47 protein-coding genes, 1 tRNA gene and 1 pseudogene (1 of these 49 only partly in view) are annotated in these 56763 nt (G+C 73.6%); 25 read left to right on the top strand and 24 right to left on the bottom strand.

Annotation, left to right across the window (positions count from 1 at the left end; all coding sequences use genetic code 11):
* The 3 genes from nth to ACY34I_RS06850 all read right to left on the bottom strand — a co-directional run.
* Positions 1 to 296: the 5' end (the start) of an endonuclease III gene (nth, locus tag ACY34I_RS06860; RefSeq protein ID WP_148793109.1), read on the bottom strand. It extends 484 nt beyond the left edge of the window; only the first 296 of its 780 coding nucleotides appear in the window; it begins with the start codon at positions 294 to 296; its stop codon lies off the left edge, out of view.
* A 61-nt stretch (positions 297 to 357) separates the two neighbouring features.
* A complete protein-coding gene (locus tag ACY34I_RS06855; protein WP_462753548.1) occupies positions 358 to 1533 on the bottom strand; it encodes a CapA family protein in 1176 nt (391 codons plus the stop codon).
* 86 nt (positions 1534 to 1619) lie between these two features.
* Entirely contained in the window at positions 1620 to 2282 is a 663-nt protein-coding gene (locus ACY34I_RS06850) for an adenosylcobinamide amidohydrolase (RefSeq protein ID WP_462753546.1), read from the bottom strand.
* Positions 2283 to 2412: 130 nt separating this feature from the next.
* On the opposite strand from ACY34I_RS06850, the gene ACY34I_RS06845 reads away from it, so the two are divergent.
* The 9 genes from ACY34I_RS06845 to ACY34I_RS06805 all read left to right on the top strand — a co-directional run bounded on the left by ACY34I_RS06845 (position 2413) and on the right by ACY34I_RS06805 (position 13399).
* Positions 2413 to 3090 carry a Crp/Fnr family transcriptional regulator gene (locus ACY34I_RS06845; protein ID WP_007073398.1) on the top strand — a complete coding sequence of 226 codons (678 nt, stop codon included), beginning with the start codon at positions 2413 to 2415 and terminating at the stop codon, positions 3088 to 3090.
* Between the two features lie 152 nt (positions 3091 to 3242).
* Complete coding sequence (locus ACY34I_RS06840; protein WP_462753543.1) at positions 3243 to 3986, top strand: metallophosphoesterase family protein; 744 nt, start codon at positions 3243 to 3245, stop codon at positions 3984 to 3986.
* A 287-nt stretch (positions 3987 to 4273) separates the two neighbouring features.
* On the top strand, positions 4274 to 4933 hold the full coding sequence (locus ACY34I_RS06835) for a TetR/AcrR family transcriptional regulator (protein WP_462753541.1): 660 nt from the start codon (positions 4274 to 4276) through the stop codon (positions 4931 to 4933).
* 24 nt (positions 4934 to 4957) lie between these two features.
* Positions 4958 to 5794: a TIGR03084 family metal-binding protein gene (locus tag ACY34I_RS06830; RefSeq protein ID WP_462753539.1), complete on the top strand. Its 837-nt coding sequence runs from the start codon at positions 4958 to 4960 to the stop codon at positions 5792 to 5794.
* Positions 5791 to 7479, top strand: a complete 1689-nt coding sequence (locus ACY34I_RS06825; protein WP_462753537.1) for an acyclic terpene utilization AtuA family protein — start codon at positions 5791 to 5793, stop codon at positions 7477 to 7479. The genes ACY34I_RS06830 and ACY34I_RS06825 overlap by 4 nt, the downstream gene beginning before the upstream one ends.
* A complete protein-coding gene (locus ACY34I_RS06820; protein ID WP_462753535.1) occupies positions 7476 to 8615 on the top strand; it encodes an acyl-CoA dehydrogenase family protein in 1140 nt (379 codons plus the stop codon). The genes ACY34I_RS06825 and ACY34I_RS06820 overlap by 4 nt, the downstream gene beginning before the upstream one ends.
* A complete protein-coding gene (locus tag ACY34I_RS06815) occupies positions 8612 to 10213 on the top strand; it encodes an acyl-CoA carboxylase subunit beta (protein WP_462753533.1) in 1602 nt (533 codons plus the stop codon). The genes ACY34I_RS06820 and ACY34I_RS06815 overlap by 4 nt, the downstream gene beginning before the upstream one ends.
* 10 nt (positions 10214 to 10223) lie before the next feature.
* The gene (locus tag ACY34I_RS06810; RefSeq protein WP_462753531.1) at positions 10224 to 12239 is read left to right on the top strand and encodes an acetyl/propionyl/methylcrotonyl-CoA carboxylase subunit alpha; all 2016 of its coding nucleotides are present in this window, start codon (positions 10224 to 10226) and stop codon (positions 12237 to 12239) included.
* Positions 12236 to 13399, top strand: a complete 1164-nt coding sequence (locus tag ACY34I_RS06805) for an acyl-CoA dehydrogenase family protein (RefSeq protein ID WP_462753529.1) — start codon at positions 12236 to 12238, stop codon at positions 13397 to 13399. The genes ACY34I_RS06810 and ACY34I_RS06805 overlap by 4 nt, the downstream gene beginning before the upstream one ends.
* A gap of 25 nt (positions 13400 to 13424) precedes the next feature.
* Here ACY34I_RS06805 and ACY34I_RS06800 read toward each other — a convergent pair whose 3' ends face one another.
* The 3 genes from ACY34I_RS06800 to ACY34I_RS06790 form a co-directional block, all read right to left on the bottom strand.
* Entirely contained in the window at positions 13425 to 14477 is a 1053-nt protein-coding gene (locus ACY34I_RS06800) for a hypothetical protein (protein WP_462753527.1), read from the bottom strand.
* A complete protein-coding gene (locus tag ACY34I_RS06795; protein WP_462753525.1) occupies positions 14474 to 15415 on the bottom strand; it encodes a transporter substrate-binding domain-containing protein in 942 nt (313 codons plus the stop codon). Before ACY34I_RS06795 ends, ACY34I_RS06800 begins: the two co-directional genes overlap by 4 nt.
* Positions 15416 to 15482: 67 nt before the next feature.
* Positions 15483 to 19250 carry a CHAT domain-containing protein gene (locus ACY34I_RS06790; RefSeq protein ID WP_462753523.1) on the bottom strand — a complete coding sequence of 1256 codons (3768 nt, stop codon included), beginning with the start codon at positions 19248 to 19250 and terminating at the stop codon, positions 15483 to 15485.
* 179 nt (positions 19251 to 19429) lie between these two features.
* On the opposite strand from ACY34I_RS06790, the gene ACY34I_RS06785 reads away from it, so the two are divergent.
* Positions 19430 to 19807, top strand: coding sequence for a hypothetical protein (locus ACY34I_RS06785; protein WP_462753521.1), 378 nt, complete (start codon positions 19430 to 19432; stop codon positions 19805 to 19807).
* Positions 19804 to 20739 carry a hypothetical protein gene (locus tag ACY34I_RS06780; protein WP_462753519.1) on the top strand — a complete coding sequence of 312 codons (936 nt, stop codon included), beginning with the start codon at positions 19804 to 19806 and terminating at the stop codon, positions 20737 to 20739. The genes ACY34I_RS06785 and ACY34I_RS06780 overlap by 4 nt, the downstream gene beginning before the upstream one ends.
* A gap of 18 nt (positions 20740 to 20757) precedes the next feature.
* Here the strand turns inward: ACY34I_RS06780 and ACY34I_RS06775 are convergent, their stop codons facing one another.
* Together ACY34I_RS06775 and ACY34I_RS06770 are read right to left on the bottom strand one after the other, a co-directional pair.
* On the bottom strand, positions 20758 to 21783 hold the full coding sequence (locus ACY34I_RS06775; RefSeq protein WP_462753517.1) for a tetratricopeptide repeat protein: 1026 nt from the start codon (positions 21781 to 21783) through the stop codon (positions 20758 to 20760).
* 86 nt (positions 21784 to 21869) lie between these two features.
* A pseudogene (locus tag ACY34I_RS06770) lies at positions 21870 to 23665 on the bottom strand (alpha/beta hydrolase).
* A 281-nt stretch (positions 23666 to 23946) separates the two neighbouring features.
* Here ACY34I_RS06770 and ACY34I_RS06765 point away from each other — a divergent pair.
* The gene (locus ACY34I_RS06765) at positions 23947 to 24351 is read left to right on the top strand and encodes a hypothetical protein (protein WP_462753515.1); all 405 of its coding nucleotides are present in this window, start codon (positions 23947 to 23949) and stop codon (positions 24349 to 24351) included.
* Here ACY34I_RS06765 and ACY34I_RS06760 read toward each other — a convergent pair.
* From ACY34I_RS06760 to ACY34I_RS06730, 7 genes are all read right to left on the bottom strand, one after another.
* The gene (locus ACY34I_RS06760) at positions 24338 to 25846 is read right to left on the bottom strand and encodes a serine/threonine-protein kinase (RefSeq protein WP_462753513.1); all 1509 of its coding nucleotides are present in this window, start codon (positions 25844 to 25846) and stop codon (positions 24338 to 24340) included. The two genes, ACY34I_RS06765 and ACY34I_RS06760, sit on opposite strands and share 14 nt — an antisense overlap.
* Positions 25847 to 25876: 30 nt before the next feature.
* Positions 25877 to 26347: a hypothetical protein gene (locus ACY34I_RS06755; protein ID WP_462753511.1), complete on the bottom strand. Its 471-nt coding sequence runs from the start codon at positions 26345 to 26347 to the stop codon at positions 25877 to 25879.
* A gap of 210 nt (positions 26348 to 26557) precedes the next feature.
* A complete protein-coding gene (locus ACY34I_RS06750) occupies positions 26558 to 30139 on the bottom strand; it encodes an adenylate/guanylate cyclase domain-containing protein (RefSeq protein ID WP_462753509.1) in 3582 nt (1193 codons plus the stop codon).
* On the bottom strand, positions 30136 to 30927 hold the full coding sequence (locus tag ACY34I_RS06745) for an MBL fold metallo-hydrolase (protein ID WP_462753507.1): 792 nt from the start codon (positions 30925 to 30927) through the stop codon (positions 30136 to 30138). The genes ACY34I_RS06750 and ACY34I_RS06745 overlap by 4 nt, the downstream gene beginning before the upstream one ends.
* A 129-nt stretch (positions 30928 to 31056) precedes the next feature.
* On the bottom strand, positions 31057 to 31518 hold the full coding sequence (locus tag ACY34I_RS06740; protein ID WP_462753505.1) for a RidA family protein: 462 nt from the start codon (positions 31516 to 31518) through the stop codon (positions 31057 to 31059).
* A gap of 85 nt (positions 31519 to 31603) precedes the next feature.
* Positions 31604 to 31759, bottom strand: a complete 156-nt coding sequence (locus tag ACY34I_RS06735; RefSeq protein WP_013736319.1) for a DUF4177 domain-containing protein — start codon at positions 31757 to 31759, stop codon at positions 31604 to 31606.
* A 59-nt stretch (positions 31760 to 31818) separates the two neighbouring features.
* Complete coding sequence (locus ACY34I_RS06730) at positions 31819 to 32268, bottom strand: hypothetical protein (protein ID WP_462753845.1); 450 nt, start codon at positions 32266 to 32268, stop codon at positions 31819 to 31821.
* Positions 32269 to 32610: 342 nt separating this feature from the next.
* Here ACY34I_RS06730 and ACY34I_RS06725 point away from each other — a divergent pair, with 342 nt between their 5' ends.
* The 3 genes from ACY34I_RS06725 (at position 32611) to ACY34I_RS06715 (ending at position 35544) form a co-directional block, all read left to right on the top strand.
* The gene (locus ACY34I_RS06725; protein WP_462753502.1) at positions 32611 to 33279 is read left to right on the top strand and encodes an Rv0361 family membrane protein; all 669 of its coding nucleotides are present in this window, start codon (positions 32611 to 32613) and stop codon (positions 33277 to 33279) included.
* Positions 33280 to 33361: 82 nt separating this feature from the next.
* Entirely contained in the window at positions 33362 to 34339 is a 978-nt protein-coding gene (locus ACY34I_RS06720; RefSeq protein WP_148793084.1) for an ArsA-related P-loop ATPase, read from the top strand.
* A gap of 53 nt (positions 34340 to 34392) precedes the next feature.
* Positions 34393 to 35544 (top strand): ArsA family ATPase, encoded by a 1152-nt coding sequence (locus ACY34I_RS06715; protein ID WP_187413264.1) that lies wholly within the window; start codon positions 34393 to 34395, stop codon positions 35542 to 35544.
* Positions 35545 to 35579: 35 nt separating this feature from the next.
* Here ACY34I_RS06715 and ACY34I_RS06710 read toward each other — a convergent pair whose 3' ends face one another.
* Complete coding sequence (locus ACY34I_RS06710) at positions 35580 to 35900, bottom strand: WhiB family transcriptional regulator (RefSeq protein WP_046564004.1); 321 nt, start codon at positions 35898 to 35900, stop codon at positions 35580 to 35582.
* A gap of 401 nt (positions 35901 to 36301) precedes the next feature.
* Here ACY34I_RS06710 and ACY34I_RS06705 point away from each other — a divergent pair, with 401 nt between their 5' ends.
* Entirely contained in the window at positions 36302 to 38731 is a 2430-nt protein-coding gene (locus ACY34I_RS06705) for a transglycosylase domain-containing protein (protein ID WP_462753499.1), read from the top strand.
* Between the two features lie 66 nt (positions 38732 to 38797).
* Here the strand turns inward: ACY34I_RS06705 and ACY34I_RS06700 are convergent, their stop codons facing one another.
* Entirely contained in the window at positions 38798 to 39253 is a 456-nt protein-coding gene (locus ACY34I_RS06700; RefSeq protein WP_462753497.1) for a GatB/YqeY domain-containing protein, read from the bottom strand.
* A gap of 25 nt (positions 39254 to 39278) precedes the next feature.
* On the opposite strand from ACY34I_RS06700, the gene ACY34I_RS06695 reads away from it, so the two are divergent.
* The 3 genes from ACY34I_RS06695 (at position 39279) to ACY34I_RS06685 (ending at position 41637) form a co-directional block, all read left to right on the top strand.
* On the top strand, positions 39279 to 40172 hold the full coding sequence (locus ACY34I_RS06695) for a metallophosphoesterase (RefSeq protein ID WP_462753495.1): 894 nt from the start codon (positions 39279 to 39281) through the stop codon (positions 40170 to 40172).
* A 74-nt stretch (positions 40173 to 40246) separates the two neighbouring features.
* A tRNA-Pro gene (locus tag ACY34I_RS06690) sits at positions 40247 to 40323 on the top strand.
* A gap of 201 nt (positions 40324 to 40524) precedes the next feature.
* Complete coding sequence (locus ACY34I_RS06685) at positions 40525 to 41637, top strand: calcium:cation antiporter (RefSeq protein WP_187413263.1); 1113 nt, start codon at positions 40525 to 40527, stop codon at positions 41635 to 41637.
* A 12-nt stretch (positions 41638 to 41649) separates the two neighbouring features.
* Here ACY34I_RS06685 and ACY34I_RS06680 read toward each other — a convergent pair whose 3' ends face one another.
* The 3 genes from ACY34I_RS06680 to ACY34I_RS06670 form a co-directional block, all read right to left on the bottom strand.
* Complete coding sequence (locus ACY34I_RS06680) at positions 41650 to 42906, bottom strand: TolB-like translocation protein (protein WP_462753492.1); 1257 nt, start codon at positions 42904 to 42906, stop codon at positions 41650 to 41652.
* Positions 42903 to 43415: a SigE family RNA polymerase sigma factor gene (locus ACY34I_RS06675; RefSeq protein WP_462753490.1), complete on the bottom strand. Its 513-nt coding sequence runs from the start codon at positions 43413 to 43415 to the stop codon at positions 42903 to 42905. Before ACY34I_RS06675 ends, ACY34I_RS06680 begins: the two co-directional genes overlap by 4 nt.
* Positions 43416 to 43528: 113 nt before the next feature.
* Complete coding sequence (locus ACY34I_RS06670; RefSeq protein WP_462753488.1) at positions 43529 to 44002, bottom strand: hypothetical protein; 474 nt, start codon at positions 44000 to 44002, stop codon at positions 43529 to 43531.
* Positions 44003 to 44113: 111 nt separating this feature from the next.
* Between ACY34I_RS06670 and ACY34I_RS06665 the strand changes: the two genes are divergently transcribed.
* A complete protein-coding gene (locus ACY34I_RS06665) occupies positions 44114 to 45397 on the top strand; it encodes an MFS transporter (RefSeq protein ID WP_462753486.1) in 1284 nt (427 codons plus the stop codon).
* Positions 45398 to 45466: 69 nt separating this feature from the next.
* On the opposite strand, the gene ACY34I_RS06660 is transcribed toward ACY34I_RS06665, so the two are convergent.
* Positions 45467 to 47206: a bifunctional metallophosphatase/5'-nucleotidase gene (locus ACY34I_RS06660; RefSeq protein WP_462753484.1), complete on the bottom strand. Its 1740-nt coding sequence runs from the start codon at positions 47204 to 47206 to the stop codon at positions 45467 to 45469.
* A 290-nt stretch (positions 47207 to 47496) separates the two neighbouring features.
* Here ACY34I_RS06660 and ACY34I_RS06655 point away from each other — a divergent pair, with 290 nt between their 5' ends.
* Positions 47497 to 48300, top strand: coding sequence for an alpha/beta fold hydrolase (locus tag ACY34I_RS06655; RefSeq protein ID WP_462753482.1), 804 nt, complete (start codon positions 47497 to 47499; stop codon positions 48298 to 48300).
* Positions 48301 to 48375: 75 nt separating this feature from the next.
* On the opposite strand, the gene ACY34I_RS06650 is transcribed toward ACY34I_RS06655, so the two are convergent.
* A complete protein-coding gene (locus ACY34I_RS06650; protein ID WP_462753480.1) occupies positions 48376 to 49155 on the bottom strand; it encodes a phosphodiesterase in 780 nt (259 codons plus the stop codon).
* A gap of 217 nt (positions 49156 to 49372) precedes the next feature.
* Here ACY34I_RS06650 and ACY34I_RS06645 point away from each other — a divergent pair, with 217 nt between their 5' ends.
* The gene (locus ACY34I_RS06645) at positions 49373 to 50860 is read left to right on the top strand and encodes a GGDEF domain-containing protein (protein WP_462753843.1); all 1488 of its coding nucleotides are present in this window, start codon (positions 49373 to 49375) and stop codon (positions 50858 to 50860) included.
* 132 nt (positions 50861 to 50992) lie between these two features.
* Here ACY34I_RS06645 and ACY34I_RS06640 read toward each other — a convergent pair whose 3' ends face one another.
* Both ACY34I_RS06640 and ACY34I_RS06635 read right to left on the bottom strand, forming a co-directional pair.
* A complete protein-coding gene (locus tag ACY34I_RS06640; protein ID WP_462753478.1) occupies positions 50993 to 52051 on the bottom strand; it encodes an aspartate-semialdehyde dehydrogenase in 1059 nt (352 codons plus the stop codon).
* A gap of 6 nt (positions 52052 to 52057) precedes the next feature.
* Positions 52058 to 53323, bottom strand: a complete 1266-nt coding sequence (locus ACY34I_RS06635; protein ID WP_148793070.1) for an aspartate kinase — start codon at positions 53321 to 53323, stop codon at positions 52058 to 52060.
* Between the two features lie 249 nt (positions 53324 to 53572).
* Between ACY34I_RS06635 and ACY34I_RS06630 the strand changes: the two genes are divergently transcribed.
* From ACY34I_RS06630 to ACY34I_RS06620, 3 genes are all read left to right on the top strand, one after another.
* Positions 53573 to 54349 carry a hypothetical protein gene (locus ACY34I_RS06630; RefSeq protein WP_462753476.1) on the top strand — a complete coding sequence of 259 codons (777 nt, stop codon included), beginning with the start codon at positions 53573 to 53575 and terminating at the stop codon, positions 54347 to 54349.
* A gap of 84 nt (positions 54350 to 54433) precedes the next feature.
* Positions 54434 to 54964: a nitroreductase family protein gene (locus tag ACY34I_RS06625; RefSeq protein WP_462753474.1), complete on the top strand. Its 531-nt coding sequence runs from the start codon at positions 54434 to 54436 to the stop codon at positions 54962 to 54964.
* Positions 54965 to 55136: 172 nt separating this feature from the next.
* Positions 55137 to 56459 carry an MFS transporter gene (locus ACY34I_RS06620; RefSeq protein WP_462753472.1) on the top strand — a complete coding sequence of 441 codons (1323 nt, stop codon included), beginning with the start codon at positions 55137 to 55139 and terminating at the stop codon, positions 56457 to 56459.
* The last annotated feature ends 304 nt before the right edge of the window (positions 56460 to 56763 follow it).

Genomic DNA, 56763 nt, shown 5'->3' with positions numbered 1-56763 from the left:
AGCGAACTGGTCTTGTTGCGGTAGAACCCGGTCGGCCGGATCAGCTCCTCCAGCTCCGTGCGGTCCGCGCCGGCGTAGTCGGCGGCGGTGCGGTAGCGGGCGAAGAGCTTCGGGGTGACCTCGTTGACCTTCTTGTCGGTGCACTGGGCCGACAGGATCGTGGCGACCGCCAGCTCCAGCGCGTTGGCGTGGTCGAGTTCACAGTGCGCGTCGGGGTGCGTCTCGGTCAGCATCCGGCCGATCCGCCGCGCCCGGCGGGTACGACCGAGGTCGGTCTCGGTGGCGCGCGTGGTCACGCCGGCCAGCCTACGTCGCCCGGCCGACGTCCCGGTGGGCCCACGCCCACGGCGACCGGCGTCAGGCGCCCGCCGGGGGGCTGATCCGGCCCGCCTCGTCGATGGTGGGACCGGTCTGCGGGAAGTCGGCCCGGCTCACCTCGCGGACCAGCCCGAGGCCGCGGTGCTGCCGGTCGATCGCCGGCCGCCCCACCGAGTTCATCGCGGTCGAGGTGAACTGGCCCGCCACGAAGCTGCCGTCCGCCTTGACCGAGACCTTCAGCACCCCGCCCCAGCCCAGCCGACCGGAGGGGTTCAGCGACCGCCCGCCGCCGGCGAAGTTGCCCAGGCTGTACGCGATCAGCCGCCCCCGGTAGACCTCCATGCCCCGCAGCACGTGCGGCCCGTGCCCGATGACCAGGTCGGCGCCGGCGTCGATGACGGTGTGCGAGAAGCGGACCGGATCGCCTCGGTTCTCCCCGAAGAACATCTCGGTGCCCGGCTTGACCCGGGTCTTGTCGGCGCCCTCGGCGCCCATGTGCACCTGCACCACGACCACGTCGGCCTGGTCGGCGGCCATCTTGACCACCTTCTTGGCCGCGTCGAGGTCGACCAGGCTGTTCGACCACGGGTACGACGAGAAGCCGAGCACCGCGACCTTCACGCCCTGCACCTCGACCACGGTGATCTCGCCCGGCGCGCCGGTGTGCTTGAGCCCGTGCGCCTCCAACGCCGACTGGGTGTTCTCGTAGCCCTGCTGGCCGTAGTCGTAGCCGTGGTTGTTGGCCTGGTTGAGCAGCTGGAACCCGGCTCCGCGCAGGTGCGCCGCATACCCGGGGGGCGCCCGGAACTGGAAGCAGTTCGTCGCGTTGGCCGCGCACTTTCCGGTGCCGGTGTCGTCGGTGAGCGGCTCCTCCAGGTTGCCCATCACCAGGTCGGCCTTGAGCGCGGCCTTGACGTCGTCGAAGAAGCCCTTCCCGCCGTTGGCGGGCAGCCGGGACGGGGCGTTGCCCATGATCACGTCACCGGTCGCGGCCAGCGAGATGGTCTTGTCGGACTCGCTCGCCGGCTTGGCCGGCTGGTCGGCCTCGGCCGGGACGGTCGAGCCGGCCGACCCGTCATCCGCGCCCGCGTGCCAGGTCGGCCCGTCCCCGCCGGACTTGCCGCAGCCGGCGGCGAGCAGGGCGACGAGCAGCACGCCGAGGACGGCGCCGAGGCGACGCGGGAGACGGGGCACGGAGGTGGCGGGAGAATACATCGTCCGCGACGCTACCGTCCGGAAAGCGCGGCGACGATGGCCGATCGGTCGGAAAACCCGGCCGGTCGAGCGGGAGCGGATCCGGCTCAGCCCGACTGGCGGTCGGACCAGGGCACGACGGTGCCGGCGCCGCCGGCCCGGACGGCCGCGTGCACGGCCCGCGCCAGTGGGGCACCCCAGGCCGACCGGGGGCCACCGTACGGAGCGGCCTCGCCGTCGGCCGGGCAGAGCACGGTGACCGCATCCGTGGGGGTGCCGGTGGCCGGCATCCCCAGCTCCCAGATCGCCTGCGCCTTCGCCTCGGTCGCCGTGGTCACCGCGTTGACCAGGGCCGCGTCGCCGAGCCGGGCCGGGACGTACACGACGATGTTGACCGTGCCGACGCGCTGGGCGGGGGTGGCGGGCGTGGGCGCGGCGGCCCAGACCGGGGTGCCCAGCCCGACGGTGGCCCAGACCCGTACGCCGGTGTCGGCCCGGGCCACCACCTCGGCCACGTCGACCCCGGTCAGCAGCCCCACCCCGGGCCCGGCCAGGCCCAGGCCGTCGGCCAGCTCGGCGAGGTGGACCGTCGGGTCGTCCCGGGCGTACGACATCGGCACGGTCGCGTTGACCACCCACCGGCGTACGCCGATGCCACCGCCCAGCGGGGCGCTGCCGATCGCCAGCAGCGGCTCCGCCGCACGCCAGACCAGCAATGGGACGTTCCACCCGTCCTCGTCACGGGTGGTCAGGAACGGCTCGCTCAGCACGTCCCAGAGCCTATGATCCGAGGGGGTGCACCTCTGATTCCCCCTCATGTGGGCCTAGACTGGCGGCGCGCGAGGGATCAGCGGACGGCGGACCCGGCCGACGGACGGCACGCGCAGGCGGAGGTGCGCGATGGACGAGGTACTGGCCCGCAGCGGGATCTTCCAGGGTGTCGACCCGGAGGCTGCCGAGGCGCTCGCCAAGGAGATGGAGACGATCGAGGTCCGTAAGGGCGAGGTCGTCTTCAACGAGGGTGAGCCCGGCGACAGTCTCTACATCCTCCTGTCCGGCAAGATCAAGGTAGGCCGCCGCGCGGCGGACGGCCGGCAGAACCTGATCGCCGTGATGGGCCCGTCGGACATGGTCGGCGAGCTGTCGCTCTTCGACCCCGGCCCGCGCACGGCGACGGCCACCGCGGTGACCGACACCCGGCTGGTCCGGCTGCGCAAGCAGGCGCTGCGGCCGTGGCTGAACAACCGGCCGGAGATCGCCGAGCAGCTCCTGCGGGTGCTCGCCCGCCGGCTGCGCCGGACCAACGACTCGCTGGCCGACCTGATCTTCACCGACGTGCCGGGGCGGGTCGCCAAGAACCTGCTCCAGATGGCCGGCCGGTTCGGCACCCGGGACGGCGGCGTGCTGCGGGTGACCCACGACCTGACCCAGGAGGAGATCGCCCAGCTGGTCGGCGCCTCCCGGGAGACCGTCAACAAGGCCCTCGCCGACTTCGCCTCGCGCGGCTGGCTGCGGCTGGACGGCAAGAGCATCATCATCCTCGACCCGGAGCGCCTGGCCCGCCGCGCGCGGGTCTGACCGCCCCTGCCCGGCCGGTCGCACCCGGCCGCCGATCCGTCCCGGCCCGGACCGCCCCGCGCGGTCCGGGCCGGTGCCGTGTCCGGGCCCGGTCCGTCTGCCCGCCGCAGAATCACTGGACCCGGCCCCGGCGGGGCGGGAACGCTGGGCCGATGCTGGAACGTGTCGCAGTCCTGTCCGACATTCACGGCGCGCTGCCGCCCCTGGAGGCCGTGCTGGCCGAACCGGACGTCGCCGCGGCCGACCTGATCGTGCTCACCGGCGACATCGCCAGCGGCCCGCAGCCGGTCGAGGTGCTGGACCGGCTCGCCGCGCTCGGCGACCGGGCCTGCTGGGTCGGCGGCAACGGCGAGCGGGAGCTGGTCGAGGCGCGGGCCGGCCGGAAGTCGCCGTTCGAGGTGGCGAACTGGGCGGCCGAGCAGCTCCGGGACGACCAGGTGGCCCGGCTGGCCGCGCTGCCGCTGACCGTCACGCTGCCGGTCGCCGGTCTCGGTGACGTGCTCTTCTGTCACGCGACGCCCCGGGACGACGAGGAGGTCGTGCTGGTGGACTCGCGGATGGAACGCTGGGCGGAGGTCTTCGCCGGCGTACCGGCCGGGGTGGGGACGGTGGTCTGCGGGCACAGCCACATGCCGTTCACCCGGCTGGTCGACCGCCGGCTGGTGGTCAACCCGGGCAGCATCGGCATGCCATACGGCGGGGCGGGCGCCTGGTGGGCGCTGCTCGGCCCGGGCGTGCAGCTGCGCCGGACCGGGTACGACGTGGACGCCGCCTGCGCCCGGGTGGTGGCCGAGTCCGGCTTCCCGGACGCCGCCGAGTGGGCCGACGAATATCTGCGGGCGCGGCACAGCGACGCCGAGGCCCTCGCCGTTTTCGGCCCCCACGACGGCCGCTGACGTCCCCCGGCGGTGGACCCGCTCGTCGCCGCGTCCGGCCAGTTTCTGGTGCGGTGGCGCGAGCGGGCGCAACCACCATCTCCGGCCGCCGACCGGCCGCAGGCCGGAGGCCCTCGCGGCCAGGTCGGCCCGTCCCCGCCAGCTTCGCCGCAGCCGGCGGCGAGCAGGGCGACGAGGTCGGCCGGTATCGCAGACGGTTCAGCTCAGAGCGGCTACGAAACAGGCCGCTGCCATCGCCGGAAAAAGTCAGGCTTGACTGTTTGTTTCTCGGGCGGCACCCTGTCCCCGTGCCCGTCGCATCGACCCGCGTCCCTCAACAGGAGCGCAGCCGCGCCACCCAGGCGCGCCTGCTGGAGGCGACCGTCGAGTGCCTGGTCGAGCGCGGCTGGTCCGGCACCACCACGACCGTCGTGGCGGCCCGGGCCGGCGTCTCCCGGGGCGCCCAGTTGCACCACTACCCGACCAAGGCCGCGCTGGTCACCGCCGCCGTCGCGCACCTCACCGAGCGCCGGGCGGCGGAGCTGCGCGCCGAGGCCGACGCCCTGCCGGCCGGCCCGCGCCGGCTGGACCGGGTGGTCGACCTGCTCGCCGCCGCCTTCACCGGGCCGCTCTTCGTCGCCGCCCTGGAGCTGTGGGTGGCCGCCCGCACCGATGCCGAACTGCGCGACGCCCTGGTGCCCCTCGAAGCCCGGGTCGGCCGGGAGATGCACCGGCTCACCGTCGAACTGCTCGGGGTGGACGAGCGCCGGCCCGGCGTACGGGAGGCGGTGCAGACCACCCTTGACCTGCTCCGCGGCCTCGGCGTGGCCAACCTGCTCAGCGACGACTCGGCCCGCCGTACCGCCCTGCTGCACAGCTGGAAGCGCCAGCTGACCGCGCTGCTCACGCCCGACGACGGCCCGCCGGAGGCCGGCGGAGCGCCCGGGAGCGAGCCGTCCTGCCCCTGACCGCCCACCCCGCCCGGAGGCACCATGGTCGACCTGACAGCACTGCTCGCGGATCTGGCCGCCGAGTCCGAGCAGCTCGACGCCCTCCTCGCCCCGCTGCCCGCGCAGGAGTGGGACCGGCCCACACCGGCCCCGGGCTGGACGGTCGCCCACCAGATCGCCCACCTGGCCTGGACCGACCAGGTGGCCCACCTCGCCGCGACCGACGCGGCGGCGTTCTTCGCCTCGGTCATGGCCGCGCCGGACCTGTCCCGGCTGGTCGAGGACGGCGCGGAGACGTTCCTCGCCCGGCCGGCCGAGCTGCTGGCCCGCTGGCGGGACGGTCGCGCCGCGCTCGCGGCGGCCCTGGCCGCCACCCCGCCCGGCGAGAAGCTGCCCTGGTACGGCACCCGGATGTCGCCCGCCTCGATGGTGACCGCCCGGCTCATGGAAACCTGGGCGCACGGCGAGGACGTGGCCGACGCGCTCGGCGTCCGGCGGCCCCCGACCGCCCGCCTGCGGCACGTCGCGCACCTCGGCTTCCGTACCCTCGGGCACGGCTTCGCCGCCCACGGCCGCCCGGTGCCGACGGCGCCGGTCCGGGTGGAGCTGACGGCGCCGGCGAGCGCGAAGGACGAGCTGGCGGGCGAAGCCGGCACCGACGGTGCCGTCTGGGCGTTCGGGCCGGCGGACGCGGCCGACCGGGTCACCGGGCCGGCGCTCGACTTCTGCCTGCTGGTCACCCAGCGCCGGCACCGCGCCGACCTGGCCCTGGTCGCCACCGGGCCGGTCGCCGACGAGTGGCTGGACGTGGCCCAGGCGTTCGCCGGCCCACCCGGCGCCAAGCGGGCGCCGGCCGCCGTCGACGGGGCGACCGTATGAGCGTCCTGCGGGTCGGCAACGCCTCCGGCTTCTACGGCGACCGGTTCAGCGCCTGGCGGGAGATGCTCGACGGCGGCGAGCTGGACGTGCTGACCGGCGACTACCTGGCCGAACTGACCATGCTGATCCTCGGCCGGGACCGGATGCGCGATCCCGCCCTCGGCTACGCGAAGACCTTCCTCCGGCAGCTGGAGGGCTGCCTCGACACCGCGCTCGACCGCGGGGTGCGGCTGGTGACCAACGCCGGCGGGCTCAACCCGGCCGGCCTGGCCGCCGCGCTCGCCGCGCTCGCCGACCGGCTCGGCCTCCGCGTCCGGATCGGGTACGTCGAGGGCGACGCGCTCGCCCGGCCGGACGCGCTGACCGCCAACGCGTACCTGGGGGCGTTCGGGATCGCGGCCTGCCTCGACGCGGGGGCGGACGTCGTGGTGACCGGCCGGGTAACCGACGCCTCGCTGGCCGTCGGCCCGGCCATCGCCCGCTTCGGCTGGACCCGGGACGACCTGGACGCGCTGGCCGGGGCCACCGTCGCCGGGCACCTGATCGAGTGCGGGGCACAGGTCACCGGCGGCAACTTCAGCTTCTTCACCGAGCTGCCCGACGGCGGCCACCGGCCCGGCTTCCCGATCGCGGAACTCCACCCGGACGGCTCCGCGGTGCTCACCAAGCATCCCGGCACCGGGGGCGCGGTGACCGTCGAGACCGTCACCGCCCAGCTGTTGTACGAGGTGGGCGGGCCGGCGTACCTCGGGCCGGACGTGGTGACCCGGCTGGACACGGTGCGGCTGAGCCCGGACGGCCCGGACCGGGTACGGGTCAGCGGTGTCCGGGGCACGCCCCCGCCGGCCACCCTCAAGGTGGGCGTCAACAACCTGGGCGGCTTCCGCAACTCGATGACGTTCGTGCTCTGCGGGCTGGACATCCCGGCCAAGGCGGCCCTGATCCGGGGGCAGCTGGAGGAGGCGGTCGGCCCGGCGGGCCTGGAGTTCGTGCTGGCCCGTACCGATCATCCGGACGCCACCGACACCGAGGCGGCGAGCGCGCTGCTGCACGTACACCTGCGGGACGGCGACCGGGCGCGGGCCGGACGGGCCTTCTCGGCGGCAGCGGTGGAACTGGCGCTGGCCTCCTACCCGGGCTGCACCCTGACCACGCCGCCGGGCGACGCGGCGCCCTACGGGGTCTTCACCGCCGACGCGGTGCCGCAGGACGCGGTCGCGCACGTCGCCGTGCTGCCGGACGGAATCCGGGTGCCGATCGCCCCGCCCGTGCGAACGGCGGCGCCGGCGGCGGACGAGCAGGCGGCCGGGGTAACCGGAGGACAAGAGCACACCGGCCCGACCCGGCGCGGGCCGCTCGGTGAGCTGGTCGGGGCCCGCTCGGGGGACAAGGGCGGAGACGCCAACCTCGGCGTCTGGGCCCGGACCGACGCGACGTGGGCCTGGCTACGCGGTTGGCTCACTGTCGCCCGGCTGGCCAAACTGCTGCCGGAGACCGCCCCGCTGACCGTCGAGCGGTACGAGCTGCCCAACCTGCGCGCGGTCAACTTCGTGATCCGGGGGCTGCTCGGCCAGGGCGTGGCCGCCTCCACCCGGTTCGACCCGCAGGCCAAGGCGCTCGGCGAACTGCTCCGCTCCCGGCTGGTGGACCTGCCCGCCGACCTCGCCCCGGAGGTGCCGTCATGACCATCGTGGACACTCCCGAACGGCGGCAGCTCCGCGAGCTGACCCGCGCCTTCGTGACCCGGGAGGTGCTGCCGTACCTGGACGGCTGGGAGCGGGCCGGTGAGGTGCCCCGGTCGCTGCACGAGACCGCCGCGAAGCTCGGGCTGCTGGGCATCGGCTTCCCCGAGTCGGTCGGCGGCAGCGGCGGCAACCTGCTCGACTCGATCATCGTCACCGAGGAGATCATCCGCTCGGGCGGCTCGTCCGGATTGATCGCCGCCCTGTTCACGCACGGGATCGCGCTGCCGCACCTGGTGGCGTCGGGGAACGACGACCTGATCGACCGCTACGTCCGGCCGACCCTCGCCGGGACGATGATCGGCGCGCTGGCGATCACCGAACCGGACGGCGGCTCCGACGTGGCGGCCATCCGCACCTGCGCCCGCCGGGACGGCGACCACTACGTGGTCAACGGGTCGAAGACGTACCTCACCAGCGGGATACGCGCCGACTTCGTAACCACCGCCGTCTGCACCGACTTCCCCGGTTCCGGGTCGCTCAACCTGCTCGTGATCGAGAAGGGCACGCCCGGCTTCACCGTGGGCCGGCGGCTGGAGAAGCTGGGTTGGCACTGCTCGGACACCGCCGAGCTGTCCTTCGTCGACGTCCGGGTGCCGGTGGCGAACCGGATCGGCCCGGAGGACACCGGCTTCATCACGATCATGCAGCACTTCGCCACCGAGCGGCTGTCGCTGGCCACCCAGGCGTACGCGACCGCGCAGCGCTGCGTCGAGCTGGCGATCCGCTGGTGCCGGGACCGGTCCACCTTCGGCCGGCCGCTGGCCGGCCGGCAACTGATCCGACATCGGCTGGCCGAGATGCACACCCGGGCCGAGGCGGCGCGGGCCTACGTGCACGAGGTGGCCGCCCGGGTCGCTGCTGGCGAACCGGTGGTCACCGAGGTGGCGATGGCGAAGAACGTGGCGGTGGCCGCCTGCGACCACGTGGTCGACGCGGCCCTGCAACTGCACGGCGGTTTCGGCTACCTGCGCGACGCCGAGGTGGAGCGGCACTACCGGGACGCCCGCATCCTCGGCATCGGCGGCGGGACCACCGAGATCATGAACGAGATCATCGCGAAGGGCATGGGGCTGTGACCACGCTGGACAGCGCGCTCGACCCGTCCTCGCCGGCCTACCAGGCCAACCGGGCGGCCCTGCTGGCCCGCCTCGCCGAGTTGGACGCCGCGCTCGACCAGGCGCGGGCCGGTGGCGGCGAGAAGTACGTCACCCGGCACCACAAGCGGGGCAAGCTGCTCCCCCGGGAGCGGATCGAGCTGCTGCTCGACCCGGACAGCCCGTTCCTGGAGTTGTCGCCGGTGGCCGGGTACGGCACCGACTTCCCGGTCGGCGCCAGCGTGGTGACCGGCATCGGGGTGGTCGAGGGCGTCGAGTGCCTGGTCGTGGCCAACGACCCGACGGTACGCGGCGGCGCGGTGAACCCGTGGTCCCTCGCCAAGACCCGGCGGGCCGGCGAGATCGCCCTGGCGAACCGGCTGCCCATGGTCAACCTGGTGGAGTCGGCCGGCGCGGACCTGCCCACCCAGGCGGAGATCTTCATCCCGGGCGGCCGGGTGTTCCGCGACCTGACCCGGCTCTCCGCCGCGAAGATCCCCACGGTCAGCGTGGTGTTCGGCAACGCCACGGCGGGCGGCGCGTACATCCCGGGGATGTCCGACTACACGATCATGATCCGCGACCGATCCCAGGTGTACCTGGCCGGGCCGCCGCTGGTGAAGATGGCCACCGGCGAGGTCACCGACGACGAGTCGCTGGGCGGGGCGGCCATGCACGCCACGCGGTCGGGCCTGGCCGACTTCCTCGCCGAGGACGAGCGGGACGGCATCCGCCTGGCCCGGCAGTGCGTACGCCGGCTCAACTGGCGCAAGCAGGGCCCGCCGCCGCGCACCGCGTACCCGCGGCCACCCAGGTACGACCCGGAGGAGCTGCTCGGCATCGCCAGCGCCGACCTCAAGGTGCCCTTCGACCCCCGCGAGGTGCTCGCCCGGGTGCTCGACGACAGCGCCTTCGACGAGTTCAAGCCGGGCTACGGCAGCGCGCTGGTCACCGGCTGGGGCGAGCTGCACGGGTGGCCGGTCGGCGTGCTCGCCAACGCCCGGGGCGTGCTGTTCAGCGAGGAGGCGCAGAAGGCGGCCCAGTTCATCCAGCTCGCCAACGCCACCGACACCCCGCTGATCTTCCTGCAGAACACCACCGGCTACATGGTCGGCACCGAGTACGAGCAGCGCGGCATCATCAAGCACGGCGCCCTGATGATCAATGCGGTGTCGAACTCGACGGTGCCGCACCTGACGGTCAACCTGGGCGCCTCGTACGGCGCCGGCAACTACGGCATGTGCGGCCGGGCGTACGAGCCGAGGTTCCTGTTCACCTGGCCGAACGCCAGGTCAGCGGTGATGGGCCCGGCGCAGCTCGCCGGGGTGCTCTCCATCGTGGCCCGGCAGGCCGCCGCCGCCCGGGGCCGGGAGTACGACGAGGACTCCGACGCCGCCATGCGGGCGATGGTGGAGCAGCAGATCGAGTCCCAGTCCGGGGCGCTCTTCCTCTCCGGCCGGCTCTACGACGACGGGGTGATCGACCCCCGGGACACCCGTACCGTCCTCGGGTTGTGCCTGTCGGCGATCCACAACGGACCGGTCCGGGGCGCCGACGGCTTCGGCGTCTTCCGGATGTGAGGGGCAACTGATGATCAACCGGCTGCTCGTGGCCAACCGGGGCGAGATCGCCCGCCGGATCTTCGCCACCTGCCGCACGCTCGGGATCACCACGATCGCCGTGCACTCCGACGCGGATGCGGACGCGCCCTTCGTCGCCGAGGCCGACCTGGCGGTACGCCTGCCCGGGCACACGCCAGCCGAGACGTACCTGGACATGGTGCAGCTCCTGCGCGCGGCTCGCCGGTCCGGCGCGGACGCCCTGCATCCCGGCTACGGCTTCCTCGCCGAGAATGCCGAGTTCGCCATGCGGGTGACCGAACACGCCGGGTTGACCTGGGTCGGCCCATCGGCCAAGGCGATCGCCGCGATGGGCGACAAGCTGGCGGCGAAGGCGCTGCTGGCCGACGCGGGCGTGCCGATGCTGCCCACCTGGACCGAGGCCGACCAGGTCACCGACTTCCCGGTGCTGGTCAAGGCCGCCGCGGGCGGCGGCGGACGGGGCATGCGGGTGGTCCGCGACGCGTCCGGGCTGGCCGAGGCCGTCGCCTCGGCGCGCCGCGAGGCGGCCGCGGCGTTCGGCGACGGGACGGTCTTCATCGAGCGGTACGTCGAGCGCGGCCGGCACGTCGAGGTGCAGATCTTCGGCGACACCCACGGGACGGTGCTGGCCCTCGGCGAGCGGGACTGCTCGATCCAGCGCCGCCACCAGAAGATCGTCGAGGAGGCACCCGCGGTCCTCAACCGGGGGCTGCGGGAACGGCTGCACGCGGCGGCGGTGGACGCCGGCCGGGCCGTCGACTACGTCGGCGCCGGGACGGTCGAGTTCCTGCTCGCGCCCGACGGGGCGTTCCACTTCCTGGAGATGAACACCCGGCTCCAGGTCGAGCACCCGGTCACCGAGGCGGTCACCGGGTTGGACCTGGTCCGGCTGCAACTGCTCGTCGCCGAGGGCGAGCCGCTGCCGCTGGCGGCGACCCCGCCGGCCGACGGCCACGCGATCGAGGTACGCCTCTGCGCCGAGGAACCGGGCCAGGGCTTCCGTCCGGCCACCGGCACCCTGCACCGGTTCGCGATCCCCGGGGTGGCCGGCGAGTTCACCCCGACGAAGGGGCTGCGGCTGGACTCCGGCGTGACGGACGGCTCGACGGTGAGCGTGCACTACGACTCGATGCTGGCCAAGCTGGTCGCCTGGGCGCCCACCCGTGCGGAGGCGGCCCGGGCCCTGGCTGGCGCGCTGGCCCGGGCCGAGTTGCACGGGGTGGCCACCAACCGCGACCTGCTGGTCCGGGTGCTGCGCAGCCGGGAGTTCGGCGCGATCGAGATCGACACCAGTTTCCTCGACCGGCACCCGGAGGTCTTCACCCCGCTGCTGCCGCCCGACCAACTGCCGGTGACCGCGCTCGCCGCCGCGCTGGCCTCGGCCGCGGCCCGGCGGGCGGCCGCCCCGGTGCTCGGCGAACTCCCCTCCGGGTGGCGGAACGTACCCGCGTTCCCGCAGGTCGCCCGATACGCCACCGGGGACGGGCGGGAGGTCGAGGTTCGCTACCGGCTGGGCCGCGACGGCGAGCTCGTCGAGTGGTCGACCGATCCGGCCAGCGACTTCTCCTGTCGCCTCGTATCGGCCGCCCCCGACCGGGTCGTGCTCACCGTGCTCGAGATGGAGTGGCCGTTCCGCGTACACCGGGTGGGGTCGGCGGTCTTCGTGGACGGCCCGGACGGGGCGGCGAGCCTCACCGAGCTGCCGCGTTTCCCGCTGCCCACCGCGGAGCTGGCGGCCGGGTCGCTGCTCGCGCCGGTGCCCGGCGCGGTGGTCCGGGTGCACGTCGAGGTCGGCCAGCGGGTCGCCGCCGGTGACCTGCTGCTGACCCTGGAGGCGATGAAGCTCGAACACCCCGTGCTCGCCCCGACCGATGGCGTGGTCGCCGAGCTGCCGGTGCCACCCGGCGGCCAGGTCGACACGGGGGCCGTGCTGGCCGTCGTGGACAGCTCCGGCTCGGTGCGCCGGGACCTGGAGCCGCCCGACCCCGAGGAGGACCCGCGATGAACTTCGACCTCACGCCCGAGCAGGAGCAGCTCCGCGACGCGGTCCGGGCGCTGGGCCGCCGCTACGGCCACGCCTACTTCGTGGAGAAGGCCAAGGCCGGCGCGCACACCACGGAGCTGTGGCACGAGGCCGGCCGGCTCGGCTACCTCGGCGTCAACATCCCCACGGAGTACGGCGGCGGGGGCGGCGGCATCACCGAGCTGGCCATCGTCTGCGAGGAGCTGGCCGCGGCCGGCTGTCCGCTGCTGCTGCTCGTGGTCTCCCCCGCCATCGCCGCCACCGTGATCGCCAGGCACGGCACCGAGGCGCAGCGCAAGCGGCACCTGCCCGGCCTCGCCGACGGCTCCCAGAAGATCGTCTTCGCGATCACCGAGCCGGAGGCCGGCTCGAACTTCCATCGGCTCGGCACGGTGGCCCGCCGAGACGGCGACGGCTGGTTGCTCTCCGGCCGCAAGTGCTACATCTCCGGCGTCGATGAGGCGGGGCACGTGCTCGTCGTGGCTCGGACCGAGGACGCCACGACCGGCAAGCTGCGGCCCGCCCTCTTCATCGTGCCCACCGACGCGCCGGGGCTGACCCGCTCCAAGCTGGACATGGAGATCGTCTCGCCGGAGAACCAGTTCCTGCTCTACCTGGACGACGTCCGGCTTCCCGGCGACGCGCTGGTCGGCGAGTCCCTGGATGCCGGGCTGCCGGCGCTCTTCTCCGGGCTCAACCCGGAGCGGATCACGGTCGCCGCGATGGGCGCCGGCACCGGCCGGTACGCGATCGAGCGGGCCAGCGCGTACACCACCGCCCGGAAGGTGTGGGGCGGCCGGAGCATCGGCGCCCACCAGGGCGTCGCGCACCCGCTCGCGCACGCCGCGGTGCAGGTGGAACTGGCCCGCCTGATGATCTACAAGGCGGCCACCCTGTACGACGCCGGCCGCGACCTGGAGGCGGGCGTCTCCGGCAACATGGCCAAGTACGCGGCCGGCGAGGCCGCCGCGCTCGCCGTGGACACCGCCGTCCAGGCGCTCGGCGGGGCCGGCATGACCACCGAGTACGGGGTGGCCACCCTGCTCGGCGCGGTCCGCGCCGGCCGGATCGCCCCGGTCAGCCGGGAGATGATCCTCAACTTCGTCGCCCAGCACGTCCTCGGCCAGGAGAAGTCCTACTGACCCGGAAGACTGAGGGCCGGCGAGGTCACACCGGCCCTCGGTCCACCGTCCGGCAGGCGGCGTCGATCCGGTGTACCGGGCGGACCCGCCGGCCCAGGCCCTCCAGCAGCGAGTCCTCGACGTGGAAGTCGCGAATACGCAACTGACGGCGGGGCAGCTCATCCTCGCTCGGGCAGAGCACCTGGGCCCGTACCTGGTCGACCGGCAGGTAGCGGACGCCGCCGCGCTCCTGGAGCAGCACGACGTTGACGTCGTCCACCGTCACCACGTGGCCGCGGATGTCCTCCCTCACGCCCGGGGCCGACTCGATCGTGGTGACGGTGAGCGGCAGCACCGGGGTGCTGATCACCGGGAGCGCGGCCCAGACCAGCGTGGCCAGCACTGCGGCCTCGGTCACCGAGGCGAGCGGCCGGATCACCGCCGCCGGCAGCGGCCCGGTGACGAAGAGGGCCAGCACCGGCGGTACGACGAGCAGCACCATGGCAAGCAGTTCCCGCTGCTGCCAGGCGTCGAGCAGGGTCGACGCGAGCAGCCACAGATAGCCGGTGAAACCGGCACCGAGCAGCAGCACGCGGGGCACCACCTGCTCGTGCACCCGCTCCGGGCTGAGCTGGAACGCCGCCACGAACGCCGGGACGAGCAGCGGCAGGTAGAGCAGCGGCCAGGTGACCAGGGCCAGCAGGAAGCTGGCCACCGCGAACCAGGCCGGGGTGGTATCCACCCAGCGGACGAAGAGCGGGCGGCGGACGCCGGGCGGCATCCGGTCCACGCTGACCCGGAGCACCGCGCCGAGCGCGAAGACCGCGACCAGCCCGGCGGAGAGCAGTTGCGCGGCCGTGGTGAGGAACCCGGCGAGCAGGTTGACCGTGCCGACGTTGGCGACGAGCAGCAGGGTGGTCTGCAGTTCCCCGCCGGCCTCGACACCGAGCCGGAGCACGGAGAAGACCGCCGGGACACCGACCACGGCCGTCCAGAAGGACTGGCTGGCCCGGGCCCGGCGTTCGGCCTTGTCCGCACCGGGCGGGAGGGGCGGAACCGGGCCCGCCGGGTCCGGGACGGTCGCCGCCGGTGCGCTCATCGCCGGGGTGCCTTGTCGTCGAAGTCGACGAGCTTGGGCACGTCCAGCGGCTGCGGCTGCGACCGGCCGCCCTTCAGCCACGGCCCCAGCGTCCGGTTGTACGCGCTGAGCCACGGGCTGCTGATCCCGTTCCGCCCCTCCAGGTAGCTCTTGTGCAGGAAGAACGCGACCAGGTCACGCAGCGCAGGGTCACCGATCGGCACCCCGATGCCGAGCTGTTCGCTGGTGCCGAAGGGCATGTCGACGATCTCGAACTCGGTGGGATACCGGGAGAGGAAGCCGGCGAGGATGGTCTCGTCGGAGCTGACCGCGTCGAAGCGTCCCTTCCGGATACCCTCGACACAGTCGCCGACGTCCTTCACCACGTACGCCTTGACCTGGTGCTTCTCCAGCTCGGCCTCGGTGGTGGAGCCGCCGCTGGTGCAGACCCGGTAGCCCGGCTCGCGAAGGTCCTCGATGGTGCGGATGCGGTCCTTGAGCCGCCTCGGCACCATCACCTCCTGAGTGGTGACGAAGTACGGCCCGGCAAAGCTGACCAACTTCTTGCGCTCCTCCGTGATGGAGAAGCTGGACACCACCAGGTCCACCGTGCCGGCCTGCAGGGCCGGGATCCGGTCCTCTGTGGACAGTGTCACCCACTCGATCCGCTGGTCGCCCTCGAAGCCGAGGGACGAGGCGATGTAGCGGGCGATCTCGACGTCGAAGCCGGTGTGCGCGCCGTTGCGCAGCTCGCCCATCAACGGTTCGGTGGCGGCCACCCCGATTTTGATCCGGGGTTGGCCGTCGACGTGCGACTCGCGGAGCTTGTCGAGGACCGACGGCAGGGACGGTTCCCGGCGGTTGTCGCACCCGGCCGCGGCGGCCAGGGTCAGGGTCAGCGCCACGGCGAGGGTGGTGGCGACGGACCGGAGCCGGTGACGGGGAGGAACCTCGTTCATGGGCGACCTCGATCACGGACACGGCGGGGGTACCCAGGGTAGCGGCACCGGCGGGTTGCGTAGTGGTTCACAGTGGTCGGTTCAGTCCGACATGGAGGTGGCCGGCCCAGCGGGTCGGCGTTGCCGGGAATTCGTCGCGAACGGCCCGAACCGTGTCGGTGAGCACCCGGGCCGCTGCGGCCGTGTCCGGACGCCGGGTGCCGCCGTTCGTCAGACCGGCGTAGAAGGCCTCGGCGATCCGGGCGCTGTCCGTGGTACGCCAGGTCGTGCCGATCACGCCGGGGAAGCCCGCGAGCTGGAACGCCGCGGCCAGGTGCAGCGGTTCGTCGGTGAACGTCGGGTGCGTCTCGGCGGTGCTGCACGCGGAGAGAAAGGCCAGCTCGGCCCGCTCGAGGTGATACGAGCTGACCGTGTGCGGGCTGAGCCTTCCACCTCCGCCGAGGCGCAGGCCGCCGGTCAGCATCGCGCTCAGGCCGGCGTCCGCCTCGCCGTGGCAGGCGAAGTGCGCAATCGGGTGTGCCCGCAGCGCCTCTTCGACCGCGCGCGCCGCCACCTCGGTCCCGGTGAGCACGGTCGAGCCGGGGAGCAGGCGGGCGACGTGCTCGACCTCGCCGCGTACCTGGGATAGCGCCGGCAGGTCCCGCGCGGTCGGTACGCCGACGACGGCGGCCGTGGCGGTCGCCGGTGGCCGCGGGCGGTTCGCGGCGACGTGCGCCAGGGCGGTGAGGGTCGGCGTGTAGGACGACACGGTGCGGTCGAGGACCGTACGCCTGCGGTCCGGGTCGCGATGGTGACCGGCGGCGTGGAGCGGGAGGCGGGCCAGCGCGCCGACCGGGGACCACCAGATCCGGGGCGCCGGATCGTCCACGGGAGCGACCCGGTCGAGCACCGGCCCGGTGACGGCGTCCCAGAGCCAGGCCAGGATGCCGTGCAGTTGCTCCTGTGCGGCGGCGCGCCGGTCGAACGGCACCGCCGGGTCGGTCGCCTCGGACAGCGCCGCGTACCAACGGACGGCGTGCCGCTGGACGGCGGTCCCCGACAGCTCGGGCAGGCGGACCACCTGGACGGGCCGCTCCGGGTCCGCCGGCACGACCAGCGCGTCGCCCCGGTCGCCGTGCGTGTCGACCACGACGACCGGCATTCCCGCGAGCCGCTGGCGGAGCAGCGGCACCGACGGTGGACGCAGGAAGTCGGCGAATCCGGGGAGCCCGCGGATCCGCTCGATCAGCCGGTCCCGTTCGACGGCGAGCTGCCGGGTACGGGCCGCCCAGGCCTCTCGGGGGTCCCATTCCGTCGTCGCGCTGTCCAGCAGATCGCCGTCCGCCGACCGGCGCTCCACCGCGATGGTGAACTTCCGGACGTGCGTGTAGGCGTCCGCCTCCGCCAGTTCCCGGTCGACCCGGTCGAGTTCCGTGGCGAGTTGGGGGCTGACGGTGCGCAGCGCCGCCCGTCCGCTGCGGATGCCCAGGGCCTCGTGGAACAGCAGGCCACGGCCGCGTTCCAACAGCTCGACGGCTCGGTCGGCGTCCCCAGCCGCGATCGCGACCGCGGCAGCCTCGGCCGCCAGCCCGCCCAGTGCGGCGACGGCGCCGAGCCGGCGGCGGGCGCTTGACGACCGGCTGACCGAGGTCGGCATGCGGCGCACCGCCCGCTCCAGGGCGGCCAGTCGGGCGGCCGGGTCGCCGGCCTCGCGGGCCAGCGCGGCCTGCTGGCGTTCGGCGTTGATCCGGGTCTGCGCGTCCGCCCTGGGCGACGCGGCGATCGCCGCGTACGTGGCGATGGCCTCGGCCCTCGCCCAGTTGGCGTCCGGCTCTTTCGATCTCGACAGCTCGGCGGCCGCCCGAGCCAGCAGCCCGGCCCGCAACGACCACCAGTGGTGCTCGGTCGGGGTCTCCTTGACCGCCTGCCTGGCCAGCTCCACGGCGTCGGCCAGGACCATGAGGTCGCCGCCGACCAGGTACCGCTGATACCGCGTGTCGGCGACCGAGCTGAGGATCCGGGGCTGGTCGGGATGGTCCGGCGGGAGCAGGGCGAGCGCCTCGCGGTAGGTCCGCTCGGCCATCGCGAGGCCGGCCTCGTCGTTCCGGCGGAAGGCCTGCCGCGCCAGGCTGCTCGCGTGGTTGAACAGGAAACCGATCCGGCGGGAATCGTCATCCGGCAGGGCCTCGATGGCGCGCCGGTTGGTCTCCACGGCTTCGGCGAGGAGCGTGTCGTCGGGTGCCAGCACCTCCCGGTGGGACAACAGGTTGGCAAGCTTCAGGAGCCTCAGCGGGTACAACTCGTGCCGGGTGGACGTTTCGCTGAGCGCCTCGCGCTGGTACCCCAGCGCCTCGTCGAGGAGGTCCGGATCGCCGGCCAGCCAGCCGGCGTCGGCCAGCGTGTCGGCGAGGACCACGAGCTGGAACGGGCGCAGGTCCGGCTGCGCATCGGTCAGTTCCAGCGCCGCGCGGGCGGCCGACACGGCGGCCGCGACCAGTTTCTCGTCCCGCCCCTGCACTCCGGCGTGGCCGGCGGCGCCCGCCAGCAGGTTCAGCGCGTCCCGCCGCAGCGGATGCGACGGCCCGGTAGCGTCCAGGGCCACCTGCGCCCAGGTTGCCGCCCACGCGGCGCCGCCCAGCTCACCGCCGTGTTCCCAGCGATCGAGCTCGGCCCGGGCGAGCGACAGCAGGGCCTGCGGCCGGGCCGGATGGAAGCCGGGCACCGCGGCGGCCAGCAGGGCGGCCGCCTCGTGCCACTCGGCCAGTGCCGGTGGTGAGGCGTCCACCGCGATCCGGGCGCCCGTCTCCTCGGCCCGCTGCAGGAGCCGGTCGATCACCTCGGGTTGGTTGGCTGCGGTGGCGACCGTGCTGGCCGGTTCGGGGCCGATCTCCCGGGCCAGCAGATTGACGACCGTGTTGAGCCGCTCAAGAGCTGAGGCCGCCTCGGGCCGGTCCGGCGCGGCGGCGTGGACCGCGTCCCGCCAGGCGGCGGTCGCCTCCAGCAGGAGCAGGACCGATGCCTTCTCCGGAACCTCGTGCAGCCGGCACAACGCCGCGCCGAGCTGTGCCACCGCCCGCGGATCGGTGGGATGCCGCTGCCAACTGAGCTGCGCCGCCCGGCGGTATTCCCCGACGGCCAGCTCCAGCGCCTTGGGGCCGGCGCCCCGGTCGAAGTAGCGCTCGAACAGGCGGCCACGGCGGGCGAGCCGGTGCATCCGGTGCGGGTCCTGCGCGGAGGTGGCTGCCAATGCCTCCGAGGCAACATCCAGCGCCTCGTCGTACGTCGACCCGTCCCCGGTCTCCTCGGCCAGCGTGACCAACGCTTCGGCGAGATCGGTCAGCAGCGCGGCACGGAGCAGGACGGCCGACGCGTCGCGCTCCCGCGCCAGCGGCCGAAGCCATTCCCGGTACAGCGTGACGAGCATCGGGAGGGCCTTCGCCGAACCGGCCCGGTACCGCTGCCGGAGCCCCGCGATCCGGTCGGCCTGCTGCTGGCTGAGCAGGACATCGGACAGTCGCGGCGCACTCGGTCGGTCGGCATCCCGGTATTCGTCCCGGATCAGCTCGGGCACCAGGTCCGGGTCCCGGCGGCACCCGCGCCGGAACTGCTCGACCGCCGCCCGGCGCTCCCGCAGACCGTCCAGGCCGGGCAGGTTGAGGTAGCGGTACCAGTGGAGCTGGGCCAGTGCCCGCGCCGCCTGGCGTCCGGCTCCGCGGTCACCGGCTGCGGCAGCAAGGGCCTCCTGCTCGTGGAAGAGATCCGCTCCGAACAGGACATCCGGATCGCCCGTGCGTTCGTACTCGGCGGTGACCGCCGTGACCCGCTGCGCGGCACTGTCGGTGGTCCGTCTCGACATCGCTGCTCGATTCCCCGTCGCTGGTGTCGGCCGGCGATCTCCTTGTCCCGCAACGATCCTGCCCGCTGCGGACCGCTCGATGGAAGCGGCAACACGCTCCCGTCCGGGAATGGTGTGCTGACGCCCCGCGATCGTTACTGTGGCAGCGGAAGCACCCAACCGGGGTACGGGGAGCGGCCTTGGAACTCGTTGCGGAGCGCATCGGTCGGCTGTGCCGACAGGCCGGCGGGCAGTTGCGCGAGCATGCCGGGCGGTACGGCGTGGCCGAGGTGCTCGACCGGATCGTCGACGCGGTCGGCCAGGGCCGCCTGGACCGGCAACTGGAGGAGGACCTCGACCGGCTCGACGGGGCGTTCGCGCGTAACGGCATCGACGGGCTCACCACCGGCGTACGCGGGTTCGAGCCGTGGCTCGGCGGAGGCGGCCACCCGGCGGTCCTCGCCTGGGGCTGCCCGAGTCCGGGGCCGTGCCCTCGGAAGGTCCCGGTCGGCGACGGCGACCGGCCGGTGTGCGAGCTGACCGGCACGCCGTTCGTGGAGAGCCGGACCACCTTGTGAACGCGTTCCTGGCCGAGCTGGGCAAGCAGCTGGTGACCCGGTGGACTGTGGCGCTGTTGCTGCCGGGGGCGCTGTTCGCCGCCGCGGTGGTCCTGGCCCACGCCCTCGGCCACCGGCACGCCGTGGATCTCCGGGTCCTGACGGTCCGGTTGGCCGGGCTGTCCGATGGGCGCGGCGTGCCCCTGCTGATCACCACGGCCGCGTTCCTGCTCGGTGCGGCGGCGGCCGGGCTCACCGCGCAGTCGGTGGGCGTCTTCGTCTCGTGGACGTGGAGCCTGACCGGATCCATGCCGGTGCTGCGCCGGCTCGCTGACCGGCGCCGCCGCCGGTGGGAGCGGGCGGACGCCGAGGTGGTTACGGCCGAGCGGGCGCTCCTCGCGGACACCGCCGACCCCACGCTGCGCGATCGGGCCCGCCGGGCCATCGCCCGCCGCACGGCGGTCTGCCTCGTGGAGCCGGCGCGACCCACCTGGGTCGGGGACCGGCTGCACGCGGCCGACGTGCGGGTGCACCGAAGCTACGGGATCGACCTCGCGGCCGGGTGGCCGCGACTGTGGCTGCTCCTCCCGGCCGAGGTGCGCGGCGAACTGACCGCGGTGCAGGACCGGTGCGCGTCGGCGGCCCGGCTGGCCGGCTGGGGCCTCCTGTACGCCGCCCTCGGGGCGTTCTGGTGGCCGGCCCTGGTCATCGGCCTGGTGACCCTGCTCACCGCCCGATACCACGCCCGCCTCGCCGTGAGCGTGTACGCCGACCTGGTCGAAGCCGCCGTGGACCTGCACGGCCGGGAGCTGGCGATCCAGCTCGGACTGTCGTGTCCGGACCGCCTCACCCGGAAAGTCGGCGAACAGCTCACCGCGATCGTCCGCAAGGACGGCATCGTTCCCCACGCCCGCCGGGCCAGATCCGCCGAGCCGTCGCCGCCCCGCCCCTGACCTGCGGCCCTCGGGCCGTCACGGCTTCCAGGACGGGTTGTGCAGGATGGCCAGGTTCTGCCGCGCGTTGACCGCCAGGGTGTGGTCGCCGGCGATCTCCTGCACCGAGTCGAGCACCGTCCAGTACAGGTCGATCGCCCGTTTCCGGTAGCCGGCCAGTGCGAGGGTGGCGGCCAGATTGTTGCGCCGGCCAATGGTGCCGAGGCTGTCCCGCCCGAGGCTCCGCTCGCTGTGCCGGATGTTCTCTGTGTGCAGCTCGATGGCCTGCGCGTACTGGCCGGCGTGCTGGTAACCCACCGCCAGGTTGTTCCGGACGACGAGGGTCAGTTCGCTGTCGCTGCCGTGCAGCTGCTCGGCTGCGGGCACGACCTCCCGCAGCACGTCCAGCCCGTCGTCAACAAGCCCGGCTTCGAAGTAGGCCTGACCGAGCGCGTTGCGGACCTTCAGCGTGTCCGCGTCGACCGCGCCGAACGCCTGCGCCGCCCCGGCGGCGAGGGGTTCGAGCAGGGCGATGGCCTCGCTGAACCGTCCACATCGGCGATGGTCCTCGGCGAGGCTCAGCCGGTATGCCAGCGTGCCGCGGTCGCGGACCGCCTCCCGGCCCAGTCCGGCCGCACGCCAGAGGTCGAGGGACGCCCGGACCACGTCGAGCGGACCGTCCGCCGCGCGCGGGGGCGGCGGTGGCCTGGCGGGTAGGGGCTCGGGCGGCTCTGCCTCGTCCGCCACCCACGACGCGAGCCGCGCCCGCAGTTCCCCGGCCGGGACGCCGTCGACGTACAACCGGCACACCCCGTGGTCGAGGTGCAGGTCCAGGAGCGAACCAGCGCCGGCCACCAGGCGGAGGTGAGTCAACGCCGTGAAGTGGCCGGGGGTCCGGACGTCCAGCCCGCGCAATGCGGGCCAGGCGACGGCCAGGAACCGACGGATCCGTTGGCGCAGCCGGATGCCGGAGCGGTCGACGACCGCGGTGAGCCCTGATGTCTCGCCCGTCCCGCGCGGATGCCCACTGAGACAGGTCACCTGGGGTATCGCGAGCGACGACATCGCGTCATCCTTTCAGCCGGACGCGCAAATGCCCACGGCCCGGAGTACGGCGGGCGCCCGATCGCCCGCCGTACTCCGGGGGTCCGTCAGCGGACGGTCAGCGTGCCGACCACCGGCAGCGGCGCGACCACCGGCGGGAGCCGCTTCGGCTCACCCCTACCCGGCGCACCCGCCCGGGCGAGGTCGCTCTTCGCCGCGGTCGCCCGCGCGTCCGGCGCCTCCGGAGCGTCCACGAACGGCTGGTCGTCACCGGTGCAGACCTTGCCCTTCGCCGGCAGCGTCCCCTTCAGCAGGTACGCGTCGACGGCCCCCGTCACACAGGCCGAGGTGCCGTACGCGGTGTGGCCCCAGCTGTCGCTGCTGAGCAGGCGGCTGTTCGGCAGCAGCGCCGCCGAGCTGACCGCACCCTGGTAGTTGGTCGCCGGGTCCCAGTAGTTGCCAACCACCAGCACCGGGGCGCTGGTGCGCCGGTTGAACGGGCCGGTGTAGGCGTCCTCGTCCCGCACCGTCCAGGTGTTGCGGGCGCAGGGCGAGGTGGCCCAGGCCCAGGCCCGGCCGAAGTACGGGGCCCGCTTGTCCTCCTTGGCGGCCAGCGCCGGCCAGGCGTCGGCGCTCTTCGGGTGGTACGCGTCGGTGCAGTCGACCGTCAGGAACGTCTCCAGCCCGTTGTCGTACGGGAAGTCGTACCCGCGCTGCTTCCGGGCCTGCGCGGCGCGCTCGACCACCGCGGTCTGCGCCTGCGACCGGCGGGCCGCCGACGCCGACGCCGGGTCGGTCAGCACCAGCAGCTCGCTGGCTCGCTGGTGAGGCCGACGATGTCCTGCCAGCCGTACGGGCTGTAGAGCGCGCTGAGGCTGGCACCGACGAAGTCGGCGTAGCCGATGGTGAACGGGCCGCCGTCCGGGTCGTCGATCACCAGCGGCTTCTTGCGCAGCCGCTGCGCCACCGTCTCGTACGCGGCGACCGGGTCGCCGGCGGCGGCCAGCTCGCACTTCTCGGCGCCGGCCTTCGCGCAGCGGACCAGGATCTCGTGCAGCGCGTGGTACGCGCCGTCGGCGCTGCGCAGCCGGGTCTCCTGGAGCTGGTCGCGCGCCTTGCCCTGGCCGACCCAGGCGTTCGGGTTGAGCACCCCGTCGACGACGAGGGCGCGGACCCGGTCCGGGAACATGTTGGCGTAGTACTGGCCCAACGCCGTGCCGTAGCTGAAGCCCAGGTAGGTGAGCTTCTTGTCGCCGACCGCGCGGCGCAGCACGTCCATGTCGCGGGCCACCTCGGCGGTGGAGGCCGCGCCGGTCAGCGGCTTGCCGGTGGTCGAGCAGGCCGTGCCGACCGCCTTGGACGAGGCGATGTAGGCCTTCTCCTCGGCCTTCGTCCACGGGAAGGCGACGTTCAACCCGGCGCCCGCCTTCATCTGGTCCTTGACCGAGCGGAAGCACCTGACGTTGTCGCTGTTGGCGACGCCGCGCGGATCGACGCCGACGACGTCGAAGCGGTCGAGCAGGTCGTCGCCGAGGAAGTACGGCGCGGCGAGCGCGATGCTGGTGCCGGAGCCGCCCGGGCCACCCGGGTTGAGGAAGAGGCTGCCGATCTTGTGCTTCTGGTCGCGGGCCTTGACCCGCAGCACCGCGATCTCGGTGGTGGCACCCTTCGGGTTGTCGTAGTCCAGCGGCAGGCGGACGGTGGCGCACTCGGCGTAGCCGTAGCAGGCGTACCAGCCGAGCTTCGGCGTCGGCACGCGGTCGACCCGGCGGGCCTCGACGGCGCTGGTCCGATCGGACGCGGGGGGCTGCGGCGTGGCGGCCGCAGTGGGCGCGACCGCCGATCCGGCTAGGACGATGCCGGCGGCCCCGGTTGCGAGCAGGGACCGGATTGCACGTGGCATGTGGCTGCCTTCCGGTGGGAGACGGGATCTGTCAAGGAGACCTCGACCCCCGCCACTCTAGGGATCACCGCCAACGAAGGCCGCCCGTCAAACACGCGCCAAACCGACAAATTGCCGATTGATGTAACGAAATTTTCTTGATCGACGCTTTTTCGGGCCCGCCGCGCGCGGATTCCTCGCCCCTCACCATCCGTCCACCGTGGTCTCCACCGGACGCCCCGACGACGCGCCCGACCCGGTCCGGCGGTTGACAGGTGGCCGGCCTGGGCCATGCTTGTCGGGTGAGTTCGTTCCCGAAGCCCGATGCGCGGGTGAAGGCCGTCGTCGCGTCGCTGGCGACGGTGGCGGCGTTGGTGACGCTGGTGGTGTGGCGCCCCGCGGGCATCCTGTCGGTGATCCTGGCCCTGGTCTGCGTCCTGCTCGGGATGGTCGCCGGCGTGACGGTGACCGCCGCGCGGCAGGCCCCACGGCAGCCCCGCGGCGACACGCCGAGCGAGGAGTGGCCGGTGCCCGGCGGGTACGGAGTGGACGCCGACACGCTGGAGGCGCTGGACCCGCGGGCCGTCCGAGCCGTCCGCGAACACCGGACGGCGGACGGGTACGCGGTGGACGCGGACACGCTGGAGGCGCTCGATCCGCGGGCGGTCCGGGAACACCGGACGGTGAACGGGCTCAGCGACCGGTGAGCGTCGGCACGGCGAGCGCGTTCACGCCCTGCCCCGCCAGGCAACGGTAGGTGCGGCCGCCGTCCGACGGCGGCAGCACCTCCAGGTTCCACCCGGCCGCCTGCTTGAGGCCACTGACCAGGCGGAAGGTGCTGACGTTGCAGACCTGCCGGACGGCGGGGTCGGCGGCGACCGCGCCGTGGCCCGCCCCGGCCAGGGTCGCCGGCAGGTCACCCTCGGCGTACGTCTCCCAGGTGTGCTGACCGTCGCACGACACCCGGTCCGCCTCGGCCCGGTCGCGGCGCAGCCGTACCGGGCCGAAACACTCCAGTTCGGCGGCACAGCGGGCGCCCGAGGGCAGGCGTATCCCCTCGGCCGCACAGCCCGGCCGCACCTGGCCGACAGCGATCCCGCTGGCCACCGGCGTGGGCGACGCCACCGGGACGGGCGGACCGCCGGCCAGCCACGCCCCCGCGCCGGCCGAGGCGGCGAGCGCGAGGACCCCCGCCCCGCCGAGGAACCAGCGGCGCCGCCACCGCCGGCCGGGCGTGGGCACGGTCGGGTGGGCGTCGTCCGCCGGCGGGCGCGGGCTCGGCCCGCCGGCCCGGCCCACCGGGTACGGCCCACCGGCGCGGGAACCGCTGACCGGGAACGCGGAGATCGGCGCCCCGCTCACCGGGGCGGCCCCCGGATCCAGCGGGAGCGCGGCGAGCATCGCGCCCAGTTCCACAGCGGACGGACGCTCGCCCGGATCGTTGGACATGCCGAGCCGCAGCACGTCGATCAACTCGTCGGGGATCCCGGGCAGGCCGGGGATCGGCTGGTGGAACATCTCCAGCACGGTGACCAGGCTCGGGTTGCGCTCGGACAGCCAGCGCGGCGGCCGGCCGTGCATCACCGCGTAGAGGGTGGCGCAGAGCGCGTACACGTCGACCGCCGGCGTCGGCGGGCTGTGGTTGAACATCTCCGGCGGCGCGTACGCCGGGGTGAGCACCTCCAGGGTGACCGAGGCGTCCCGGACCTCGGCCAGCACCGCCAGCCCGAAGTCGGCCAGCACGGCCGGGTTGAAGTGCGAATAGAGGATGTTGGCCGGCTTGACGTCCCGGTGCAGCACCCCGGCCGCGTGCGAGTGGGCGAGGGCGTCGGCGATCTTGACGCCCAGGTCCCGCGCCTCGACCGCACCCAGCGGCGAGGTGCGCATCCGCTCCGCGTACGACCCGTCGCAGAGCTCCATGATCAGGTACGGGTGCTGGTCGACGGTGACCCCGACGTCGAAGAGGTCGACGACGTGCGGATGGGACGACATCTTGCCGGCGGCCCGCGCCTCGCGCAGGAAGCGCGCCTGGTCCCGCTCGCTGTCCAGCGTGCGGTTCTCCACCTTGACCGCGACCTCGCGACCCACGGAGATCTGGGTAGCCCGGTAGACGGTGGCGTAGCCACCCCGGGCAAATACCTCCAGATCGGTCAGACCGGGCACGATGGGCAGCCGCAGGGCGCCGGGCGGGGTCTCGGTCACGGCTCGAAAATACCCAACCGGTCGGGTCGCTCAGTGCACCGCGTCGGCCGCCGGCACGGGGCCGGAGCCGGCGGCGTCGTCGCCCGGGCCACTTACGGCGGCCGCCCGGCGGGCGTCCCACCGGAGGCCGACCGCGGTCGCGACCGCGCCCAGCCCCTCCCAGGCGGCCACCCCGAAGAACCGGTCCGGGGCGACGTCCGAGAGCACGGCGATGGCGAAGACGGTGAACGTGACCAGCCGGAACCAGACGGTGAACCGGTAGAACGGCCGCCACTCGGTGGCGACGGCGAGCAGGTAGTAGACCCCCATGTTGAACGAGGCCATCGAGGACGCGGTGAGGAACGTGCCGGTGTAGTCACCGGGAGCCCGCTCGGCCGGCACCTCGAAGCCGAGCATCCGCAGCTGCGCCTCCGGCCAGATCAGCCCGAGCGCGCCGAGGAGCAGCGCCAGCACGCCGAAGACCGCGATCGTCCAGCCGGCGCCCGAGCGCGGCAGCCCCATGAGTCCTCCCCACCCGCGACCGCCGACTTGGACGGCCTCCTCGGCCATCGAGGCTAGCCGCCACTCCCCGCCGGACACATCCCCGAAACCGCCAAACCTGCCCACTCCCCCACGTTCGCGGTCGCAGATTCACGGAAGGGTGCGGCCTCCGGCCGCGAAATGGCCACGCATTCCGGGAATCCGTACGGATTCTGGGGCGCTGCGGGCGGGTCAGGTGAGGGGGTCGGCGAGGCGGGCGCGGAGGGCGTCGGCGTACGCCCGCTCGCTGCGCTGCTCGGTGGCGTAGGCCAGGCGGACCGCCTCCTCGGCGCTGGCCAGCGCCTCGGCCGGGCGGTCGCAGGCGGCCAGCGTCTCGGCCAGCACGCAGGCCCCGATCACCTGGCTGCGGACGTCCTCGGCCGGAGCGGCGACCGCCCGCTGCGCCCAGTCCAGCGCCTGCACGGGCTGGCCGTGGGCGAGCAGCGCGGAGGCGTACCGGGCCATGGTCTGGCGGCGGGAGAAGAGCAGCGACGGGGTGTGGGCGGCGGCGGTGGCGACCGGGGCGAGCAGCCCCACCGCGGTCGCCGGGTCGTCGTCGGCGAGCCGGGCCAGGGCGAGCAACACCCGGGGCGCCACCTGGGCGGGGGCCTGCGGGTTGTGCGGCTCCACCGTGGTGAGCACCGACCGGGCGGCCTGCTCGGCGGTCTCCCAGTCACCCAGATCCAGCGCCACGAACCCGCGCAGCGTGCCGGCCATCCCGGTGAGCAGCGGATGCGACGTCCGGCCGGCGTACGCGAGGGCGTCGCTGAGCAGGTCGGCCGCGTGCTCCGGCTCGCCCAGCCCGCGCGCCACCACCCCGCGTACCACCAGGGCGAAGCCCTGCCCCCAGTCGTCGCCGACCTCGGCGAAGTCCCGGTACGCGCGCCGCGCCGCCCGGTCCGCCTCGGCCAGCTCGCCCAGTTCGGCGGTGGCGTACGCCTCGACGGCGCGCAGCGTCCCGACCGCCCACGCCTCGCCGACCCGCTCGCCGAAGGGGAGGAAGACCTGCGCCATCCGGCACGCCTCCCGGAGCCGGCCGGCGAGCAGCCGGGCGAACGCCGTGGTGCCGCGCAGCCAGGCCCGGCCGTACGGGTCCTTCAGCTCGGCGAAGAGCCGGGCGGCCCGGCCGAGCACCGCGTCGGTGCCGGCGAAGTCGCCCCGGGTGGTGGTCACCCAGGCCAGGTTCTGCAACGACCAGGCCTGCCCGCGCGGGTCCTTCGCGGCGAGGCTGACCTGGTAGGAGGCGGCCAGCCGGCTGCTCGCCTGGCCGAGCCGGCCGGCGACGAAGTCGGCCATGCCGAGCCGGCGCATCGCCGAGGCGCGCATCGTCGGCAGCCCGGCCGCCGTGGCCACCTGCAACGCCTCCTGCCAGCAGGCTTCCGTCCGGGCCTGGTCGCCGAGGGTCTGGTGGGCCTGCCCGGCGAGCAGCAGGGCGGCGGCCCGGGTGGCCGCGTCGCCGGCGTTGGCGGCGATCTTCTCGGCGGAGGCGAGCGCGTCGTGCGGGCGGCCGACCTGGAGCAGCGCCCGGGCGTGCACGACCTGGTCGGCCGGCGGCACCCCGTCCCGGGCCAGCTCGGCGGCGCGCTCGGCGTACTCGACGGCCAGGGCCGGCTCCCCGGAACGCAGTGCGCGGCGGGCGGCCCGGCCGAGCGCGGCGACGCCCAGCGGGGCCACCGCGCGGGCCGGCGCGTCCGGGCGCAGCTTCACCGCGTCGGCGAGCGCGGCGGCCCGCTCCACGTGCTCGGCCACGAAGTCGTCCCGGTCGGCCTCGGTGAACCCGCCGGGCAGGGCGACGCCGTCGGCGCTCTCCGGGGCGGCCCAGCGGGCCAGCGCTGCGTGCCGCTCGGCCAGCTCCGCCTTGCTCACCCCGGCGTACGCGGCCTCGCGCATCAGCGGCGTGGCGAACGCGAAACCGGTGCGGGTGCGGTGCAGCATGCGGCGCTGCAGCAGCTCGTCCACGGCCCGCTCCAGCTCCACCGCGACCACCGCCGCCGGCCGGCCGTCCCGGCCGGTGCGCTGCTCGCGGAGTGCCTCCAGGGCGCCGGCGGGCACAGTGTCGCCGACCACCGCCGCGTCGCGCAGCACCGAGCGGGCGTCCACCGGCAGCGCGTCGATCCGCGCGGCGAGCACGGCGGCCAGGTCGCGGGAGAGCAGCCGGCTGCCCAGCGAGCCGGGTGCCAGCCGCCAGCCACCGGGGATGTCCCGGTCCGCGCCCGCGGTCAGGGCGCCCCGCTCCATCAGCAGCGTGACCAGCTCGGCCAGGTAGAACGGGTTGCCCTGGGCGGTGGCGAGCAGCCGGTCGCTGTCAACCTGCGGCAGCTTGCCGCCGCTCAGGTAGCTGGTGAGCAGCCGGGCCGCGTCGGCGCCGCGCAGCGGGGGCAGCGCGTGCACCTCGGCGTCCGCGACCCGGGTCAGCGCGCCGGCGGTACGCACCAGCTCGGGCCGGCCGAGCAGCAACGTCAGCACCGGGCCGCTGAGCCGGTTGAGGGTCAACCCGAGCACGTTGATCGTCTCGGCGGTCGCGTCGTGCAGGTCGTCCACGACGACCACCAGCGGCGCCTCGACGGCGAGCGCGCTGAGCAGCCCGGCGACCGCGTTCGGCACCGCCTCGGCGTCCGGCGGCGGGGCGGCCGCGTTCCACTCGCCGTTCCCGGGCACGGGCGGGAGTTCGGCGTACCCGAGCAGCGCGAGGAGTTGGTCGACGGCGAGCGGGGGCAGGTCACCGGGGAGCCGGCCGAGCCGCTGGCCGAGCCGGCGCAGCCGCTCCTCCACGGCCGGGCGGGTGAGCGCGGTGGCGGCGTCGTTGGGCAGCCCGACCGCAGCCCGGACCAGGTCGGCCAGCGGGGCGAGGCGGCGCCGCTCGCCGAACGCGGCGCAGCGTACGGAGAGCACCCGCGCGCCGGTGTGCGCGGCGTACCGGCCGGCGCCCACGTCGTAGCCCGCGGCGAGGCGTTCCACCTCGGCGGCGAACCGGGACTTGCCGATCCCCGCCTCGGCGGTCATCAGCAGCACCCGGGGCTCGCCCCGGTCGATCACCTCGGCGAGCCGGCCGGCGACCCGGCCGATCTCGGTCTCCCGGCCCACGAAGGGCGCCTCGTCGCCGAGGCCGGACCGGGTGCCCGGCGCGTCCAGGAGACCCAGCAGCTCGTACGCCTCGACCGGCTCGCGCTTGCCCTTGAGCCGCAGCGGGCGCAGTGCCCGCCAGGAGGCGACGTGCCGGGTGGCGGCGGCGGTCCGCGCGCCGGCGTAGACCGCGCCGACCGCGGCAGCGTCGGCCAGCCGGGCGGCGGTGTTCACCGTGTCGCCGATGACGGTGTATTCGATGGCCGCCTGGATGCCGGCGATCACGTCGCCGGTGTTCAGCCCGACCCGCAGGCCGAGCGGCGCGCCGCCGCCCCGCTCGTCGTCGAGCACCCGGCGGACGGCCCGCTGCATGGAGAGCGCCGCCCGGACGGCCCGCTCGGCGTCGTCCTCGTGCGCCACGGGCGCGCCGAAGACCGCCATGATGCCGTCGCCGGTGAGCTTGTCGACGTGCCCGCCGAAGGTCTTGACCGCGCCGGCGAGGGCGGCGAGGACCCGGTCGGTGACCGCGCCGACCCGTTCCGGGTCGAGGTCCTCCGACCAGGAGGTGAAGTCGGAGAGGTCCCCGAAGAGCACGGTGACCACCCGCCGCTCGGCGGCGGGCAGCATCGCGGCGGCCGGCAGTGCGGATCCGCAGTTGTGGCAGAACCGCGCGCCGGGTACGGCGACGGTTCCGCACACCGGGCAGGTCACGGCTGCTCCACTCCGAGGTATTCCAGCTGCGCGCGAACCGACCACTCGGCCGCCCACCAGAGCGACCGGTCGACGTCGGCGTACACCTTGGCGACCACCTCGGGTGCGGTGGTCGCGCCCGCGGCGACCGCGGCGCGGACCTGGTCGAGCCGGGCCCGGCGGTGGGCGAGGTAGAACTCGGCCGCCGCGCCGCAGTCGGCCAGCGCCGGGCCGTGCCCGGGCAGCGCCGGGATCCCCCGGTACGTGGAGAGCAGTTCCAGGCTCGACAGGTAGTCCCCGAGGTGGCCGTCCGGGTGGGCGACCACGGTGGTGCCCCGGCCCAGGATGGTGTCGCCGGTGAGCACCACCCGCTCGTCGCCGTACGCGGCCAGAAGGCAGACCGAGTCCGCAGTGTGCCCCGGCGTGGTGAGCAGGCGGATCTCCAGACCCGAGCCGTCGACGGGCCCGGTCAGCGGCTCGCCGCCGATGGTGTGCGCCGGGTCGGCGGCGCGGACGGGCGTGCCGCCGAGCAGCTCGTGCAGCCGGGCCGAGCCCTCGGTGTGGTCGGCGTGCCCGTGGGTGATCAGCACGGACCCGACCGGCCCGTGCGCCGCGATCGCGGCCAGGTGCCCCTCGTCGGCCGGCCCCGGGTCGACGACGACCGCGTGCTCGGCGCCGGGGGCGCGCAGCACCCAGGTGTTGGTGCCGTCGAGCGTCATCGGCCCCGGGTTCGGGGCGCGCAGCAGCGTCACCCAACCCGGCAGCTCGTCCGCGAGCGCCCCTGCCGCCCCGGTCACATGCCCGCCCATGGCAGCGATCGTACGACCCCGCTCGCCACTCCCCGCGATCTTGCAGCTCTGGCCTGTGATTTGTGGTCGTTCACGGCTTTCGCTGGGCCGGAACCAGCAAGATCGCGGGGACCGGGCGTGAGTGGCGGCTCAGCCGACCTCGACGATGACCTCGACCTCGACGGGGGCGTCGAGCGGCAGCTCGGCGACGCCGACCGCGCTGCGGGCGTGCCGGCCGGCCTCGCCGAAGACCGCGAGGAACAGGTCGGAGGCGCCGTTGATCACGCCCGGCTGGCCGGTGAAGCCCGGTGCGCTGGCCACGAAGCCGGTCAGCTTCACGATCTTGACCACGTTCTCCAGGCCGACCAGCCCGTCGATCGCGGCGATGGCGTTGAGGGCGCACCGCTGCGCCAGGTCCTTCGCCTGCTCGGCGGAGACGCCGTTGCCGACCTTGCCGGTGGCGAGCAGCTTGCCCTCCGCCATCGGCAGCTGACCGGAGACGTAGACGTGCTGCCCGGACTGGACGGCCGGCACGTAGCTGGCCACCGGGGGCACCACCTCGGGCAGGCTCAGGCCGAGTTCCGCGAGCTTCGCGTGCGGTCCGTTGCTCATGCCGCCACCTCGTTCCGCTCGGCGTCGCCATGAGCTGACTTCGCGCTGAGCCCGATGATTCGCTCGCTACGCTCACTCATGCCGGTCACGCCTTCGGCCGCTTGAGGTAGGCGACGAGCTGCTCGGGGTTCGGGCCGGGGACCACGGAAACCAACTCCCAGCCGTCCTCGCCCCAGTTGTCGAGGATCTGCTTGGTCGCGTGGACCAGCAGCGGGACCGTGGCGTATTCCCACTTCTGCATCGGGTAAAGGCTCCCTCGCCTGGCTTGGACTTCGGTCAGGCACAGCCTACGGTCCGCCGTTACCAGTGGGACGCCGAACGCTGCCCCGGCGCCGTGGGCGGCTCGCCGCACGGGCCCTCGTGCTCGTAGGGCTGGGGGCAGCGGGAGCGGTCGGGCAGCAGCAGGTCGCAGAAGACGCGATGCCGGTTGTTCTGGTCGTCCGCCGTGGAGACCGTCGTCTCGCCGGCGTCCAGTTCGCTGAGGAAGCCGAGCGAGGTGGCCACGGTGCCGGCCAGCGCGGTGGCGGCCGTCAGGTCGGCGACCCGGACGGGCAGGTGGATGACGTACCCGGGCTCCTCCTCGTCCCGAGCTCGGTCACCCGCCAGGACCAGCGTGCGGAGCGCCTCGGCCGGCTGGCGATACCACCGCTCGTTGAACGGCGCCCCCGGGCCGGCCTCGGCGTCACCGGGCCGCCCCGCCCGGTCACCGGGGGAGAAGTGGGCTCGAGGGGTGTTCTCCGCGTCGCGCATGCGCTTCCTCCGGGCGTCGTAGCTGCTCACCGTCACCACCGTCCGGCTCGGACCCACCGCACCGGCCCCGCGTCGCGACGAACGTAGGACGTGCCGTCAGTCCCAGCAACGGGACGCGCAGACGCGATCACATCCAGTCACATATGCGACACATCTGTGGGCAGGAATGCGACGGCGTGCTTTCGTCCGACCCGCTCAGCGGGCCGGCCACATACGCGGGGCTGGCAAGTCGCGCACCGACCGCTACCCTTCCGGTCTGGACGGGCGACCCGTGCTCGCCCTCGACGCTCGACCACTGTCCGTCGCCTGGGGTGGCGACGGCGCCGCACCCCGGGGGAAGACATGACCCAACCGCCCATCGGTGGCGCCGCCGGTTCGCCCGGCGGCCCGTCCCACCAGGAGCCGCCCGGCGTCGCACCGGCCCCCGGGCCGTTCCCCGCGCCGCCCCCCGGGCCGTTCCCCGCGCCGCCGCCCGCACCGGCCCCCGGGCCATTTCCCGCACCGCCCCCCGGCGGGTTCCCCGCACCGGCGCCCGGCTACCCGCCACAGCCGGGTCCGGTGCCCCCGAAGAAGCGACGCGGGCTGCTGATCACCTCGATCGTGCTGGCCGCGGCGATCCTGCTCTGCGGCGGTGGCGGCACGGCCGCGTTCCTGACCCTGCGCAATGCCGACGAGGGGCAGGGCGCGAAGGAGCCGGCGGTCGCGGTGGACGGTTTCCTCACCGCCGTCTATCAGGACCGGGACGCCCGGAAGGCGGCCACCTTCGTCTGCTCCACGGCGCGGGACGACAAGAAGATCGCCGCCAAGGTCGCCGAGGTGCAGAAGTACGCCGCGCAGTACCAGAATCCCCGGTTCCGCTGGACCACCCCGAAGGTGGACAACCGGACCGGCGACCGGGCCACGGTCACCACCAAGGTCACCATGACCACCTCCGACGAGAAGGTGGCCGACCAGGAGCTGCGCTTCACCGTGGTGCAGAAGACGGGTTGGTGGGTCTGCGAGGTCGGCTGAGCCGGGCGGCTGGACGGGAGCCCGAGCGGGATGGTCCGGCGGGGCTCCGCCGCCCGTCCCGGACGGGTTCTAAGCTCGACAGGTGGCACCAGCTGAGCAGCCGGCCGAACGCGCCGGCACCGCATGGCCGGCCCGCCTGCACGTGGTGACCGGAAAGGGCGGCACCGGCAAGACCAGCGTGGCCGCGGCGCTGGCCCTCGGGCTGGCCGCCGGCGGCCGGCGCACCCTGCTGGTCGAGGTGGAGGGGCGGCAGGGCATCGCCCAGCTCTTCGGCACCGACCCGCTGCCCTACGAAGAACGGCACCTGACCGAAGCCCGGGGCGGCGGCGAGGTGCGGGCCCTGGCGGTGGACGCCGAGGAGGCGCTCCTCGAATACCTGGACATGTTCTACAAGCTGGGCGCGGCCGGCCGGGCGCTGCGCAAGCTCGGCGCCATCGACTTCGCCACCACCATCGCCCCTGGCCTGCGGGACGTGCTGCTCACCGGAAAGGTGAAGGAGGCGACCACGCGCACCAGCGGCCAGCGCCGGGTGTACGACGCGGTGGTGCTGGACGCGCCGCCGACCGGGCGGATCGGCCGCTTCCTCAACGTCACCGCGGAGACCGCCCGGCTGGCCAAGGTCGGCCCGATCAAGACCCAGAGCGACGGGGTCGCCGCACTGCTCCGCTCGCCCATGGCGGCGGTGCACGTGGTGACGCTGCTGGAGGAGATGCCGGTCCAGGAGACGGTCGACGCGATCGCCGAGCTGACCCAGTTGGGTTTCCCGATCGGCCGGGTGATCGTCAACGGCGCCCGGCCCCCGGTGCCGACCGGCCGCGCGGTGACCTCCGCCGAGCTGAAGCGGGGGCTGGCGGCCGCCGACCTGCCGACCGACGCGCGGACCGTCGCCGCCCTCGCTGGCGAGGCGCGGGACCAGCAGGTACGCCGGGAGCTGGAGGACTCGCTCCGGGCCGACCTGGTGGAGCTGGGGCTGCCGCTGACCGAGCTGCCGCTGCTCCCCGAGGGGGTCGACCGGGCCGGCCTGGAGACGCTGGCCGAGACGCTCGTCCGGGCGGATTGACTCACACTGCGGCCGGCACGGAGCAGAGACGCCCGGAAGACCGATACGCTCGATTGGTGCCTTCCGAAGACGCGGCGCCACCGCTGGACGTCGACCAGATCCTCGCCGATCCCGGCGTCCGGATCGTGGTGTGCTGCGGGGCGGGCGGAGTGGGCAAGACGACCACGGCGGCCGCGTTGGCGCTGCGGGCGGCCGAGCGGCACGGCCGGCGCACGGTGGTGCTCACCATCGACCCGGCCCGCCGGCTGGCCCAGTCGCTCGGCCTGACCGAGCTGGACAACACCCCGCGCCAGGTCAAGGGCATCGACGTCGAGGAAAGCGGCGGCGAGCTGCACGCCATGATGCTCGACATGAAGCGCACCTTCGACGACGTGGTGCTCCAGCACACCGATCCGGCGAAGGCGGCGGAGATCTTCGCCAACCCCTTCTACCAGGCCATGAGCTCCACCTTCGCCGGCACCCAGGAATACATGGCGATGGAGAAGCTGGGGCAGCTGCACGCCCGGGGCGAGTGGGACCTGATCGTGGTGGACACCCCGCCGTCCCGCTCGGCACTGGACTTCCTGGACGCGCCGGCCCGGCTCTCCCGGTTTCTCGACGGGCGGATGCTGCGGCTGCTGCTCGCCCCGGCCCGGACCGGGGGGCGGAGCATGTTCAGCTTCGTGACGGCGGGCTTCGGGATGTTCTCCAAGGCCGTACAGAAGATCATCGGGGCGCAGCTGCTCACCGACCTCTCCGGCTTCGTCGCCGCGCTGGACTCGATGTTCGGCGGCTTCCGGCAGCGGGCCGAGCAGACGTACCGGATCCTGCAGGCGCGGGAGACGGCGTTCCTGCTGGTCGCGGCGCCCGAGCCGGATGCGGTGCGGGAGGCCGCCTACTTCGCGGGCCGGCTGCGCGAGGAGCACATGCCGCTCGCCGGCCTGGTGCTCAACCGGGTGCACCGGCCGGCGGTGCCGGACCTGAGCGCGGCCGACAGCCTGGCCGCCGCGGCCCGGCTGGAGCACGCCGGCGGGCACGAAGGGACCGTCGAGGTGCTGCGGGCCCACGCCGCGCTGGCCCAGCAGGCGGTACGCGAGCAGCGGGTGGCGGCCCGGTTCACCGAGGCGTTCCCGGCCGTGCCGGCGGTGTCGGTGACGGCACAGCCCGCCGACGTGCACGACGTCGACGGGCTGCGGACGATCGGCGAGGCGATCAGCCGGCGGTGAGGCACGGTGACCGACGGGCCGGTACGGCGCGGCGGTCAGTTCGCGGTGGTCACCAGGACCTTGTCCTTGCCGGCCTTCTCCTTGGCGTTCTTCTTCATGGCGGCCTCGAACATCTTCCGCCAGCTGGTCACCTGCGGGTGACGGCGCAGCAACGCCCGGCGTTCGCGTTCGGTCATGCCACCCCACACTCCGAACTCGATCCGGTTGTCGAGCGCGTCGGCCAGGCACTCGTACCGCACGGGGCAGCTCCGGCAGATCCGCTTCGCCACGTTCTGTTCAGCGCCCTGTACGAACAACGCATCCGGGTCACCGTTCTGACACGCCGCCAGTGACGGCCAGTCAGTGATCATGCCCATCTGTACACGTCCCCCCTTGCAGTACCTACCGACGTCGCGCGACCAGCCGTCGAACTCCCCCCGGTCGTCCGGCCCGCCTCCCCAGGGCGGCACGGACGACAATGCGGCTCTGTCGCCGTCAACCATCATGCTGTGTAGTCGCCTGATTACGCAACGTTGTCGGCGAAATCCATCATTCCGGACACTCCCGGCTTCCCGGGCTTTCGCCCGCCGTCTACCCCGCCCGAGTACGTGAAAACGCTGCGCGGCTCCCCCATTCGGGGGAGACTTCTGCCGGGTCCACGCAACCACCCGGCAGGGTTCGTGCGTTTAGCACAACGAGGCCGGCGCGCACTGGAAATGGGGAAAGTTCCCCGCGCGCCCCTCGTTCCCTACTCGCGTACCCTGTCGAGGTGACCTGGATGCGGAAACGTGACCACAATGTGCTGACCAACGCCGCATCGCTGCTCATCTGTGGCCTGTTGGCCGGCGTGGTGGTCGCAGCTGCGGCCTTCCCCGCAGTGGCGATGTCCGGACTGGCCGCCAAGGCGGGGGCGGAGACCTTCGGCGCGCTGCCGAAGGAACTGACGGTGGCCCGCGCGCCGCAGATCACCTACCTGGTGGCCTCGGACGGCAAGACCCCGCTGGCCACGATGTACGACGAGAACCGCCGGGACGTCAAGCTCAAGGACGTCTCGACGTACATGCAGAAGGCGATCATCGCGGCCGAGGACCACAACTTCTACAAGCACAACGGCGTAGACCTCAACGGCGTCGCCCGCGCGTTCGTCAACAACAGCTCCGGGGCCAACTCTCGGCAGGGCGCCTCCACCCTGACCATGCAGTACGTCCGGCTCGCCATCTCCTACTCGGCCACGCACCCGGCCGACGTGGTCGCCGCGACCGAGGACACCAGCGCCCGCAAGCTGCGCGAGATGTCGCTGGCCCTGCAGGTCGACAAGGAGTTCTCCAAGGACGAGATCCTGGAGCGCTACCTGAACATCGCCGCCTTCGGCAACGGCGCGTACGGCATCTACGCCGCCAGCCAGACCTACTTCGGCAAGCCGCCGAGCAAGCTCGACATCCAGGAGTCGGCGCTGCTGGCCGGCATGGTGAAGGCGCCGACCGCGTTCGACCCCACCACCAAGGCCGGCTACCCGGAGGCGGTCGGGCGGCGCGACTACGTCATCGACAACATGGTGCAGATCGGCGCGATCACCAAGGAGCAGGCCGACGAGGCCAAGAAGATCGAGCTGGTGGTCAAGGACAAGCGCGCCCCGAACGGCTGCGTCCAGGCCAACAAGCAGAGCTGGGGCTTCTTCTGCGACTACTTCTACCGCTGGTGGATGCAGCAGGAGACCTTCGGCGCCACCTCGTACGACCGGGAGCGCCGGCTGAAGAGCGGTGGCTACACCATCAAGACCACCCTCGACGTGCAGGCGCAGGACGGCGCCGACCGGGCGGTCCGCAACCACCTGGGCGTGAACAGCAAGGCCGCCCGGATGGTCGCGGTGGTCGAGCCGGGCACCGGCCGGGTCCGCGCCGTCGCGGTCAACCGGAACTACAAGCTCGACGATCGGGCGCACCCGCAGAACAAGACCTCCAGCGACCCGAAGAAGGCCAAGAAGGGCATCCGGGGCACCTACCCGAACACGGTCAACCCGCTGGTCACCGGCGGCGGCGGCGCCAACGGCTACCAGGCCGGCTCAACCTTCAAGATCTTCACCCTGGTGGCGGCCCTGGAGAAGGGCCTCCCGCTCAGCTACACCATCAACGCGCAGCCGCAGTTCAAGTCCGAATACATCATCAAGCAGGGCTCGAAGGCCGCCTGCCCCGGCACCCACTTCTACTGCCCGGTGAACGCCTCGAAGTCGATGGCCGGCGTGCACAACATGTGGAGCGCGTTCGGCTTCTCGGTCAACACCTACTTCATCCCCCTGCAACAGCAGGTCGGCGCCGAGAACGTGGTGAAGGCCGCCGAGAAGCTCGGCATCACCTTCCGCTCCCCGGACGACGCCACGCTCGCCGCCGACGCGCACCAGTGGGGCGCGTTCAGCCTGGGTGTCTCGCAGACCACCCCGCTGGAGCTGGCCAACGCGTACGCCACCCTGGCCGCCGACGGCAAATACTGCGAGCCGATCCCGGTCGAGGAGATCCGTGGCCCGGACGGCGACAAGCTGGCCGTCGCCAACCCGCGCTGCGAACAGCGGATCAGCACCCAGGTGGCCCGGGCCGCCGTGGACGCGGCCCGTTGCCCGGTGGGCGACCGCTCCGCGACCTCCAAGTGCAAGACCGCCACCGCGGGCAACGTCCGCGGGATCGTCAAGGCGCCGGTCGCCGGCAAGTCCGGCACCACCGACTCGGACAAGACCTCGGCCCTGGTCGCGATGACCAAGCAGTACGCGGTGGCCGGCATCATGGCCGACCCGGACTGGCCGCAGACCAACCAGAAGATGGGCCACGACGTCCCGAACGGCATCAACCCGGCCGTGTACGAGACGCTGCGGGACGCCATGAAGGGCAAGGAGCGGATCGAGTTCACCCCGCCGAGCGGGAAGATCATCGAGGGCGACCAGCGCTCCATCCCCGACGTGAAGTGCCAGTCCATCGACGCCGCCAAGTCGCGGCTGCGCGGCGCCGGCTTCGATCCGGTGGTCGCCACCAACCCGAGCCCGTCGAGCTGCCCGGCGGGCACCGCCGCCGGCACCAGCCCGGACGGGCGCACCATCAAGGGCGGCGTGGTGATGATCGAGGTCAGCTCCGGCCAGCCGAAGCCCGGCGGCGCGGGCACCGGTGGCCCGGTGGTTCCGCCACCGAACGGCAACGGTCGGGGGCCGCGACCGCGCGGCTGACCGGTCAACGACAGAGCGGGCGGGCACCCCTGGTGGGTGCCCGCCCGCTTCGTCGTGTCGCCCCGGTCAGAGGCCGAGCTGCCGGCGTACCTCGGCGGCGACGCGGCCGCCCTCGGCCCGGCCGGCCACCGCGGCCTGGGCCGCCTTCATGGCCGGGCCCATCTGCGCCTTGCCGGTGAAGCCGCCCGCGGCGAGCGCCCCCGCGACCAGCTCGGTCAGCTCGGCGTCGGCGAGCTGCTTCGGCAGGTAGCGCTCCAGCACCTCGCCCTCGGCGGTCTCCTTGCCGGCCTGCTCGGTGCGGCCCGCGTCGGCGAAGGCGGTGGCGGCCTCGCGCCGCTTCTTCGCCTCCTTGGTCAGCACCGCGAGCACCTCGTCGTCGCTGAGCTCGCGCTTTTCCTTGCCGGCGACCTCGGCGTTGCCCACAGCGGCGAGGGCCATCCGCAGCGTGGAGGTGGTCAGCTCGTCGCGCGCCTTCAGGGCGGCGCGCATGTCGGCGGTGAGACGATCCTTCAGCGTGCTCATGGACGGTCAAACTACCCTGAACGGCATGCGAAAGCGCACACTATTCCGGCTCGCCGCCGGGACCGTCGCCGCCGGCGCGGCCGCCCTGGCGTACGCGTCCCTCGTCGAGCGCCACCTGTTCACCCTGCGCCGGTACGACGTACCGGTGCTTCCGACGGACGCCGAGCCGCTGCGGGTGCTGCACCTGTCGGACCTGCACATGATGCCCAACCAGCGGCGCAAGCAGGACTGGGTGGCCTCGCTGGCCGCCCTCGACCCGGACCTGGTGGTGGTCACCGGGGACAACATGGCGCACCCCGACGCCGTACCCGGCGTGCTGCGGGCCCTGCAACCGCTGCTCGACCTGCCCGGCGCCTTCGTCTTCGGCTCCAACGACTACACCGGGCCGGTCTGGAAGAACCCGTTCACCTACTTCCTGCCCGACCGGGAATACACCGAGGGCGTGCCGCTGCCGTACGAGGAGCTGCGCGACGTGTTCACCGGGGCCGGCTGGGTGGATCTCAACAACGCGCGGACCACCCTGAAGGCGGGCGGCCGGGAGATCGAGCTGGCCGGCGTGGACGACCCGCACGTCGAGCGGGACGACTACGACGCGGTGGCCGGCCCGGTCAGCTCCAGTAGCGCGCTCTCCATCGCCCTCAGCCACTCCCCCGAGCCGGCCGTGCTCGACCGGATGGCCGCCGACGGCTTCGGGCTGCTGCTCGCCGGGCACACCCACGGCGGCCAGGTCTGCGTGCCCGGCTACGGCGCGCTGGTGACCAACTGCGGCCTGCCCCGCTCGATGGCCCGCGGGCTGCACCGCTGGCCCGGCTCGGACGCCTGGCTGCACGTCTCCGCCGGCCTCGGTACGCACCCCACCGCGCCGGTGCGGTTCGCCTGCCCGCCGGAGGCGAGCGTGCTCACCCTGATCTCCCGCTGAACGACCCGTGCCGGAGGTGGGGGGTACCGAGTTTGACCATCGGAGCGGGTGGGCTACTATTTGTCGGCACGCCTCGGGGTGTGGCGCAGTTTGGTAGCGCGCTTCGTTCGGGACGAAGAGGTCGTCGGTTCAAATCCGGCCACCCCGACCAGAGGTAAACGAGTCAAGGCCCCTCCACGGAGGGGCCTTGACTCGTTCCCGGCGTCGACCCTCGAACCCTGGGCGCTTCTCGGCGGGTGACCGTTGATCATGACAGCACCCAGGTCCCGGGCCGGGCCGACGGGTAGCGGGCGCGGTTCGCCCACCCGGCTGGGCAGGGGCGGATGATCAATTTTCCTGGCAAGGTTGATGCATGCCTGCGCTGATCCGTTCCCGCCTGACCGACTGGACCACCCTCGTACCCCCGATCGCGGTCCTGGTCCTCGCGGCCTCATGGGGACGGCACCTGCCCGGCGGGCTGATCGTGGTGGTGGCCGCGCTGCTGGCCGGCGCGGTGCTGGCCGCCGTGCACCACGCGGAGGTGGTGGCGCACAAGGTGGGGGAGCCGTTCGGCTCGCTGCTCCTCGCCGTGGCGGTCACGGTGATCGAGGTCGGACTGATCGTCACCCTCATGATCAGCGGCGGGGACAAGACCCAGGCGCTGGCCCGGGACACGGTCTTCGCCGCCGTGATGATCACCTGCAACGGGATCTTCGGCCTGTCGCTGCTGATCGGCGCGCTGCGACGCCGGATAGCGGTCTTCAACCCGGAGGGCACCGGTGGGGCGCTGGCCACGGTGGCCACGCTCGCCACCCTCAGCCTGGTGGTGCCCACCTTCACCATCGGCCGGCCGGGCCCGCAGTTCTCCCCGGCGCAGCTCACCTTCGCGGCGGTGGCGTCGCTCGCCCTCTACGGCCTCTTCGTGATGGTGCAGACCGGCCGGCACCGCGACTACTTCCTCCCGGTCACCCAGGAGGGCAGCATCCTGGCCGTCGACGCCGACCAGGACGGGCACGCCGACCCGCCGTCGGCCCGCACCGCGCTGGCCAGCCTTGCGCTGCTGCTGGTGGCCCTGGTCGCGGTGGTCGGCAACGCGAAGATAATCTCGCCGACGATCGAGGCGGGCGTCTCGGCGGCGAAGCTGCCGCAGGCGTTCGTCGGGGTGGTCATCGCCCTGCTGGTGCTGCTGCCGGAGACCCTCGCCGCGGCCCGGGCCGCCCGGCGGGACCGGGTCCAGATCAGCCTCAACCTGGCCCTCGGCTCGGCGATGGCCAGCATCGGCCTCACCATTCCGGCCATAGCGCTGGCGTCGATCTGGCTGGAGGGGCCGCTGCTGCTCGGTCTCGGCGGCACCCAGCTGACGCTGCTCGCGCTCACCGCCGTGACCGGCGTACTCACGGTGGTGCCGGGCCGGGCGACGGTGCTCCAGGGCGGGGTGCACCTGGTGCTGCTCGCCGCGTTCGTCTTCCTCGCCGCGAGCCCCTGATCGTCGGGGCCGTCATTTGATCGCGCCGAGGTCCAGCACGACGAGTTGATCGTCGGTCGCGCGCAGGGTCAGCACCTCGGGCTCGAAGTCCGCCAGCTGATTGTTCCAGCCGTACCCCGGTGAGGCGGCCGCCGGTCGGGGCTCGCTGATCCCGGCCGCCTTGCCGGTCGTGCGGTCCCAGATGAGGTGCAACCACGCCGCCGGAAGTTCCAGCTGACCGATCGCCAGCCGCCCGCCGTGGCTCGGGGACAGTTCCCCCCGGTAGGGCAACTGCACGGGGTTGCTGCCGTCCAGCTCCTGCAATGCGATCCGGTCCCCCGAGCCGCGGCCAGCGCACCAGGTGGGCCCGCACTGCACGAACTGGACGTCGGTGGCCGCCTTCCACCGCAGCCGCTCACCGGTCACCACGTTGCGCAGTTCACCCGACGGCTTCGCGTCCAGACCCGTGCCGAACCGCTGGTCCGTGATCCACGGCGCGGCGTTCGCCGGAACGAATCCCTGGCTGTCCGGGACATCGGCCGCCGGACCACCGCTCAAGGAGACCCGGCGGACCGACACCCGTGGGCCCTCCGGCAGCTTCCACCTTCCGGGCGCCTCCTGCTCCCAGATGATCGAGTGCCCCGCGACACTGAACCGGGGCGCCGACCCGTCGGGAAGGTCCGTCAGGCGACGCGCCGGACCGCCGTCGAGGGGTGCGACCCATGCCTCCCGGACGTGGCGGTTGTTCCGGAAGCCTTCGAGAAACCAGACCGCCTGCCCGTCCACCTCCCGCGCCATGAGGACCCGCGACATCGCCAGACCCTGAGTCACCGCCGACGTGGCCAGCACCGTCACGGTCCGGGACCGGACGTCAAGAACCGACGGGCCCGCCTCGCCATCGAACCGGTCCCGCGCCACCAGGTAGCGGCCATCGCCGAGGACGGCCATGACGGCGTAGCGGGATCCGTCGGGAAGTGTGCCGGGCAGCCGATGGACGGCCTCCGGCCAGACCTTCTGCGGCTCGGGCAGGTTGGCGAAGTCGGGGATCCGGTCCGGCGAAAAGACGTACTCGGGTCCGTGGTCGGGCTCCGGCGCGGCCAGACGTACCCCGGCCAGCACCGACCCGGCCGCGAGCGCGACGGCGCAGGCTGCGGCGAGGCCCGCCCGCCGGTGCCGGCGTCGGCGCTGTCGCCCGCGCACCGCGCCGACCGGGTCGTAGGCGGGCACCGGCGCCTCGTCCGCTGCGGAGGCCAGGGTACGCGTCAGGTGTTCCTCGAGCTCGCTGATCATTTCTGCCTCCCGGATGTCGCTGCCCTGTGCTGGGTGGTGTGCGCCCGGAGCTTCTCCAGCGCCCGGGAGGCCTGGCTGCGGACGGTGCCGCGGGAGACGTTCAGCAGCACCGCGATCTCGGCGTCTGTCCGGTGCTCGTAGTACCGCAGCACCAGGACCGCGCGCTGCCGGCGGGGCAGGCGTGCCAGTACCGGCCACAGCTCCGAGGCCGCGTCGATCCGGTCGACCGCCGAATCACCCACCGGCCGGTCCGGCACGTCGGGCATCAGGTGCTCTCGGCGTAGCCGCCGCCACCAACTGATGTGCAGCCGTGCCATGGTGGTGCGGACGTACGCGTCGGGGTTGTCCCGGCGGACCACCCGCGGCCAGGCGGAGCCCAACCGCGCCAACGCCTCCTGCGCCAGGTCGGCGGCATCGTGCGGGCTGCCGGTGAGCACATACCCGTAGCGCACGAGCGACATCCACCGTGCCCGGACGAACTCCTCGAAGGCCGGTTCGGCACCATCCATGGCCACCTCCTCGAATTCGGGACGCCCGAGGAGGGCGAACTGTTGCACGCCGCTGGATGGATGCCCTGCCGCGGCGACAGGCTGCCTGGCTCGACGCGGCCGCTCTCCGGCGGTCAGTCGTGCAACTCGGTGCGGGCCACCTCGGCGAACGCGGCGGTCAGGTAGTCCGCCAGCGGCCGGCCGGTGGCCGCCAGCAGGTCGGCCACGAGCAACGGCGCGTGTCGGGCGATCGCGGCCGGGTCGGGCGGTGTGTCGTCGTCGCCCGGTTCGTAGACCCCGAGGGCGCTCGCCAGCAGGACCAGCAGCACGTGCGGGTCGACGTCGGGCCACCAGAGCGCGGCGGACCGGACAGAGCGCTCCAGCACCTGGCGGACATCGTCCCCGGCCAGCCCGTCCGGGTGGGTCTCCTCCAGCAGCAGCCGGACCACCCCGCCGAGCACCAGGCCGGCCCGGTCGGCGGCGGCCAGCCGCTCCACCGCCGGCCCGTACGCCTCGGCGTCCCGGTCGTGCGCGGCGGCGACCGCCTCGGTGGCGGCCCCGGCGATCTCGCGGGCCGGGGCGGGCAGGTGGCGCCAGGTGGTGGTCACCGGGCCAGCATGGCAGACGCCGTGTTCTTGCTCACCCAGCGGCTCTGCCGAGCGCACAACGGCCGGTAATCCGTTCGCGGGTCGTCGTACCCGGCGCACAGAATTCAGCCCATGCTGCGCCGCGCCCTGCCTGCCCGCCCGGAAGCCCGTCGGATCCTGATCGGCACCCTGCTGTCGGCCGTCGGGCGCGGCCTGACCCTGCCGTTCCTCTTCATCTACCTCACCGACGTGCGCGGGCTGTCCGACAACCAGGCCGGCCTGGTGATCGGTTGGTTCGGCGCGGTGACGCTCGCCCTGTCGCCGCTGGGCGGGACGCTGATCGACCGGTTCGGCGCCCGCCGGGTGGTGCTGCCCTGCCTGGCGGTCGAGGCGGTCGGCACGGCCTCGCTCGGACTGGTCCACTCGGTCGGCACGGCCTTCGCGGTCAGCACGATCATGGCGATCGGCGGCTCGGCGATCTGGTCCGGCCAGAACACGATCCTCGCCTCGCTGACCGGCGACGGTGAGCGGCAGCGGGTGTTCGGCCTGAACTTCGCCCTGCTCAACCTCGGCATCGGAGTGGGTGGCCTGATCTCCGGCGCGGTGGTCGACGTGGCCCGTCCGGTCACCTTCCAGGCCATCTACCTGCTGGACGCGTTGAGCTACCTGACGCCGGCGCTAATCCTGCTGACCCTGCCGCACGTCGGGCACCGGCTGGCGCAGGCCAGGGAGGCGGGCGCCGCACGGGCGACCGGGGGCTACCTCACCGTGCTGCGGGACCGGCCGTTCCGGCGTCTGGTCATCTTCGGCCTGGTGCTGACCACCTGCGGATACGCGCAGATCGAGGTGGGCTTCACCGCGTACTCGGTGCGGGTGGTGGAGGTGACGCCCCGGGTGGTGGCCTGGGCCCTGGCCTGCAACACCGTGATGATCGTGCTCTCCCAGCTGCTGGTCATCCGCCGAATGGAGGGACGCAGCCGGACGGGGGCGCTGGCCGCGGTGGGCGCGACCTTCGCGGCCGCCTGGCTGGTCCTCGGCGCGGCCGGCCTGATCGGCACGGGCAACGCGCTGCTCGCCGCGCTGGGCGTGGTGGCGTGCTCGGCCATCTTCGGTTTCGGCGAGACGATGCTGTCGCCGGTCATGCCGGCGCTGACCAACGCGCTCGCCACCGACGAGCTGCGCGGGCGCTACAACGCGATGAGCTCGATGATCTTCGGGATCAGCGGGATCATCGGCCCGGTCACCGCGGGCCCGCTGCTCGGCGCGGCGCACGGGCGGCTCTGGGTGGCGGTCGTGGTGGGCGGCTGCCTGATCGCCTCGGTGCTGGCCCTGTCGCTGCGCCGGCTGCTCACCCCCACCCAGGACGGCCGCACCACGCCGGTCCCGGTCCAGCAGCCGGAGCCCGTCGTCGCCTGAGTGCGACGCTGCGCAACGAGCGACGGGCCCCGGAGCGTGCTCCGGGGCCCGTCGTGGTACGGATCGCCGTCAGGCGGCGGGAACCTCCGCGGTGGTCTGGATCCGGTCCAGCGCCGGCGGGGCGATCGGCGACTTCGCGGTCAGGTAGGCCGTGAAGGCGTCCAGGTCGATCATGCCGGTGACCTGGTTCTTCCCACCGGGGAGGACGCTGAAGCCGTCGCCGCCACCGGAGAGGAAGTTGTTCACCGTGACCCGGTAGGTCGCGGTGTCGGTGACCGGGGCACCGTTGATGGTGAGGCTGCCCCGGACCACCCGGGTGCCGCTGCACGGCGACGCGGCGGGCGCGGTGGTGCCGTTGACGTCGACGACGTAGTGCACCGTCGAGGACGCGTACAGCACCCGGGCGACGGTGAACTGCTGCTCCAGCATGCAGTAGAGCTGCGCGCCGGTCAGGTCCAGCGTCACCAGGTTGTTGGCGAACGGCTGGACGGTGAACGCCTCGGCGTAGGTGACCGGGCCGGCGTCGACGTCGGCGCGGACACCACCGGGGTTCATGAACGCGGCGACCGCGTTCTGCTCGTTGTCCGTGGCGGCGAGCTGGGCGTCGGCGATCAGGTTGCCGAGCGGCGACTCACCGGTCTGGTACGTCGGCTTGCCGTTGGCGTCGACCCCGGTCTGGTACAGGTTCTCCTGGGTCTTGGTGATCGCCTGGGTGGTCTCGCCGACCACCTTGTCGGCCACCGGGCCGAGCGCGGTCTTGTAGTGGTTGATCAGCGAGGTGGTGGCCGGGTCCTTCGAGACGTCCCGGGTGACCACGACGTTGTTCGCCTTGGCGGTGATCACGTCGCCACTGCGCCGGTCGACCTGAAGGTCGATGTCGGTGACCAGGCGGCCGAACGAGCTGGCGCTGGTGACCAGCTTGCCGTTGATGTTGCAGTTGTACGCGGCGTGGGTGTGCCCGCTGACGATCACGTCGATGGCGGGGTCCATCCGGTTGGCGATGTCGACGATCGGGCCGCTGAACCCGGTGCAGTCGTTGATGCCGCCGCCGTTCTGCACGCCACCCTCGTGCAGCAGCACGACGATGGCCTGCACGCCCTGGGCCTGCAGGATGCGGGCGTACTTGTTGGCGGTGTCGGCCTCGTCGGCGAAGCTCAGGCCGGCGACGCCCTGCTGGCTGACGATCTGCGGGGTGCCCTCCAGGGTCATCCCGATGAAGCCGACCTTGACGCCGTCGACCTTCTTGATCCCGTACGGCGGCAGCAGCGGCTGGCCCGTGGCGGTCTTGAAGGCGTTCGCCGACAGGTACTGGAACTTGGCGCCCGCGAACGGCGTGCCGTCGGCGCAGCCGTCGACCGGGTGGCAGCCGCCGTTCTGCATGCGCAGCAGCTCGGTGGCGCCCTCGTCGAACTCGTGGTTGCCGACGCTGGTGAAGTCGAGGCCGGCCAGGTTCATCGCCTCGATGGTCGGCTCGTCGTGGAAGGCCGCCGAGAGAAGCGGGGAGGCACCGATCAGGTCACCTGCGCCGACCGTGATGGTGCGCTCCCGCTCCTCCTCGGTGGCGCCGCGCAGCTGGGCGAGCCGGGTGGCCAGGTACTCGGCGCCACCAGCGGTCTGACCCGCGATGGTGCCGCTGGACCCGGTCGGCGGCTCCAGGTTTCCGTGGAAGTCGTTGATGGCGAGCAGCTTGACGTCGACCGGCTTCGGGCCGGCCTCCGCCTGGCTGGGGTGTACGGCGACCGCGGTGAACGCGGTCGCGGCGAGCGCGGCCAGGCCGACGGCGGCCCGACGCATCCCGGGGACGGACATGGGACTCCTCGTGAGATACCGGCGCGTGACTGTTTCGGGCGATGGTTCGCCCGGCGACCCTGCTGCTTGCCGTGACAGGGGTCGGTCGGCGGGCGGCGTGAGTCGGGGGAAACACCGCCCCGCCGGGGGAAAGCTTCTCATCCACCGGGCGATCGGTCGACCGGGGCGGCACCCCTGGATGCTGGCCAGGGCCGGCGACGTGTACCGGTCTGCCCGACGAGTCGGACATGACGGGCAGATGAATTCCTTCACGGGCCCCCGTTGTCGGGGTTCGGCAGTAGAAAGTAGCCATGACGTCGAACGGGACCACCTGGACGGTGGAGACGGTGCGGTCCGCCGATGGCACCGCGATCGCGTACGAGACCGCCGGGGAGGGGCCGCCCATCATCCTGATCGGCGGGGCCTTCAACGACCGCGGCACCACCCGCCCGCTGGCCGCCGCGCTGGCGTCCGACTTCACCGTGTACGGCTACGACCGGCGGGGACGCGGGGCCAGCGGGGACACCGCGCCGTACGCGGTGCAGCGGGAGATCGAGGACGTGGCGGCCCTGATCGACCGGGCGGGTGGCCGGTCCCACCTCTACGGCCTCTCCTCCGGCGCGATCCTCGCCGCGTACGCGGCGGCCGAGGGGCTGCCGCTCACCGCGCTGGCGCTCTTCGAGCCCCCGTTCCAGGCCGGACCGCACGGCGGACCCAAGCCGGGGCTGGCCGTACGCCTGACCGAACTGGTGGCGGCGGGCCAGCGCGACGACGCGGTCGGGCTCTTCCTGACGGAGGCGGTCGGGGTGCCGGCCGAGGCGGTCTCCGGCATGCGCGGCACACCGGACTGGGCCTGGATGGAAGGGCTGGCGCACACCCTGCCGTACGACACCACGGTGACCGGCGGCGGTGAACTGCCCGCCGCCCGGCTCGCGACGATCGCCGTACCGACGGTCGTGGTGGACAGCACGGGCAGCCCGGACTGGCTACGGGACGCGGCCGCTGCCACGGCGCGGGCGATCCCCCACGCCAGCCACGTCAGCCTGGCGGGCGGCTTCCACGAGGTGCCGCCGGAGACCCTGGCCCCCGCGCTGCGCGACGCCCTGCTGGCCTGAGCCGGCCCGGCAGCGGAGCGGCGGGCCGGCCGGGGCGCCCGGCACCGGGTTGGACCCGAGAGCGGGTCCACCGCTTCAGAACCAGCAGGTCTGCCCGGCCGCGTGGCTGACCTGGACGGTGTGCGTCACGCAACTGTCGCCGGCCAACCGGTGCAGCAGGAAGGCGGTCGGCTCGGCCACCATCCAGATCTCCGGGTCGTCGGTCATGGTCAGGTTCACCTGCGCCCAGGTGCTCGGCGCGGTGGTCAGCACCGTGCCGGCGAAGTTGCTGGTCACCGGCCGGTGCAGGTGACCTGCGGCGACGCGTACGACGTGGGGGTGCCGCTTGATCACCGCGGCGAAGGCGTCGGCGTCGGTGAGCCGGATGGCGTCCATGGCCGGGATGCCGACCGCGACCGGCGGATGGTGCAGGCACACGACCGCGGGCACGTCGGGGCGGCCGGCGAGCACCCCGTCGAGCCAGCCCAGTTGCTCGTCGCCGAGCCGCCCGGCGTCGTCTCCGGGCGCGAGCGAGTCGAGCACCACCAGCGTCGCCCCCGGATGATCGACGTGGTAGTACGCCGAGAAGCCACCACCCAGGTAGGGGGTGCCGCCGAAGGTGTCGAGCAGGGACTCCCGGTCGTCGTGGTTGCCGGCGGCGAGGTGCACCGGCAACGGGAAGCGCCCGATGATGTCGCGCAGCGCCACGTACTCGTCGGGGCGGCCGTTGTCGACCAGGTCACCGGTGATGACCACGCAGTCCGGCCGGGGTCGCAGGGCCAGCACCCGGCCGAGCGCGCGGTGCAGCCCGGACGCCTGCTCGGCGGCGAGCGGGCCGGTGGTCACGTGCGGGTCGCTGAGCTGGGCGATGAGCATCGACGCCTCCTCGGGACCGGGAACCTCACGCTATCGTCGCGGGCCCCGGCGCGCGGCCCCGCCGTACCCACAGGCCGCGTCCACACCCTGTGGATAGCACATGTGTACGAAGGTCGGTGGACCGCCCGCTGAGTACCCTTGGTCGCGCCCCGGCCCCTTGACCTGGAACGACGTGGATCACGAGCGAGTCATCCGAGACGTCACGGTCCGCCTCTCGATGGCGTCGACCGCGCTGGAGGCGTGCCGGTGGACGGTCACCGCGCTCGCCCGGCACACCCCGGCGGCCATCTCGATCCTGCTCGAGGTCCATGACCGGCTGCGCTGCGTCGCGGCCACCGGCGCCTGGCAGGTCTTCTCCACGCTGCCGCCGGAGACCGGGAGCGACACCGCCAGCCCCACGGACGGCCACGATCCGGTCGCCGCGCCGCCAGGCGGCACCCCGGACCGAACGAAGGCCGGTCTGGCACCGCGCCGGGACCTGGCGCCGTCGGTCATCGGCCGGGTGTACGCCTCCGGCGAGCCCGCCACCGTCGCCGACGTCACCGCCGACCCCGACCATCTCCCGGTACGCCCCGACGTCACCGCCGAGGTCTGCGTACCGCTGTGCGACCCGACGGGCCGGCCGATCGGCGTGCTCGACCTGCAGTGGAGCGGCCCGGTCGAGCTGGACCGGTGGCGGGAGACCGCCGAGCGGCTGGCCACCCGGCTGGCCGGCCGGATCGTGGCGCTCGGCGGCCCGCCCGCCGAGAGCCGCAGCGAGAAGCTGCTCCGGCACGCCGCCGCGATGACCGCCGCGCCCACCGACTGGGACCTGATGACCGCCGCCATCACCGCGGCCCGGGACGTCTCGGATCTCTCCGCCGCCGTGCTGGTCCTCGCCGACCGGCCGGAGCCGCGGCTGAGCGCGCCGACCGGCACCCCCGGCGAGTTGGAGTCCCGGATCCGGGCCGAGCTGACCGAGGCCGGCCCCGCCGCGCTCGGCCGGCTGATCGCCCGGGCGCACCGGCACGGCGCCGCGTACACGCTGGGCGAGGCGGGGCACCCGCCGACCGAGGACCACCTGCCGCTGGCCTGGGCCGGGGCGCGGACCCTGGTGACCGTGCCGGTCGGGCCGTCGGACACCGGCGGGGTGCTGCTGGTCGCCGACGAGCGGCTGCTGCGCCCCGACCCGACCACGGTCAACCTGATGGAGCTGCTGGCCGGGCAGGCGTGGGCCTGCCTCGACCGGCTGCGTACGCTCGCCCGGCTGCGCGAGCAGGCCAACTCCGACCCGCTCACCGGGCTGGGCCACACCGGGCCGTTCGGTCGGCGGATCGCGAGCGCCACGCCGGGGCGTACCGCCCTGCTGGCGATCGACGTGGACGGCTTCAAGGACGTCAACGACACGTACGGCCACCAGGCCGGGGACCGGCTGCTGGTCGGGCTGGCCCGGGCGCTGGAGGGGGCGCTGCGGCAGGGCGACGAGCTGTACCGGACCGGCGGCGACGAGTTCGTCGCGGTGATCGAGGTGAGCCGCCCCGAGGAGGCGCTCCGGATCGCCGAGCGGCTGACCGAGGCGGCCCGGCGGACCGGTCGGACGATCAGCGTCGGCGTCGCCCTCCCCCAACCCGGCGAGTCGCCCGACCTGGCCCTCCGCCGCGCCGACCAGGCCCTGTACGCGGTCAAGCGGCACGGCCGCGACGGCGTCCGCCTCGCCGCCGCCTGACCTCGTCCCGCCCCACCGCACCCGACCCCCCGCGGTCGATCATGAAGTTGTTGTCGCGACACGCCGGGCGGCGCGACAACAACTTCATGATCAACGGCTGGATCCGCCGGGGGTGGGATCCGCGGGGGTGGGTCAGTGGGTGAGTTCGGCGGCGAGGAGCTCGGCGATCTGGGCGGTGTTGAGGGCGGCGCCCTTGCGCAGGTTGTCGCCGGTGACGAAGAGGTCGAGGGCGCGCGGGTCGTCGACGGCGCGGCGGATCCGGCCGACCCAGGACGGGTCGGTGCCGACCGCGTCGATCGGCATCGGGAACTCGCCCGCGGCCGGGTCGTCGACCAGGATCACGCCGGGCGCGTTGCGCAGCGCCTCCCGGGCCCCCTCGGCGTCGACCTCGGTGGCGAAGACCGCGTGCACGGCGACCGAGTGGCCGGTCACCACCGGCACCCGTACGCAGGTGGCGGAGACCTTGAGGTCGGGCAGGCCGAGGATCTTGCGCGACTCGTTGCGCATCTTCATCTCCTCGGACGACCAGCCGCCGTCGGCCAGCGAGCCGGCCCAGGGCACCACGTTGAGCGCCAGCGGGGCCGGGAACGGGCCCAGCTCGTCGCCGACCGCCTGCCGGACGTCGCCCGGACGGGAGCCGAGCACCCGGTCCCCGGCGATCTTGCCGAGCTGGGCGTGCAGCGCGTCCACGCCGGCCTGCCCCGCCCCGGACACCGCCTGATACGACGCGAGGACCAGCTCGCGGAGGCCGTATTCACGGTGCAGTGGGGCGACCGCCACGATCATCGCCAGGGTGGTGCAGTTGGCGTTGGCGATGATCCCCTTGGGCCGGTTGCGGACCTGCTCCGGGTTGATCTCCGGCACCACCAGGGGGACGTCGCGGTCCATCCGGAACGCTCCGGAGTTGTCCACCGCGACCGCGCCCCGGCTGACCGCGATCGGCGCCCACTCGGCCGAGACCTCGTCCGGGACGTCGAACATCGCCACGTCCACGCCGTCGAACGCCTCCGGGGTGAGCGCCTGGATGGTGACCAGCTCACCCCGGCACTGCACCTGCCGGCCGACCGAACGCTCGGAGGCGAGGAGCCGGATCTCACCCCAGACGTTGGCCCGGGAGGAAAGCAGCTCGCACATCACCGTGCCGACGGCACCGGTCGCCCCGACCACGGCGAGGGTGGGCAGCGACGGCATGGCCGGCTACCGCCCGGTGCCCGCGTAGACCACGGCCTCGGACTCGCCGCCCAGGTCGAAGGCATCGTGGATGGCCCGGACCGCCTTGTCGAGGTCGGTGTCCCGACACACCACGGAGACCCGGATCTCGGAGGTGGAGATCATCTCGATGTTCACGCCGGCCGCGCCGAGGGCGGCGAAGAAGCCCGCCGCGACGCCCGGGTGCGAGCGCATGCCGGCGCCGATCAGGGAGACCTTGCCGACGTGGTCGTCGTAGAGCAGGCCCTTGAACTTGACCACGTCCTGGATCTTGCTGAGCGCGGCCATCGCGGTCGGGCCGTCGGTCTTCGGCAGGGTGAACGAGATGTCCGTGCGGCCGGTGCCCTCGGTGGACACGTTCTGCACGATCATGTCGATGTTGATCTCGGCTCCGGCCACGGTGTCGAAGATCCGCGCGGCGGCACCCGGCTCGTCGGGCACCCCGACGATGGTGATCTTCGCTTCGCTGCGGTCGTGGGCGACCCCGGTGATCAGTGCCTGTTCCACAGGAAGGTCCTCCATCGATCCGGTGACCATCGTGCCGGTGTTGGTCGAGTATGACGAACGGACGTGGATCGGCAACCCCGCGCGCCGGGCGTACTCGACGCTGCGCAGGTGCAGCACCTTGGCGCCGCAGGCGGCCAGCTCCAGCATCTCCTCGTAGGTGATGTGCTTGATGTGCCGGGCGTTGGGCACGATCCGTGGGTCGGCGCTGAACACGCCGTCCACGTCGGTGTAGATCTCGCAGACGTCCGCGTCGAGCGCGGCGGCGAGCGCCACGGCGGTGGTGTCCGACCCGCCCCGGCCCAGCGTGGTGACGTCCTTGGTGTCCTGCGAGACGCCCTGGAAGCCGGCCACGATGACCACCGAGCCCTCGTCCAGCGCGCCCTTGAGGCGGCCCGGGGTGACGTCGATGATCCGCGCCCTGCCATGCACCGAGGTGGTGATCACGCCGGCCTGCGAGCCGGTGAACGAGCGGGCTTCGTAACCGAGGTTGTGGATGGCCATGGCGAGCAGCGCCATGGAGATCCGCTCCCCGGCGGTGAGCAGCATGTCCAGCTCGCGACCGGGTGGCAGCGGGCTGACCTGGTTGGCCAGGTCGAGCAGCTCGTCGGTGGTGTCCCCCATCGCGGAGACCACCACGACCACGTCGTCGCCGGCCTTGCGGGCGGCCACGATGCGCTCGGCCACCCGCTTGATCCGCTCGGCGTTGGCGACGGAGGACCCGCCGTACTTCTGCACCACGAGTGCCACGACGGTGCGCTCCCTCCCAGCGACGACCCTGAGCGTGCCGGCGCCGCCGGGTTCCGGTCCGGCGGCGCGTGTCAGACCTCCCCAGGGTATCGGGCGGCGCCCGGCACCGGGCCGGGTGATCCCACCATCCGGCCCAGGGTGGGGCGGCTCACCAGGGTCGGACGCACCGCCGGCGGGCGTCGCGACACGCCGACGCAAGAGCCGCGCGGCGGGCCCCCGGGACCCGGGTCGGCACCGCAGAATGTCCCGGTGCACGCTCATCTCCGCGCGGCCCGCCGGCTGACCGGCGCCCTGGCGATCGTCCTGCCGGCGCTGCTGGCCGCCTGCACCGCCGACCCGCCGGAGCCCGCCCCGACCAGCACCGGCGACCCGGTGCCGGCGGAGGTGGACGGGGCCCGCGACGAGTTGGCCGCGCTCGCGGCGGCCGCCCAGGACCGGCACCTCACCGCCACGTACACCTGGACCGGCGCGGACGGTGCGGCCCGGACGGTCTCGGTGACCAGCGCGAACGACGGCACCTGGCGGGTGGACGTGCCCGGTTGGGGGCGTGGCGGCACGGTCGACGTGTCGCTCGCCGGCACCGCCGACGGGCTGTTCCAGTGCGCGCTGCCCTCGGCCGGCCGCCCGGAGGCGGCGAGCTGCGTACGCCTCGGCGACCCGGACGACGCCGTGCCCCGGAAGCTGGACGTCCGGGTGCAGCACCCGTTCACCGACTGGCTGGAGGTGCTGACCGACCGGCGGGCGCCGCTCGCGGTGTCACCGGCCACCCCGCCGGCCGGGATCAGCGGCCAGTGCTACTCGGTGGATTCGACCTCCGCGTCGCTGAATGCCCCGCTGGACGTGGGCATCTACTGCTACCGGCCGGACGGCACCCCGACCGCGGTCCGGGCCGCCTTCGGCACTCTGAAGCTGGCCGGCGAGCCCGGTCCGGCCCCGGCGACCGTGCGGTTGGCCGGCCCGGTGACCGAGGACGAGCCGCTCGACGCCGGGTCGCCCACCGACAGCCCGAGCCCGGAAACGCCCTGACCCCATTGTCCGTTACGGGTGCTCTTAGCCACATCTGACCGGCCCGCCCGAGCGAGCCGGAGCACCGTCCGGGATGCTCCACCCATGGCCGATCTCACACCGCTGCTCGCCTTCCGCTGGAGTCCCCGGGCCTTCGACCCGGACGCGGAGCTCACCGGCGACGAGGCCGCCTCCCTGCTGGAGGCCGCCCGCTGGGCGCCCTCCGCGGGGAACGCGCAGCCGTGGCGGTTCGCCCTGGGGCACCGGCAGGACGAGACCTGGAAGCGGATCCTGGTCAGCCTCCCCGCGAGCGACCAGACCTGGGCGCGGCACGCCGCCGCGCTGGTGGTCGGCGCGCACACCGGCGGCGAGCCGGAACGGGCCGCGTACGACCTCGGCCAGGCGGTCGCCCACCTGACCGTGCAGGCCAGCGCGCTCGGCCTGCACGTGCACCAGCTCACCCGCTTCGACCGGGCCGGTCTCGCCGCCGAACTGGACCTCGCGCCCGGGATCCGGCCGCTGGTGGTGGCGGCCGTCGGCCGTCTCGGCGACCCGTACGCGCTCCCGGCGGAGCTGCGCGCCCGGGAGACCGGCCTGCGCCGCCGCCAACCCCTCGCCGCCCTGCTCCTCCGCTGAGCCCCGCCCCCGGCCCCCGCGCTCGCTCCAGGAAGTAGTGGCCTCGACGGGACCTGGATGCCACTCGATCCAGGATGAAGCACGATCTGGCAAGGCTGCGGTATCCGGTGGAGATTCGGCTCAGCCTTAAATGGGTCGACCGGGCGACGGGGGCACGGTTTGCTCGACGGCCATGGGGGCCAGGGACACCATCCGCACCGCCGTCCGGCACGTCGTACCGCCGGCCGGTCTGACCCGCGCCCTGGCCGTGCAGGCCATGGTGTACGCGACCGGCCACGGCCTCTTCCAGGCCGGCAGTGCGGTCTTCTTCACCCGGGCGCTCGGGCTCAGCCCGACCCAGGTCGGGCTCGGGCTCTCGCTGGCCGCCGGGGTGTCCCTGCTCGGCACGGTCCCGCTCGGCGCGGTCACCGACCGGTACGGCGCGCAGCGGGTGTGGCAGATCGGGCTGGTGGCGGAGGCGGCGCTCTTCGGGGCGTACCCGTTCGTGGGCGGCTTCGCCGGGTTCCTGGCCGTGGTGGTCGCGCTGGCCGTGGTGGACGCGACCACGGGGGTGGCCCGGCAGGTCTACTCGATCAACGTGCTACGCCCGGAGGACCGGGTGACCGCGCTGGCCTACCAGCGCTCGGCGCTCAATGTCGGCTTCGGGCTGGGCGCGGCGATCAGCGGCGTGGTGCTGGCCGTGGACACGCTCGCCGCGTACCAGGGGATGGTCTGGTTCAACGCGGCGATGCTGCTGGTCACCGCGGTCTTCGTGTACCGGCTGCCGCGGGTGCCGGTCGCCGCCGCACCGGCTGCGGGGCCCAGCCGCTTCGCCGTGCTGCGCGACCGGCCGTTCATGGCGGTGTCCCTGCTGTCCGGCCTGCTCGGCGCGCACGGCACGCTCTACCTGGTGGTGCTGCCGCTCTGGGTGCTCAGCCACACCGACGCCCCGCGCACCCTGATCGCGGCGCTGGTGCTGCTCAACACGATCCTCGCGGTGCTGCTCCAGGTACGCGCCAGCCGGGGTGCCGACACGGTGGCCGGCGCCGGTCGGGCGCTGCGCGTCGGCGGCCTGTTGATCGCCCTGTTCTGCCTGGTCCTGCCGATCTCGGCGGTGACCGGCGGGGGGCTGACGATCGTGGTGCTGGTGGCGGCGGGAGTGGTGCTTACCCTCGCCGAGCTGGTCCAGTCGGCCGGGGCCTGGGGGATCACCAGCACCCTGCCGCCGGCCGCGCACCGGGGCGCGTACGTCGGCGCGTTCCGGCTCGGCGGGCAGCTCCAGTACCTGGCCGGTCCCGCCGGGTTGACCGCGCTCGGGGTCACCACCGGCGGCTGGGGCTGGTTCCCGATGGCCGCGCTGTTCGCCGTCGCCGCGGTCGCGGCGGTGCCGCTGGTCGGCTGGGCGGCCCGCCGCCCCCGCCTCGGCGAGACCGCGGCGGTCACCGAGCCGGTCGGACCGGACGCCCCTGCCGTGACCGGACCGGGAGCCGACGAGCCCACCCGCGTGCCGGGTTGATCAGGGGCCTCGCGGGCGTCGAGCGATCCTGGATGCGCCCGCGAGCGCGAGTACCGACGCTCTGGCATGGCACCGACGGCGACTGGGATCCTCGTCTCACATGACGGACCCAGCTACCACCGGGCCACGTGATCACGTAGGGTCACCTTGTCATGTGGCAGGCGCACCTTCTCCTTGGCTGCCGCGACGAGGCCTGACCGGCCGGCACCTCGTCGCGGAGTTGAACCGCGCCGTCCAGCACATCCGAGCTTTCTCGCGGCACCGCCCGGCAACGTCGCCCGGCATCCCGCCGACACCTTCCGAT

Source organism: Micromonospora sp. RTBAU3-60 (assembly GCF_054963695.1).
The sequence above is the reverse complement of the archived record's forward strand: the minus strand, read 5'-3'. Positions and strand labels throughout refer to the sequence as shown.

Bases quoted from the DNA above. Each gene is read 5' to 3' on its own strand.
- ACY34I_RS06700 (WP_462753497.1), bottom strand. From the start codon at position 39,253: ATGAGCACGCTGAAGGATCGTCTCACCGCCGACATGCGCGCCGCCCTG.
- ACY34I_RS06855 (WP_462753548.1), bottom strand. From the start codon at position 1,533: ATGTATTCTCCCGCCACCTCCGTGCCCCGTCTCCCGCGTCGCCTCGGC.
- ACY34I_RS06625 (WP_462753474.1), top strand. From the start codon at position 54,434: ATGGCCGATCTCACACCGCTGCTCGCCTTCCGCTGGAGTCCCCGGGCC.
- ACY34I_RS06680 (WP_462753492.1), bottom strand. From the start codon at position 42,906: ATGATCAGCGAGCTCGAGGAACACCTGACGCGTACCCTGGCCTCCGCA.
- ACY34I_RS06650 (WP_462753480.1), bottom strand. From the start codon at position 49,155: ATGCTCATCGCCCAGCTCAGCGACCCGCACGTGACCACCGGCCCGCTC.
- ACY34I_RS06795 (WP_462753525.1), bottom strand. From the start codon at position 15,415: ATGAACGAGGTTCCTCCCCGTCACCGGCTCCGGTCCGTCGCCACCACC.
- ACY34I_RS06710 (WP_046564004.1), bottom strand. From the start codon at position 35,900: ATGGGCATGATCACTGACTGGCCGTCACTGGCGGCGTGTCAGAACGGT.
- ACY34I_RS06660 (WP_462753484.1), bottom strand. From the start codon at position 47,206: ATGTCCGTCCCCGGGATGCGTCGGGCCGCCGTCGGCCTGGCCGCGCTC.
- ACY34I_RS06745 (WP_462753507.1), bottom strand. From the start codon at position 30,927: ATGGGCGGGCATGTGACCGGGGCGGCAGGGGCGCTCGCGGACGAGCTG.
- ACY34I_RS06775 (WP_462753517.1), bottom strand. From the start codon at position 21,783: ATGTCGTCGCTCGCGATACCCCAGGTGACCTGTCTCAGTGGGCATCCG.
- ACY34I_RS06755 (WP_462753511.1), bottom strand. From the start codon at position 26,347: ATGGGGCTGCCGCGCTCGGGCGCCGGCTGGACGATCGCGGTCTTCGGC.
- ACY34I_RS06740 (WP_462753505.1), bottom strand. From the start codon at position 31,518: ATGAGCAACGGACCGCACGCGAAGCTCGCGGAACTCGGCCTGAGCCTG.
- ACY34I_RS06620 (WP_462753472.1), top strand. From the start codon at position 55,137: ATGGGGGCCAGGGACACCATCCGCACCGCCGTCCGGCACGTCGTACCG.
- ACY34I_RS06645 (WP_462753843.1), top strand. From the start codon at position 49,373: ATGGCGTCGACCGCGCTGGAGGCGTGCCGGTGGACGGTCACCGCGCTC.
- ACY34I_RS06805 (WP_462753529.1), top strand. From the start codon at position 12,236: ATGAACTTCGACCTCACGCCCGAGCAGGAGCAGCTCCGCGACGCGGTC.
- ACY34I_RS06810 (WP_462753531.1), top strand. From the start codon at position 10,224: ATGATCAACCGGCTGCTCGTGGCCAACCGGGGCGAGATCGCCCGCCGG.
- ACY34I_RS06730 (WP_462753845.1), bottom strand. From the start codon at position 32,268: ATGCGCGACGCGGAGAACACCCCTCGAGCCCACTTCTCCCCCGGTGAC.
- ACY34I_RS06735 (WP_013736319.1), bottom strand. From the start codon at position 31,759: ATGCAGAAGTGGGAATACGCCACGGTCCCGCTGCTGGTCCACGCGACC.
- ACY34I_RS06845 (WP_007073398.1), top strand. From the start codon at position 2,413: ATGGACGAGGTACTGGCCCGCAGCGGGATCTTCCAGGGTGTCGACCCG.
- ACY34I_RS06665 (WP_462753486.1), top strand. From the start codon at position 44,114: ATGCTGCGCCGCGCCCTGCCTGCCCGCCCGGAAGCCCGTCGGATCCTG.
- ACY34I_RS06675 (WP_462753490.1), bottom strand. From the start codon at position 43,415: ATGGATGGTGCCGAACCGGCCTTCGAGGAGTTCGTCCGGGCACGGTGG.
- ACY34I_RS06790 (WP_462753523.1), bottom strand. From the start codon at position 19,250: ATGTCGAGACGGACCACCGACAGTGCCGCGCAGCGGGTCACGGCGGTC.
- ACY34I_RS06695 (WP_462753495.1), top strand. From the start codon at position 39,279: ATGCGAAAGCGCACACTATTCCGGCTCGCCGCCGGGACCGTCGCCGCC.
- ACY34I_RS06800 (WP_462753527.1), bottom strand. From the start codon at position 14,477: ATGAGCGCACCGGCGGCGACCGTCCCGGACCCGGCGGGCCCGGTTCCG.
- ACY34I_RS06825 (WP_462753537.1), top strand. From the start codon at position 5,791: ATGAGCGTCCTGCGGGTCGGCAACGCCTCCGGCTTCTACGGCGACCGG.
- ACY34I_RS06705 (WP_462753499.1), top strand. From the start codon at position 36,302: ATGCGGAAACGTGACCACAATGTGCTGACCAACGCCGCATCGCTGCTC.
- ACY34I_RS06820 (WP_462753535.1), top strand. From the start codon at position 7,476: ATGACCATCGTGGACACTCCCGAACGGCGGCAGCTCCGCGAGCTGACC.
- ACY34I_RS06685 (WP_187413263.1), top strand. From the start codon at position 40,525: ATGCCTGCGCTGATCCGTTCCCGCCTGACCGACTGGACCACCCTCGTA.
- ACY34I_RS06655 (WP_462753482.1), top strand. From the start codon at position 47,497: ATGACGTCGAACGGGACCACCTGGACGGTGGAGACGGTGCGGTCCGCC.
- ACY34I_RS06830 (WP_462753539.1), top strand. From the start codon at position 4,958: ATGGTCGACCTGACAGCACTGCTCGCGGATCTGGCCGCCGAGTCCGAG.
- ACY34I_RS06725 (WP_462753502.1), top strand. From the start codon at position 32,611: ATGACCCAACCGCCCATCGGTGGCGCCGCCGGTTCGCCCGGCGGCCCG.
- ACY34I_RS06840 (WP_462753543.1), top strand. From the start codon at position 3,243: ATGCTGGAACGTGTCGCAGTCCTGTCCGACATTCACGGCGCGCTGCCG.
- ACY34I_RS06640 (WP_462753478.1), bottom strand. From the start codon at position 52,051: ATGCCGTCGCTGCCCACCCTCGCCGTGGTCGGGGCGACCGGTGCCGTC.